Origin of the sequence: Corynebacterium marambiense (assembly GCF_016342275.1) — a bacterium.
Lineage (GTDB): Bacteria > Actinomycetota > Actinomycetes > Mycobacteriales > Mycobacteriaceae > Corynebacterium > Corynebacterium marambiense.
Genome location: NZ_JAEIOT010000005.1, coordinates 344773 through 402443 on the forward strand (window position 1 = coordinate 344773; position 57671 = coordinate 402443).

The 57671-nt window shown below is 64.6% G+C and carries 52 protein-coding genes, 1 pseudogene and 1 riboswitch (1 of these 54 running past the window's edge); of the genes and pseudogenes, 38 read left to right on the forward strand and 15 right to left on the reverse strand.

Features of this window, described 5'->3' with window-relative positions; all coding sequences use genetic code 11:
- Positions 1–234 precede the first annotated feature (234 nt).
- Positions 235–1923 carry an L-lactate permease gene (locus JDV76_RS04240; protein ID WP_198735627.1) on the reverse strand — a complete coding sequence of 563 codons (1689 nt, stop codon included), beginning with the start codon at positions 1921–1923 and terminating at the stop codon, positions 235–237.
- Between the two features lie 855 nt (positions 1924–2778).
- Between JDV76_RS04240 and argS the strand changes: the two genes are divergently transcribed.
- The 3 genes from argS to JDV76_RS04255 all read left to right on the forward strand — a co-directional run bounded on the left by argS (position 2779) and on the right by JDV76_RS04255 (position 6583).
- Positions 2779–4431, forward strand: coding sequence for an arginine--tRNA ligase (argS, locus tag JDV76_RS04245; protein ID WP_198735628.1), 1653 nt, complete (start codon positions 2779–2781; stop codon positions 4429–4431).
- On the forward strand, positions 4432–5910 hold the full coding sequence (lysA, locus tag JDV76_RS04250) for a diaminopimelate decarboxylase (protein ID WP_198735629.1): 1479 nt from the start codon (positions 4432–4434) through the stop codon (positions 5908–5910).
- Between the two features lie 172 nt (positions 5911–6082).
- A complete protein-coding gene (locus JDV76_RS04255; protein WP_198735630.1) occupies positions 6083–6583 on the forward strand; it encodes a hypothetical protein in 501 nt (166 codons plus the stop codon).
- A gap of 359 nt (positions 6584–6942) precedes the next feature.
- Here the strand turns inward: JDV76_RS04255 and JDV76_RS04260 are convergent, their stop codons facing one another.
- A complete protein-coding gene (locus JDV76_RS04260; protein WP_198735631.1) occupies positions 6943–7539 on the reverse strand; it encodes a hypothetical protein in 597 nt (198 codons plus the stop codon).
- A gap of 331 nt (positions 7540–7870) precedes the next feature.
- On the reverse strand, positions 7871–8185 hold the full coding sequence (locus tag JDV76_RS04265; RefSeq protein WP_198735632.1) for a hypothetical protein: 315 nt from the start codon (positions 8183–8185) through the stop codon (positions 7871–7873).
- 640 nt (positions 8186–8825) lie between these two features.
- Here JDV76_RS04265 and JDV76_RS04270 point away from each other — a divergent pair.
- Genes JDV76_RS04270 through thrB form a run of 3 tightly spaced genes read left to right on the forward strand, consistent with a single transcriptional unit; the run spans position 8826 to position 12179 of the window.
- The gene (locus JDV76_RS04270; protein WP_198735633.1) at positions 8826–10163 is read left to right on the forward strand and encodes a homoserine dehydrogenase; all 1338 of its coding nucleotides are present in this window, start codon (positions 8826–8828) and stop codon (positions 10161–10163) included.
- A gap of 4 nt (positions 10164–10167) precedes the next feature.
- On the forward strand, positions 10168–11250 hold the full coding sequence (thrC, locus tag JDV76_RS04275) for a threonine synthase (RefSeq protein WP_198735634.1): 1083 nt from the start codon (positions 10168–10170) through the stop codon (positions 11248–11250).
- 5 nt (positions 11251–11255) lie between these two features.
- Positions 11256–12179: a homoserine kinase gene (thrB, locus tag JDV76_RS04280; protein WP_198735635.1), complete on the forward strand. Its 924-nt coding sequence runs from the start codon at positions 11256–11258 to the stop codon at positions 12177–12179.
- Positions 12180–12270: 91 nt separating this feature from the next.
- Here the strand turns inward: thrB and JDV76_RS04285 are convergent.
- From JDV76_RS04285 to JDV76_RS04295, 3 genes and pseudogenes are all read right to left on the reverse strand, one after another.
- Positions 12271–13397, reverse strand: a pseudogene (locus JDV76_RS04285) (ABC transporter ATP-binding protein).
- Between the two features lie 251 nt (positions 13398–13648).
- Positions 13649–13942 carry a DUF2249 domain-containing protein gene (locus tag JDV76_RS04290; RefSeq protein WP_198735636.1) on the reverse strand — a complete coding sequence of 98 codons (294 nt, stop codon included), beginning with the start codon at positions 13940–13942 and terminating at the stop codon, positions 13649–13651.
- A gap of 132 nt (positions 13943–14074) precedes the next feature.
- On the reverse strand, positions 14075–15790 hold the full coding sequence (locus JDV76_RS04295) for a long-chain fatty-acid--CoA ligase (protein ID WP_198735637.1): 1716 nt from the start codon (positions 15788–15790) through the stop codon (positions 14075–14077).
- Positions 15791–16319: 529 nt separating this feature from the next.
- Between JDV76_RS04295 and rho the strand changes: the two genes are divergently transcribed.
- The 17 genes from rho (at position 16320) to JDV76_RS04380 (ending at position 32191) form a co-directional block, all read left to right on the forward strand.
- Complete coding sequence (gene rho / locus JDV76_RS04300; protein WP_198735638.1) at positions 16320–18398, forward strand: transcription termination factor Rho; 2079 nt, start codon at positions 16320–16322, stop codon at positions 18396–18398.
- A 1-nt stretch (position 18399) separates the two neighbouring features.
- The gene (gene prfA, locus JDV76_RS04305; RefSeq protein ID WP_198735639.1) at positions 18400–19473 is read left to right on the forward strand and encodes a peptide chain release factor 1; all 1074 of its coding nucleotides are present in this window, start codon (positions 18400–18402) and stop codon (positions 19471–19473) included.
- Positions 19474–19484: 11 nt separating this feature from the next.
- On the forward strand, positions 19485–20339 hold the full coding sequence (prmC, locus tag JDV76_RS04310) for a peptide chain release factor N(5)-glutamine methyltransferase (protein WP_198735640.1): 855 nt from the start codon (positions 19485–19487) through the stop codon (positions 20337–20339).
- A gap of 34 nt (positions 20340–20373) precedes the next feature.
- Positions 20374–21024, forward strand: a complete 651-nt coding sequence (locus JDV76_RS04315) for an L-threonylcarbamoyladenylate synthase (protein WP_198735641.1) — start codon at positions 20374–20376, stop codon at positions 21022–21024.
- 1 nt (position 21025) lies between these two features.
- Complete coding sequence (locus tag JDV76_RS04320; protein ID WP_198735642.1) at positions 21026–22177, forward strand: glycosyltransferase family 4 protein; 1152 nt, start codon at positions 21026–21028, stop codon at positions 22175–22177.
- Positions 22178–22211: 34 nt separating this feature from the next.
- Positions 22212–22643 (forward strand): hypothetical protein, encoded by a 432-nt coding sequence (locus JDV76_RS04325; protein ID WP_198735643.1) that lies wholly within the window; start codon positions 22212–22214, stop codon positions 22641–22643.
- 491 nt (positions 22644–23134) lie between these two features.
- A complete protein-coding gene (atpB, locus tag JDV76_RS04330) occupies positions 23135–23947 on the forward strand; it encodes a F0F1 ATP synthase subunit A (RefSeq protein ID WP_198735814.1) in 813 nt (270 codons plus the stop codon).
- 170 nt (positions 23948–24117) lie between these two features.
- Positions 24118–24360, forward strand: coding sequence for an ATP synthase F0 subunit C (locus JDV76_RS04335; protein WP_198735644.1), 243 nt, complete (start codon positions 24118–24120; stop codon positions 24358–24360).
- A gap of 49 nt (positions 24361–24409) precedes the next feature.
- On the forward strand, positions 24410–24988 hold the full coding sequence (locus JDV76_RS04340) for a F0F1 ATP synthase subunit B (protein WP_198735645.1): 579 nt from the start codon (positions 24410–24412) through the stop codon (positions 24986–24988).
- 5 nt (positions 24989–24993) lie between these two features.
- Positions 24994–25812, forward strand: a complete 819-nt coding sequence (locus JDV76_RS04345) for a F0F1 ATP synthase subunit delta (protein ID WP_198735646.1) — start codon at positions 24994–24996, stop codon at positions 25810–25812.
- A 69-nt stretch (positions 25813–25881) separates the two neighbouring features.
- The gene (gene atpA / locus JDV76_RS04350; RefSeq protein ID WP_198735815.1) at positions 25882–27525 is read left to right on the forward strand and encodes a F0F1 ATP synthase subunit alpha; all 1644 of its coding nucleotides are present in this window, start codon (positions 25882–25884) and stop codon (positions 27523–27525) included.
- Between the two features lie 52 nt (positions 27526–27577).
- Positions 27578–28558, forward strand: coding sequence for a F0F1 ATP synthase subunit gamma (locus JDV76_RS04355; RefSeq protein ID WP_198735647.1), 981 nt, complete (start codon positions 27578–27580; stop codon positions 28556–28558).
- Between the two features lie 3 nt (positions 28559–28561).
- Positions 28562–30007 (forward strand): F0F1 ATP synthase subunit beta, encoded by a 1446-nt coding sequence (gene atpD, locus JDV76_RS04360; protein ID WP_198735648.1) that lies wholly within the window; start codon positions 28562–28564, stop codon positions 30005–30007.
- 13 nt (positions 30008–30020) lie between these two features.
- Positions 30021–30392 (forward strand): F0F1 ATP synthase subunit epsilon, encoded by a 372-nt coding sequence (locus tag JDV76_RS04365; RefSeq protein ID WP_198735649.1) that lies wholly within the window; start codon positions 30021–30023, stop codon positions 30390–30392.
- A gap of 306 nt (positions 30393–30698) precedes the next feature.
- Positions 30699–31133, forward strand: coding sequence for a DUF2550 domain-containing protein (locus tag JDV76_RS04370; RefSeq protein WP_198735650.1), 435 nt, complete (start codon positions 30699–30701; stop codon positions 31131–31133).
- A gap of 51 nt (positions 31134–31184) precedes the next feature.
- A complete protein-coding gene (nucS, locus tag JDV76_RS04375; protein WP_198735651.1) occupies positions 31185–31880 on the forward strand; it encodes an endonuclease NucS in 696 nt (231 codons plus the stop codon).
- On the forward strand, positions 31880–32191 hold the full coding sequence (locus JDV76_RS04380) for a hypothetical protein (RefSeq protein WP_198735652.1): 312 nt from the start codon (positions 31880–31882) through the stop codon (positions 32189–32191). Before nucS ends, JDV76_RS04380 begins: the two co-directional genes overlap by 1 nt.
- Here JDV76_RS04380 and mce read toward each other — a convergent pair.
- A complete protein-coding gene (gene mce, locus JDV76_RS04385) occupies positions 32188–32640 on the reverse strand; it encodes a methylmalonyl-CoA epimerase (RefSeq protein WP_198735653.1) in 453 nt (150 codons plus the stop codon). The two genes, JDV76_RS04380 and mce, sit on opposite strands and share 4 nt — an antisense overlap.
- Positions 32641–32718: 78 nt before the next feature.
- Here mce and JDV76_RS04390 point away from each other — a divergent pair, with 78 nt between their 5' ends.
- Together JDV76_RS04390 and JDV76_RS04395 are read left to right on the forward strand one after the other, a co-directional pair.
- Positions 32719–33045: a thiamine-binding protein gene (locus JDV76_RS04390; RefSeq protein ID WP_198735654.1), complete on the forward strand. Its 327-nt coding sequence runs from the start codon at positions 32719–32721 to the stop codon at positions 33043–33045.
- Entirely contained in the window at positions 33042–33968 is a 927-nt protein-coding gene (locus JDV76_RS04395; RefSeq protein ID WP_198735655.1) for a tetratricopeptide repeat protein, read from the forward strand. Before JDV76_RS04390 ends, JDV76_RS04395 begins: the two co-directional genes overlap by 4 nt.
- Positions 33969–34053: 85 nt before the next feature.
- On the opposite strand, the gene glgB is transcribed toward JDV76_RS04395, so the two are convergent.
- The 3 genes from glgB to JDV76_RS04410 all read right to left on the reverse strand — a co-directional run bounded on the left by glgB (position 34054) and on the right by JDV76_RS04410 (position 39055).
- A complete protein-coding gene (glgB, locus tag JDV76_RS04400) occupies positions 34054–36255 on the reverse strand; it encodes a 1,4-alpha-glucan branching protein GlgB (RefSeq protein WP_198735656.1) in 2202 nt (733 codons plus the stop codon).
- Between the two features lie 99 nt (positions 36256–36354).
- Positions 36355–38388 carry a maltotransferase domain-containing protein gene (locus JDV76_RS04405; RefSeq protein WP_198735657.1) on the reverse strand — a complete coding sequence of 678 codons (2034 nt, stop codon included), beginning with the start codon at positions 38386–38388 and terminating at the stop codon, positions 36355–36357.
- Between the two features lie 97 nt (positions 38389–38485).
- Entirely contained in the window at positions 38486–39055 is a 570-nt protein-coding gene (locus tag JDV76_RS04410) for a hypothetical protein (RefSeq protein WP_198735658.1), read from the reverse strand.
- A gap of 355 nt (positions 39056–39410) precedes the next feature.
- Here JDV76_RS04410 and JDV76_RS04415 point away from each other — a divergent pair, with 355 nt between their 5' ends.
- The 8 genes from JDV76_RS04415 (at position 39411) to JDV76_RS04450 (ending at position 48141) form a co-directional block, all read left to right on the forward strand.
- A complete protein-coding gene (locus JDV76_RS04415; protein ID WP_198735659.1) occupies positions 39411–40268 on the forward strand; it encodes an ABC transporter ATP-binding protein in 858 nt (285 codons plus the stop codon).
- Complete coding sequence (locus JDV76_RS04420; protein ID WP_198735660.1) at positions 40269–41456, forward strand: class I SAM-dependent methyltransferase; 1188 nt, start codon at positions 40269–40271, stop codon at positions 41454–41456.
- 153 nt (positions 41457–41609) lie between these two features.
- Complete coding sequence (locus JDV76_RS04425) at positions 41610–42425, forward strand: electron transfer flavoprotein subunit beta/FixA family protein (protein ID WP_198735661.1); 816 nt, start codon at positions 41610–41612, stop codon at positions 42423–42425.
- A gap of 50 nt (positions 42426–42475) precedes the next feature.
- A complete protein-coding gene (locus tag JDV76_RS04430) occupies positions 42476–43435 on the forward strand; it encodes an electron transfer flavoprotein subunit alpha/FixB family protein (RefSeq protein WP_198735662.1) in 960 nt (319 codons plus the stop codon).
- A 3-nt stretch (positions 43436–43438) separates the two neighbouring features.
- Positions 43439–44575, forward strand: a complete 1137-nt coding sequence (locus JDV76_RS04435) for an aminotransferase class V-fold PLP-dependent enzyme (protein ID WP_198735663.1) — start codon at positions 43439–43441, stop codon at positions 44573–44575.
- 134 nt (positions 44576–44709) lie between these two features.
- On the forward strand, positions 44710–45885 hold the full coding sequence (locus JDV76_RS04440) for a hypothetical protein (RefSeq protein WP_198735664.1): 1176 nt from the start codon (positions 44710–44712) through the stop codon (positions 45883–45885).
- A gap of 118 nt (positions 45886–46003) precedes the next feature.
- Entirely contained in the window at positions 46004–47107 is a 1104-nt protein-coding gene (gene mnmA, locus JDV76_RS04445) for a tRNA 2-thiouridine(34) synthase MnmA (protein ID WP_198735665.1), read from the forward strand.
- Entirely contained in the window at positions 47104–48141 is a 1038-nt protein-coding gene (locus tag JDV76_RS04450; protein WP_198735666.1) for a uroporphyrinogen decarboxylase/cobalamine-independent methonine synthase family protein, read from the forward strand. The genes mnmA and JDV76_RS04450 overlap by 4 nt, the downstream gene beginning before the upstream one ends.
- Here the strand turns inward: JDV76_RS04450 and JDV76_RS04455 are convergent.
- Positions 48138–48401: a helix-turn-helix transcriptional regulator gene (locus JDV76_RS04455; RefSeq protein WP_198735667.1), complete on the reverse strand. Its 264-nt coding sequence runs from the start codon at positions 48399–48401 to the stop codon at positions 48138–48140. The genes JDV76_RS04450 and JDV76_RS04455 overlap by 4 nt on opposite strands.
- Positions 48402–49124: 723 nt before the next feature.
- Entirely contained in the window at positions 49125–49796 is a 672-nt protein-coding gene (locus JDV76_RS04460) for a 3'-5' exonuclease (RefSeq protein ID WP_198735668.1), read from the reverse strand.
- Positions 49797–49910: 114 nt separating this feature from the next.
- Between JDV76_RS04460 and ligA the strand changes: the two genes are divergently transcribed.
- Positions 49911–51980 (forward strand): NAD-dependent DNA ligase LigA, encoded by a 2070-nt coding sequence (gene ligA, locus JDV76_RS04465; protein WP_198735816.1) that lies wholly within the window; start codon positions 49911–49913, stop codon positions 51978–51980.
- A gap of 22 nt (positions 51981–52002) precedes the next feature.
- On the opposite strand, the gene JDV76_RS04470 is transcribed toward ligA, so the two are convergent.
- Positions 52003–52662 (reverse strand): ACT domain-containing protein, encoded by a 660-nt coding sequence (locus JDV76_RS04470; RefSeq protein WP_198735669.1) that lies wholly within the window; start codon positions 52660–52662, stop codon positions 52003–52005.
- A 161-nt stretch (positions 52663–52823) separates the two neighbouring features.
- Positions 52824–53228: a pyridoxal-phosphate dependent enzyme gene (locus tag JDV76_RS04475; RefSeq protein WP_232958890.1), complete on the reverse strand. Its 405-nt coding sequence runs from the start codon at positions 53226–53228 to the stop codon at positions 52824–52826.
- 448 nt (positions 53229–53676) lie between these two features.
- Here JDV76_RS04475 and gatC point away from each other — a divergent pair, with 448 nt between their 5' ends.
- Both gatC and gatA read left to right on the forward strand, forming a co-directional pair.
- Positions 53677–53976, forward strand: coding sequence for an Asp-tRNA(Asn)/Glu-tRNA(Gln) amidotransferase subunit GatC (gene gatC, locus JDV76_RS04480; protein WP_198735671.1), 300 nt, complete (start codon positions 53677–53679; stop codon positions 53974–53976).
- Positions 53977–55470, forward strand: a complete 1494-nt coding sequence (gene gatA, locus JDV76_RS04485) for an Asp-tRNA(Asn)/Glu-tRNA(Gln) amidotransferase subunit GatA (RefSeq protein WP_198735672.1) — start codon at positions 53977–53979, stop codon at positions 55468–55470. It abuts the gene before it with no gap.
- 86 nt (positions 55471–55556) lie between these two features.
- On the opposite strand, the gene JDV76_RS04490 is transcribed toward gatA, so the two are convergent.
- Positions 55557–55877, reverse strand: a complete 321-nt coding sequence (locus JDV76_RS04490) for a hypothetical protein (protein WP_198735673.1) — start codon at positions 55875–55877, stop codon at positions 55557–55559.
- Between the two features lie 87 nt (positions 55878–55964).
- Positions 55965–56186: riboswitch (cobalamin riboswitch) on the forward strand.
- Between the two features lie 114 nt (positions 56187–56300).
- Between JDV76_RS04490 and JDV76_RS04495 the strand changes: the two genes are divergently transcribed.
- Together JDV76_RS04495 and JDV76_RS04500 are read left to right on the forward strand one after the other, a co-directional pair.
- Positions 56301–57338, forward strand: coding sequence for a FecCD family ABC transporter permease (locus JDV76_RS04495; protein ID WP_198735674.1), 1038 nt, complete (start codon positions 56301–56303; stop codon positions 57336–57338).
- Positions 57338–57671 carry the 5' end (the start) of an ABC transporter ATP-binding protein gene (locus JDV76_RS04500; RefSeq protein WP_198735675.1) on the forward strand. Its footprint extends 434 nt past the window's final position, so the window shows 334 of its 768 coding nt (coding positions 1–334); it begins with the start codon at positions 57338–57340; its stop codon lies beyond the right edge, outside the window. The genes JDV76_RS04495 and JDV76_RS04500 overlap by 1 nt, the downstream gene beginning before the upstream one ends.

Here is a 57671-nt window from a genome sequence, read left to right on the forward strand (position 1 = left end):
AGGGAATTCGGGAGTATTCGAAAATGTAAATTTGTGGCGGTGACAATTTTTGCATTCGTCCACACTCTTCTTTATTACTAATTCCGCCCCTGATTCTGTGGAAATTTCATGTGGGAATAGCCTGCGGGATTTTACCGGTAAAGGCACTGCGACCCCGGCACGCTGTGAATCGTGGGAACAGGATGTGCCGGGGTCGCGGTGGCGCTGCTGTGGCGCGTGGTTCTGGGGGTGGTGCTACCCGACGGTTGTGACGAGGAAACTCAGGACGTTCGTCTGAAGGAACACCAGGCAGCAGACAGCGAAGAGCATGATGAGCGACCAGGGGACGACGGCCTTGAAGATGTCGGACTCCTTGGGGCTGTCTGCCTCGTTGCCGTCGATGGACACCGCGGTGGCCGCGATGGCGAGGGACTGCGGGGAGATCATCTTGCCGACGACGCCACCCGTGGTGTTCGCCGCGAGCATGAGGTCCGGGTTGTATCCCGCACCTTCGGCGGCGGTGACCTGCATCTTCCCGAACAGGGCGTTGGCGGACGTGTCGGAGCCGGTCACGGCGGTGCCTACCCATCCGAGGGTCGGTGCGAGGAAACCGTAGACCGCGCCGAGGGACGCGACGAACTGGCCGATCGCAACGGTCTGGCCGGAGAAGTTCATCACGTAGGCCAGTGCGAGAACAGCGGCGATGGTGAGTGCCGCCCACCGCATCTTCACCATGCAGTGCGCCATCGCGGAGAATGCGCCACCGAAGGTGATCCGGTACTTTCCGCCCTCATTGAAGATCGAGTAGAGCAGTGTGACGATGAGTCCGGAGATCAGCAGCAGTGTGCCCGGGTTGGACAGCCATGCGAAGGTGTAAGCGGATTTCACCGGGGTACCCTCCTCGGTGAGCAGGTGGTCGGCGAGCAATGGCCAGTCGAAGGTGATGGAGGCTGCGCTCAATGCCTCGGGGATCGTCTTTCCCAAGTTGGCGATCCCGAAGATCACTGTGACGACGGCGTAGGGCATGAGTGCCATCCAGATGCGACCCGCAGGCAGCTCCTCCGCAGCCTTGATCTCGCCGACCCCGAGGCGCTTGCGCATGGCTGGGACTCCGCGCGGGGTCCAGATTCGGAGGAACGCGACCGCGACGCCAAGGGAGAAGATGCAGGCGACGACGTCGGTGAGCTGGTAAGCGAAGAAGTTCGAGGTGGCCCACTGGGCGATGCCGAAGGAGAAGCCGATGACGATGGCGGGGATCCACGCGTCGCGGATCCCTTTGACCCCGTCCAGGATGAAAAGAAGGATGATCGGGACGAAGAACGCCAGGAACGGTGCCTGGTGCCCCACGATCGCGGCGATGTTCTCCGTCTGCTCCGTGGTTCTTCCGGCGACGGCGCCGGCGGTGGTGATCGGGATGGCCACGGCGCCGAAGGCGACCGGGGCGGTGTTGGCGAGAAGAACGACGACCGCGGCCTTCAGTGGTTTCACGCCAAGGGCGAGGATCATTGTCGCGGTGATGGCCACGGGTGCGCCGAAGCCGGCGAGCGCCTCAAGGAGGCCGCCGAAGCAGAAGGCGATCAGAATCGCCTGGATACGGATGTCTCCGGAGCCCAGACGGTCGAAGGTCCTCCGGAGATCCTCAAAGCGGCCCGACACGACCGTCACCTCGTAGAACCAGAGGGCCATGACGATAACCCAGACGATCGGAAAGAGGCCGAATACCCCACCACGAAACGCTGACGCCACAGCGAGGGCGACCGGCATCTTGAATCCGACGATCGCGACGATGAGAGACGCCAATAGCGCGACGAGCGCGGCGGTGTGTGCCCGTGCCTTGACGAGGATCAGCATCGCGAAAAATGTCAGGAGCGGAATGGTGGCGACGGCTGCTGAAAGTCCGAGACTTCCACCCACCGCATTGGTGAGAATGGTGAAATCCCTCATGGGACCTCCTTGTGGTTCGTGGGGTAAGTGTGGCGGATCGTAATGTGCAGAATCGATCAAGTCTGTCGGACAGACAGAAGCCACGGTGAGTCTTCCTGAATCCTAAGGGGGTGCTTCGATCAATTTTCGGGAATGGATGAGAAAGGTGTTGTGATTCGGAAGTCAATGTCACGGGCAATGTCTGTGGCGGTGGATTGCGTGGACGTGATGGACAGCATCGGTGCACTGAGAGGACCTAATTTTTATCCTTCCTCAGAATCGGATTTGCCTGAGAAAGGAGGTTCGACTCAACTACCCCCGGGGGTAGTTAAATGATCGTCGGCCGGGTTTGGTGTCACCGCGTGGGTGGTGTTCCGGCGGTGCAGGTAGACCTGTGGAGTGGGCCCTCTTCTTCCGGAGTGCTGCGTCAGGTGGGGACAATGCTCATGATGGTGTCGGCTCCGCGGGTGGAGGTGCATCTGTGTGGGCCGTGGGGTGGCGGGCCCACATTGTCCACTGTTGTCGGAAGGTGGTGAAAGGGTGTTTCGGGATCTTCGACGTGAACCTGAAAAGACGGATATACCCAATTGTGGAGACTAGATACCCCTGAAAGGGAGTTTTATTACCGCTTGTGTCGGATCCTCACTCCCCATTTCGCCCGTGGAGGTGCCGGCATCCAGGAGTGTTGGCCCCCCCTTCTGGTGGCAGTACCTGACACGGTTCCGAGGAAGAGTTTCCCGATCGAAAAGGGCCGGCTACTCTGCCCACCGCGCATGGTTCCCGGATTCCACCGGCACTGTGTGGAGGTGTGATGCGGAGAAACGGGGCGGCGAGAGTTCGCGGATCGTGCCAGGTGGGCTGATACCATGACTGACCGTGACTCCATCAGATCTCGCCTCCCTCATCAAGACCACCGCCACCGGTGTGCTGGACGCCCGCGGCCTCGACCCCGCGCTCCTTCCGGAGCAGGTCACCGTCGAGCGACCACGCAACCCCGAGCACGGTGATTACGCCACGAACGTGGCCATGCAGACGGCGAAGAAGGTGGGGACCAGTCCGCGGGAATTAGCCACCTGGCTCGTTGCGGCACTCGGCGAGTCCGATGCCATCGCTGAAGCCGACGTGGCGGGTCCCGGCTTCATTAACATCCGGCTGGCGGCGGACGCCCAGGGGAAGATCGTCGAGGAGATCCTCGCGTGCCGGGAGAATTACGGTAACGGCGACGTCGTCGCCGGTCGACGAATCAACCTTGAGTTCGTCTCCGCGAACCCCACCGGTCCGATTCACCTCGGTGGCACGAGGTGGGCCGCAGTCGGCGATTCACTCGGTCGCATCCTCACCGCCTGTGGTGCCACCGTGACCCGCGAGTACTACTTCAACGACCACGGCACCCAGATCGACCGCTTCGCCCGTTCCCTCGTCGCGGCAGCCAAGGGGGAACCCACTCCCGAGGACGGATACGGCGGCGCCTACATCGGCGAGATCGCCGACGCCGTGAAGGAGGAGGTCCCGGGCGTCCTGAACCAGGATCCCGCCACCATGCAGGAGACCTTCCGCGCCCACGGCGTCGAGATGATGTTCGCCCACATCAAGAGTTCCCTCCACGAGTTCGGTACGGACTTCGACGTGTTCTTCCACGAAAACTCCCTGTTTGATTCCGGGGCGGTCGCCCGCGCCATCGAGATGCTCAAGAAGAACGGAAACCTCTACGAGGCGGACGGCGCCTGGTGGCTGAAGTCCTCCGCTTTCGGTGATGACAAAGACCGTGTCGTCATCAAGTCCGACGGTGACGCCGCCTACATCGCGGGTGACATCGCCTATGTCGTCGACAAGATCGAACGCGGCCACGACCTGTGCATCTACATGCTGGGCGCGGACCACCACGGATACATCGCCCGGCTGAAGGCCTCCGCGGCGGCGCTGGGGTACGACCCGGACAGCGTTGAGGTGATGATCGGGCAGATGGTCAGCCTGGTCAAGGACGGCGAGGTGAAGAAGATGTCGAAGCGTGCGGGCACGGTTATCACCCTGGACGATCTCGTCGAGGCGATCGGCGTTGACGCGGCCCGCTACGCCCTGATCCGTTCCTCCGTCGATTCCACACTGGACATCGACATGGACCTCTGGTCGTCCCAGTCCAGCGACAATCCCGTGTATTACGTGCAGTACGGACACGCCCGGCTCTGCTCCATCGCCAGGAAGGCCGCGGACCTCGGCGTCGACTACGCGGGGGCTGACCTCTCCCTGCTCACCGAGCCCAGGGAGGGCGAACTCATCCGCACCCTGGGTGAGTTCCCCGCAGTCGTCACGGCGGCCGCGGAGCTCCGGGAGCCACACCGGGTCGCCCGGTACGCGGAACAGCTCGCGGGGACCTTTCACCGGTTCTACGACACCTGTCAGATCCTGCCTCGGGGAGGGGACGAGGCCGAACCGGTTCATCGTGCCCGCCTTGCGCTCGCGGCGGCGACCCGCCAGACCCTCGCCAACGCCCTGCGCCTCGTCGGCGTCACTGCACCGGAGCGGATGTAGATGAACCGCCGCAATGATGCATCGCTCGAACGTCGCGCCATCGCCGGAATCGCTGAGAGCGGGTTCGACTCCGTCGAGAAGCGTGCCGCAGGCTCCCCCGTAACTACGTCCGCGATACCTCATGTCGCGGACACCTTCAACGGGCTTCCCGGGCACGTCTGGCCGAGGAACGCCCGGCGCCAGGACGACGGTGTCGTGACCATCGCAGGGGTCCCGCTACCGGAGATCGCGGAAACCTACGGCACGCCGGTGTTCGTCGTCGACGAGGATGACTTCCGTTCGCGGTGCCGCGACATGGCCGACGCCTTCGGCGGTGGGCACAACGTCCATTACGCATCCAAGGCGTTCCTCACCCGTACGATAGCCCGCTGGATCGACGAGGAGGGGCTCTCCCTCGACGTCGCCTCCCTGGGGGAGCTGCAGGTCGCGCTAGCCGCCGATTTCCCAGCGTCCCGCATCACCGTGCACGGCAACAACAAAACCGACGCGCTTCTCCGAGCGAGTGTCACCGCCGGTGTCGGACACGTCGTCCTCGACTGCGCCGAGGAAATCGGCAGACTCTCCGCTATCGCAGTGGAGGAGGACGTCGTCCAGGAGGTACTCGTCCGGGTCAAACCCGGCATCGAGGCGCACACCCACGAGTTCATCGCCACCAGCCACGAGGATCAGAAATTCGGGTTCTCCCTCGCCTCCGGCTCCGCACACGCCGCATGCCTCGCTGCCGTCGGGGCTCAGAACCTGAAGCTCGTTGGGCTTCACTGCCACGTCGGCTCACAAGTCTTCGACGCCCAGGGCTTCTCCCTCGCTGCCGAACGCCTGCTCGGTCTGATGGGCCAGCTGAAGCGGGACCTCGACCGAGAGACCGCCTCCGCCGCTGTCTCAATCCTCGACCTCGGTGGCGGATACGGCATCGCCTACACGGAGGGACAGGCCCCCCTCGATGTACCGGATGTCGCCGCGACCCTGCTCCGTGAGGTCACCACCCACGCGGAATCCCTGGGGCTCACTCCGCCTGAGCTGCTCGTAGAACCCGGTCGCGCAATCGCCGGTCCATCGACGGTGACCGTCTACACCGTCGGTACCGTCAAGGACGTCCACACTGCTCAAAACTCCACCCGTCGTTACCTTTCCGTTGACGGAGGAATGAGCGATAACATCCGCCCCGCTCTCTACCAGGCGGAATATGAAGGACGGGTGGTTAACCGCTTCGTCGACGGTGAGGGAATCTCGACCAGGGTCGTCGGTTCCCACTGCGAATCCGGTGACATCCTGCTGAGTGACGTCACATACCCGGATGACATCGCCGCCGGCGATCTGCTCGCGATCGCAGGAACCGGTGCGTACTGCTACGCGATGAGCTCCCGGTACAACATGTTCACGCGCCCGGCTGTGGTCACGGTCCGCTCGGGGCGATCACGGCTCATGCTGCGCCGGGAGACCCTGGACGATCTTCTCTCCCTCGAGGACGGATCCGTCTGAGACGGTGACGGGTGTTGTCCGTGAGGGTCGGGTTACGTAGACTGGCCGGGCACCACGGCCGTATCGGCGGGGCGGGGATTCACCTCGCCCATGTCCCGGTCGTGGCAGGCGCGGCGGATGCCGTGTCGGAACTAGCAACAGCTCACGGAACCGACAGAAAAGAGTTTTCTCCATGACGACACCGAATGATTCCGGAAACAACGTCCCGCCGGGTGGCGGCTACCCGCAGGATGGTGGCGCCTATCAGGGGGGCGGCTACGGCGGATACCCCGCCGCTTCCTCCGCCCCCGCGAAGAACGCCATCGCACCGTGGGCGCTGGGGGTCTCCATCTTCGCCATCGTGCTCTGCTGGGTTCCGCTGCTCAACTGGCTCCTGGCGCTCGCGGGTATCGTGCTCGGCATCATCGGCATCGTCAAGGCCGGTAAGATCAATCTCCCCAAGAACGGCAAGGGGATGTCCATCGCAGCCGTCGTGATCTCCGTCGTGGCCATCGTACTGAGCATCGTTCTCAGTATTCTGGTCTTCAAAGTCGCCGAGGAGTTCGTTGGTGAGGAGAACCTCCAGAAGATCAACGAGTGCAACCAGCTCCCGACCGCCGCAGAGCGCGACGAGTGCCTTGATAGGGTCGGCAACGAGATCTATGAGGAAAAGAGCTCCGAGATCAACAACTAGGAGATGAAATCTCCTGGCTGGACCTCGTTCGCCGCATCACGGGTGAGACGGATGCAGAACCCGGTCGGGCACCTGGTACAGGTGTTCGGCCGGGTTTTCAGTGTCCGACTGGCGGGTTCGCGCTGTCGTATCGTCGCCGGTGTCTCCGGTGGGATCGAGTAACGTATCTGATCCAGGCTCAGACCCCGACCATCAGACCGCTACGGCTCGGAGATCCCTGGAATCCGGGTTCATGTCATCCCCTGAGCACGTCGCACCACTAGTCCGTAGCCTCCACAGTTACGGAAACCGCCCCACAGCACGCAATGAGCTGTGGGGCGGTGGCGCCGTCTATCCGAATCCGGGACGGCGATCGGTTCCTAGCGGAACAGGGGAGCGATCAGGTGGTTCTGAACGGCCCAGTTGTAGGCGAAGCTGAAGACGAGGGCGAGAGCGCCGAGGCCCAGGACCAGCTTGAAGCCACCGTTTGCGTTGGAGTCGGACTCCTTGTCCTTGGAGGAGCCGAGGGCGTCCTTGATCTTGGCGGTGACGTCGTTGACGGAGGAACCGTTCTTGTTGTCGGCGTTGTCCTTGGAGGAGCCGAGGGCGTCCTTGATCTTGGCGGTGACGTCGTTGACGGAGGAACCGTTCTTGTTGTCGGCGTTGTCCTTGGAGGAGCCGAGGGTGTCCTTGATCTTGGCGGTGACGTCGTTGACGGAGGAACCGTTCTTGTTGTCGGCGTTGTCCTTGGAGGAGCCGAGGGTGTCCTTGATCTTGGCGGTGACGTCGTTGACGGAGGAGCCGTCCTTCTTGCCGCCATCAACGTCGGCGCCAGCCTTCACGGAGGAACCGCTGCTGTTTGTGGTGGCGTGGATGGTGGCGTCGGCATCATCGGCGACTGCGGAGCCGGTTCCGGCGAGCAGCGCGAGAGAAGTGGCGGCCGCAATGGCGGCGGATGTGAAGCGGCGGTTCATCATGAAGAGTTTCTCCTGTAGGGGTGCGTTAGACCGACCAACTGGTGGGCCTGGACGCGAAAGATGGAAAGCTGATTGTCTGCACCGCGACCGAGAAGATCGGTTGAGGTGAGTACAGAAACACTATCGTGATGGACGGCTGGGCATTACGTAAATGGGAGAAAAAGCAGAATTATTTTTCGAGATTAGTTGAAAGCGCAGGTCACTCAAGCCGAGAAAATCGGGTCGGACGCGGTCGGATACCGGGTTGAGCATTCAGAAAACCGGATGGCGGGGTTCCTGTCAGGGGACGTCCACCATCCGGCTGTGGAGAGCGCACGACGGCGCTCAACTTCTATCGGGGAAGCGGAAGGGTGATCGGCTGTCCCTGGATGACGTGCTGGGAGACCGCGAAGTTGTAGATACCGGCGATGATCGCACCCCAGATGGCCAGATGGATGACCGATCCGAGAACTCCGGCGCCTACAGCCGAACCCTGGAGGGCTGAGCCGGCGGCCTGCGGGTTGGTTACTGCGCTCTGGAGGGCACCGGTGGTACTCGTGTCGGAACTGGTGTTCGCCTCGGCGGTTGCTACCGAGGTTCCGCCAGTGATGAGGGCGAGGGACGTTGCGGTGGCGATGATGCCACGGCGGAGGCGGTTGGAATTCATTGGGAGACTCCTCAGTTTGGGGATGGTGGCCAGTATGTCCTGTCTGGACAGTCGTGAACCCGAGGGGAACATTCCGCTGAGCATCCATATAGGTCTCCCACTATGTTGGATCGGGAGTGGGATAACCTCGGGAATATTCGGACGGGCGAGATTGATACTAGCGTGTTTTTTCGACAGGAATAGGGTGCCGCATAATTTTTTCCGAACTGTTACTTAGGGAATTCTTTAATCATCATGTTTGTGCAGGTAGGTGTGGGTATTTGATAAAGGAAGATCTTTCCGTAATGGGCACACGATTACTTTAACCATGGAAATTGATGGTCCGATTTCTGGACGGTTTCGGTGTGTGAATATCGACGGAACGTGCCGGTGGTATTCATGGCCCGAAGGGGGTATTTCATGGACTGTGGTTTTTTGGTTAGTTTGTCATAAGTATTACATTTCGATGCACTCGAAATGGGGGAGTGGGTGGATCGGAGGTCCGCCGGTGAAGCGTCCGGAACAGTCTGTCTATGATGGCTTGGTACGCCTAGATGCCTCCCGGCATCTTTACGGGAGCGTTCTCTCCCCTGGCGGGCCGATCACAGTGCGCCGGTAGAGTGCCGGCAGAGCACATTCACGAGAACCCACATGGAGCACCATGACCGTCAATGACCAGCCAACCTACAACCCCGGCAAGGGGGAGGGCAGCCCGGTGGGCGTGGCTCTCCTCGGCCACGGAACCGTCGGTAGCGAGGTATTCCGACTCCTCCGGGAAAACTCGGACGAATTCACCCACCGGGCCGGTGGCCCGCTCGAGATCAAGGGTGTTGCGGTGGGCGATCTCGCCAATCACCGTGACTTCGTGGATGAGGACCTCCTCACCACGGACGCGATGGGCCTGATCCGGCGTGACGACGTAGACATCGTCGTCGAGGTGATCGGTGGTATTGAGTACCCCCGGGAGCTCGTTCTCGCGGCGCTCAAGGCGGGGAAGTCCGTTGTCACCGCAAACAAGGCTCTCGTCGCCGCACACTCCGCCGAACTATCCGAGGCGGCGGACGAAGCTGGTGTGGACCTCTATTTCGAAGCTGCTGTGGCCGCAGCGATCCCCGTCGTCGGACCACTCCGGCGTTCGCTCGCCGGTGACCGTGTGGAGTCTGTCGCGGGAATCGTCAACGGAACCACTAACTTTATCCTCGATGCTATGGAGGCGACTGGAGCCTCCTACGACGACATGCTCGCGGAGGCCACCCGTCTCGGCTACGCCGAAGCCGATCCCACCGCAGACGTCGAGGGGCACGACGCCGCGTCCAAGGCCGCCATCCTTGCGTCCCTGGCGTTCCACACGCGTGTGACCTACGAAGATGTCCACTGCGAGGGTATCTCATCCATCACCGCACGCGACATCGAGGCCGCCCGTTCCGCTGGGTATACGATCAAGCTATTGGCCATCTGCGAGCGCATAACCGGTGATGACGGTGTCACGAAGGTCTCGGCCCGGGTCCATCCGACGCTCGTCCCGCGGGATCATCCGCTGGCCAGCGTGACCAAGAGCTTCAATGCCGTGTTCGTTGAGGCGGAGGCGGCCGGGCGCCTCATGTTCTACGGCAACGGTGCAGGTGGATCCCCGACTGCCTCCGCGGTGCTCGGTGACCTCGTTGGTGCCGCCCGGAACAAGGTCCACGGCGGTCGGGCACCGGGGGAGTCCACCTATGCGAACCTCCCTGTCGCGCAGTTCGGCGAGGTGATCACCCGATACCACGTCGACATGGAGGTCGAGGATCGCGTCGGTGTCCTGGCCGACGTCTCCCGGGTCTTTTCCGACGCGGGTATCTCTCTTCGTACGGTCCGCCAGGAGGAGAGCGGCGACGCCGCGAGGCTCGTCGTCATGACGCACTCTGCGCGTGAAGCAGACCTGTCCGAAACAGTCGAGACGCTCAAGAAGCTCGACGCAGTCAAAACCGTCAACAGTGTCCTTAGACTGGAAGGTGAATGATCCAATGAGCTCCCACAACCCCGTCCACCGCGGCTGGCCCGGACTGATCGAGGCGTACCGCGACCGGATGCCGGTGGCCCCGGGGTGGAATGCCGTCACCCTTCAAGAGGGTGGCACCCCGCTGCTGAAAGCCCACCACATCTCCGAGATCACGGGCTGTGATGTCTATCTCAAGGTCGAGGGCCTCAACCCCACCGGCTCCTTCAAGGATCGCGGCATGACCGTCGCAGTGACCGATGCCGTCGCCAACGGCAAAAAGGTGCTCATGTGTGCCTCCACCGGCAACACCTCCGCATCGGCGGCCGCCTATGCCACCCGCGCAGGCATCACGTGCTCCGTCCTCATCCCCGAGGGCAAGATCGCCCAGGGCAAGCTCGCCCAGGCAGTCATGCACGGTGCAGAGATCATCCAGGTGCGCGGTAACTTCGATGACTGCCTCGAACTCGTCCAGAAGACCACGACCGAGTACCCGGAGATCGCCCTCGTCAACTCCGTGAACCCCATGCGCATTGAGGGGCAGAAGACCGCCGCCTTCGAGATCGCCGACGTTCTCGGCGACGCACCGCACATCCACGCTTTGCCCGTCGGCAACGCCGGTAACATCACCGCCTACTGGAAGGGGTACACGGAGTACTTCAACGACGGTGTGACCACCCGCCGCCCCCGGATGCTCGGGGTGCAGGCAGCCGGTGCCGCACCGCTGGTCAACGGCGAACCCGTCACGAACCCGGAGACCATCGCCACCGCCATCCGGATCGGGAACCCGGCGTCCTGGCACTCGGCCGTCGCTGCCCGTGATGAGTCCGAGGGAGTGTTCCGCGCCGCCACCGACGAGAAGATCCTCGAGGCCTACCGCCTCATCGCCGGAAAAGAAGGCGTCTTCGTCGAACCCGCCTCAGCCTCATCCGTTGCCGGTGTTCTTGCGGCGCATGAAGAAGGCTGGCTCGAACCGGGTCAGACCGTCGTCTGCACCGTCACCGGCAATGGCCTCAAAGATCCGACGACGGCGCTGCTGCAGATGCCGGAACCGACCCCGATTGACGTCGATCCCGCCGCCGTGGTCGAGGCGCTCGGTCTGAAGGCGTGATCCTGGTGAGCACCGCACTTCCTGTCGGTAAAACCGCGCACGTCACGGTCCCCGCGTCTTCCGCGAACCTGGGACCGGGATTCGACACCCTGGGGCTCGCGGTGAGTCTCTACGACCACGTCGACGTCGAGGTCACGGAGTCCGGTCTCGAGGTTACCGTCGAGGGGCAGGGCGCGGGGGAGGTCCCTCTCGATGAGCGGCACCTCGTAGTGCGTGCTGTTCGAGCCGGTCTGAACGCCGCCGGTGTCACCGCGCCCGGACTCAAAGTGACCTGTCGGAACTCCATCCCGCAGTCCCGCGGGCTCGGTTCCTCAGCGTCGGCCGCTGTCGCTGGTGTCGCCGCGGCGAATGGGCTCGCGGGCTTTGTGCTCGATGATGCGACTCTCGTACAGTTGGCCAGCGATTTCGAGGGGCATCCCGACAATGCTGCTGCGAGTGTTCTCGGCAGTGCGATCGTCGGTTGGACGGAAGTGCCCGTCGACGGAACGACGAAACCCCAGTATCGTGCCGTCCAGATTCCCGCGGACAAGCGGATCCGGGCCACCGCCCTGGTCCCTGATTTCCGTGCCTCGACGCAGGCCGTCCGCCAGGTGCTCCCCAGCGACGTGACCCACATGGATGCACGCTTCAATGTCTCCCGGTGTGCGGTGATGACCGTCGCTATCCAGCATCATCCCGAACTGCTCTGGGAGGGCACCCGGGATCGGCTGCACCAGCCCTACCGTGCGGATGTCCTCCCCGTTACTGCGGAGTGGGTCAACCGACTCCGGAATCGGGGCTGGGCCGCCTATCTTTCTGGAGCGGGGCCCACCGTCATGGTGTTGTCCACGGAACCCGTGGATCCGATGATCCTGGACCAGGCGCGGGCAGACGGACTCGTGGTGCACGAGCTTGAGGTCGCCGGACCTGTCGAGGTCACCGTTGACTGATCCGGACCGGCGGACCTGAAAGTCGGGGTGGGAGGGGAGAGGAATCTCCCACCCACCCCGCTTCGTTCAGCGACTGGGGATCGAAAGGACGTCAGGCGATCCGCTCGCCGGTGGCCGCGCTGAAGCAGTGCTGCTGGTTCTCTCGGATCCGGATGTGGATCGTCTCGCCGCGCGTCGGTGCGGTCCGTGGGGGAACCCTCACGATGATGGGCGAATCGGCGGATTCGTCCGGGCCAGATCCGATCGCCGCATCCGTGGCACCCGCGAGGTGACCGTAGATGTAGGCGTCGGAACCGAGCTCCTCGACGAGATCGACGACCACCGGAATAGTTGTGCCCACCTGTTCGCTGACGACCTCGAGGCTCTCAGGGCGGAAACCGATCGTGATGCGCCCGCCGTCAGCCTTGGTGAGAGCGGCAACCGTGTCCCTTGGTAGCCGCACCGCAGCGGAACCGAGTCGGGCTTCGTCGCCGTTGACGTGGAACGTCCCGAGGTTCATCGCGGGTGATCCGATGAATCCGGCGACGAATCTGTTAACCGGCCGATCGTACATGTCCTGCGGCGTGCCGCACTGCTGGAGTACCCCGTCCTTGAGAACGGCGATTCGGTCGCCCATGGTGAGGGCCTCCGTCTGATCGTGTGTCACGTACACGGTGGTGACGCCTAGATTGCGCGGCAAAGAGGCGATCTGGGTACGGGTCTGCACACGAAGCTTCGCGTCGAGGTTGGACAGAGGCTCGTCCATGAGGAACACCTGGGGTTTACGGACGATGGCGCGGCCCATGGCCACCCGCTGACGCTGGCCGCCGGAGAGCGCCTTGGGCTTCCGGTCCAGGAAGGGCTCGAACCCGAGGATCCCCGCGGCTTCGTTCACGCGACGGGCAATCTCGTCCTTCGGGGTCTTGGAGATCTTGAGGGCGAACCCCATGTTCTCTCGAACGGTCATGTGCGGGTAGAGCGCGTAGTTCTGGAAGACCATCGCGATGTCCCGGTCCTTCGGCAGCACTGAAGTGACATCGCGGTCGCCGATGAGGAGGCGGCCCGAGTTGACGTCCTCCAGGCCTGCGAGCATCCGGAGCGAGGTGGATTTACCGCAGCCTGACGGCCCGACGAGAACGAGGGACTCGCCGTCCTTGATGTGCAGATCAAGTTCATCGACGGCCGGATGATCGGCCCCGGGTAGATTCGACTGGCCTTGTCGAAGGTCACTGTAGCCATGATTGAAATCCCTCCACCGGCAGGTACGTGCCGGACGATCCGAGTGGAGTACCGTCTCCGCCGCCGCATCGGGCCATGGGCTGAGACCGGGCGTCGCGGGGTGGCGGCGCGCCGGAATCGTGCACTGTGCACGGATATCGTGACCGGGGATGACACCGACTGCACGGTTGTATGCAGATCACTTCATGATGCCACAGTGCCGTAGTCCGGTTGAGGAGGATCGGGGAAACCCATCCGGTGGGATCTCCGGGTCAGGCCATCCTGGTGAACTTAATTCGCCACTCTTCCGGGCCCTGCTGGACAAACTTCATGTCGAAGGATTCCTCGCGGGCGGCGATCTCGTTGATCAGGGGGATCGGATTGTGTGGGGCGACGAGGATGAGCGCCCCTCCGATGGGGAGGACCCCCAGCGCCCCATGGATTGCACCATGCCGGATGGCGTGTGGAATAGCTGCCGCATCCAGTTCCGGTACCGGAACCTCGTGTTCACCACAGCCACAGGTGCCCGTTTTCTCGGTGAGGGGCAGTTCTTCCCGGAGATTCATCGGGGGTCCTTTCGATGGAGCTGCAGATGTTATTCCACGATGTTAATCCCGGATCCTCCGATTGTCACCGGTGGTCGACAGGCGAGCTGCTGTGGGGATCCCGCCGGGAGAACGAGGGTAGCTACCTTATCATCAACGCTCGCCGGGGCCCTTGAGGCGGATGACCTCGAAATCACCGTCCGCAAGGTGTTTACGCAGGTCCTTCTTGTCGAACTTGTCCACACTGGTGCGGTCGATCTGTTCGACGAAGGTCCAGTACTCGGGGAGCATCCAGGCAGGGAGCTTCTCCCGCAGGTTGTCCCTGAGATGTTCGGCAGTGGCCCGGTCCGGGGTGACGCCCTGATACAGAACGGTGACGGCGAGGGGTCGTTCCCCCCACTTATCGTCCGGGTAACCGATGACCGCGGCCTCGACGACCTCTTCGGCCTCCATGACCATGTTCTCCAGCTGGACGGAGTAGATCCACTCGCCGCCGGAGCGGATGACGTCGCGGGCACGGTCCTCGACGGTGAGGAAGCCGTCACGGGTGATCGACCCGACGTCCCCGGTGCGCAACCACCCGTCGTCGGTGAATTTGTCCGCGGCGTCACCGACGTCCCCGCCCCGGAAACTCTGTGCGAGACCGCCCTTGTCCTCTTCCGGGGAGTGGTAGTACGAGGCAGTAACCCAGTTGCCGCGAACCTGAATCTCGCCCTGGTGGCGGTCGGTACCAGTCACCTCATGGCCGTCCTTGACCACACGGTACTCGATGGAGGCCGGGAAACGGCCCTGACTGATTCGGTAGGTCCAGCGGGTCTGCCCGGATGCTCCCATCGGGGGGCGGGCGACCGTCCCAATCGGGGAGGTCTCTGTCATTCCCCAGATGTGGATGACATCGACACCGTAGCGTTCCTCCCACATCTTGATGAGCACCGGTGGAACGGGGGAACCACCCGCGAAGATCTCCTGGAGGCTCATCCGGTCCGGCGGATTGGAGAGGTAGTGCACCATCAGAGAGATCCAGAGAGTGGGTACGCCGGAGGCCGCACGAGGATGGGTGGTTGCGATGATCTTCGCGAGGGTCGGCGCTGAGAGATCGGGGCCGGGGAGGATCATCGGTGCCCCGGACATGAACGCCGAGATCGGAACACCCCAGGACAATACGTGGTAGATCGGCACGCAGCAGAGGAAGGGGACCCCGTGGCTGACGGCGAAGCTGTCCGTCGTTCGGAGGCTCATGGAGTGAAGGTAGATGGACCGGTGCGAGTAGACCACGCCCTTCGGTGCTCCGGTGGTTCCGGTGGAGTAGCAGATAGCTGCCGCGGTGTGCTCATCGAGGACGGGCCAGTCGAAGATCGTTGAGCGGCCGTCGATGAGAGACTCATACGAGTGAAGCCGGATGTGCTCCGGCAGGTGTGGGGCTATTGAATCGAGGTCCGGTAGGCCCGTGATGATCACGTCCCGCACTCTGGGGCAGTGCGTCAGGATCCGCCCGAGCTTCGGAATGAGTCGCGGATCCGAGATGATCACCCGATCATCGGCGTGGTTGATGATGTGCGCGACCTGATCCTCCATGAGCTGCTTGTTTAGGGGATTGAAAACGGCTCCCATGCAACTGACCGCGAACAGCGTCTCGAGATGCTCGGCGCAGTTGTACATGAATGAACCGATGCGCTGGTCGCCGTCGATGCCGAGTTCGTCCCTGAGTGCGTTGGCGAGGGCAGCGACGCGGGCGCCTATGTCACTGAATGTCAGTGCGGTGGGTTCGCCGTTGTCCCAGCTCGTGACCGTCGAGGAACCGTGAACGGTCGAACCGTACCGCAGTATCCTGGTCAGCGACATCGGGATGTCGTGCATGGTGCTCAGCATGGTCACCACCTTAACCGTGTGCTCCGTATGATGGGCGTAGGACCGCACGGCCAGATGGGAGGGCACACCCGCCACCATGTGTTCGGGAGTTCGGGCCATCGTAGGTCGGTGTGGGCGTAACTGTGCCTGATGCGCTAGAGTGGTGGATTGAACCGACAGGTTAAAGCGGTGTGACCGCCAGGGGCGAGGTGCAGAGTAGAATCGTCGGCTGAGGCCGAGATGATTTCTCGCACTCGCTCCCAGGGCCGCACACCCGAGGGCCCGGAGAATTCCATCCGGACTCGGTAACACAGCTTCCATGACGGGTACCGGCGGCAGTTCTGCCGGGCAATCCCGAACGAAGCACCCAGACAAGTCCGAAGCAGAGCTTCATCCGTTCCCGGTGTATCTGCGGGCACCCGTTTCCCGGTGTTCCTAAGGTCGCCGGTTCTGTGAGGACTGATATTTTCCGTGAAAAGCTGCCGGCGGCAACCTCTGCCCAGTGGCGTGTGACGCCAGCTGCGCCGGTACAGCGATTGAAAGGACTTTCGTGACCGATACGGACAACGCCAACAAGGATCTTGCCTCGTACAAGCTCCCCGAGTTGCGCCAGATGGCGCAGAAACTCGGTATCCGGGGTATCTCCGGCAAACGCAAGGGGGACCTCATCGAGGCCATCCGTGGCGCGGGCGGACAAGGCGGTGGTCAGCACCAGGAGCCCGCGTCTGCACCTGCCGCAGACGATCAGGGGGAACTGGACACGGAGATGTCCGGAGGTCCCCGCCGTCGCCGTCGGGTGACGACCCCGACGATCACACCAGCGGATTCCGCGCAGGGATCAGGACAAGACGGGGCGACTTCCCCGGATTCCGGTGAACAGAACCAGGACGGACGGAACCGTTCCCAGGATGACGATCGCGATGATGACCGGAGGCGCAGCCGGAATAACGGTGGAGAAGACCAATCTGGCGACAGCGATGATGACGGTGGTGACGATGACGGGCACTACGAGTCCCGCGCCGCGGCTCGCCGCGCGCGTCGTAACCGGGCACGCCAGCAGCGGAAGGTCGGTCGGGATAACAACGATAGCGGAGCGCAGAACGACGACGACAATGCGAATCGCCGCGACGACAATCGGGACGACCAGAACGCCGGTAACGGCAACGGCCGCAATAACAATCGCCGCACCAACAACGACGACCGGGACTCCGACACCGGCAATGGCCGCAACAACAACCGTCGAGACCGCAACCGCGGCACCAACAACGACGACCGGGACTCCGACAGTCACGGCGGAAGTAACAGCCGCCGTGACCGCAACCGCGACGACAATGATGGAGGTGGGCGGGGCAACCGCCGCAACCGCCGCAACCGCCGGGACCGCAACCGCGGTAACAACGACAATCACGGAAACAGTCACGGCACTGATGATTCGCGGGATGACGACGTGTTTTCACCCGTCGGCGGGATCCTCGACATCATCGACAACAACCTCGCCTTCGTTCGCACCACCGGCTACCACGCGGGACCGGCGGATGTCTTCGTCCCGCAGCAGATGGTGCGGAGGTTCGGCCTGCGTCCGGGTGATGCCATCACCGGTCAGGTGAAGATGCGTGCCGACGGCCAGCCCGCCAACCAGCACAGCGGCGGTGGCCGCAACCGGCAGAAGTACAACTCGCTGGTCCGGGTCGACACCGTGAATCAGATGAGCCCCGAGGAGGCACGGAAGCGTCCGGACTTCTACAAGCTCACCCCGCTGTACCCGAACCAGCGCCTGCGTCTGGAGACCGATTCCAAGATCCTGACCACACGTCTGATCGATCTGATCATGCCGATTGGTAAGGGGCAGCGTGCACTGATCGTCTCCCCACCGAAGGCCGGTAAGACGACGATCATGCAGAACATCGCCAACGCGATCGCGACCAACAACCCGGAATGCCACTGCATGATCGTCCTCGTCGATGAACGTCCCGAAGAGGTCACCGACATGCAGCGTTCGGTGAAGGGTGAGGTTATCGCCTCCACCTTCGACCGTCCCCCGAGCGAACACACCGCCGTCGCCGAACTGGCGATCGAGCGGGCGAAGCGTCTCGTGGAGGAGGGCAAGGACGTCGTCGTCCTGCTGGACTCGATCACCCGCCTGGGTCGCGCCTACAACAACAGCTCCCCGGCGTCGGGACGCATCCTCTCCGGTGGTGTGGACTCCAACGCGCTCTACCCGCCGAAGCGTTTCCTCGGTGCCGCCCGGAACATCGAGCAGGGTGGTTCGCTGACCATCATCGCGACCGCGATGGTTGAGACCGGCTCCGCCGGTGACACAGTCATCTTCGAGGAATTCAAGGGCACGGGTAACGCCGAGCTCAAGCTCGACCGGAAGATCTCCGAGCGTCGCGTATTCCCGGCCGTCGATGTCAACCCGTCCGGCACTCGTAAGGACGAGCTGCTCCTCGCTCCCGAGGAAGCACGATTGATGCACAAGCTGCGTCGGATCCTGTCCGCCCTGGACAACCAGCAGGCGATCGACCTGCTGATCAAACAGCTGAAGAAGACGAAGTCCAATGCGGAGTTCATGATGCAGATCGCCTCGTCGGCGCCGATGGCGTCCGACGGCGAGGAGGAGTACTCCTAAGATGTCGAATCAGGTTTCCGCCGTCGACGACATCCTGTCCGAGTATCAGGGACTCGAGGCGCAACTCGCTGATCCCGATCTTCACAATGATCCGGTGGCTGCCCGCAGGGTCGGTAAGCGTTACTCGCAGCTCCAGCCCATCATCCGTGTGCACGATGAACTGTCCGCCGTCAAGGGTGATCTGGAAGCCGCGCGTGAGATGGCGCACGAGGACGCCGAGTTCGCCGCGGAGGCGGATCGTCTCGCCGAACGGCAGGTCGAACTCGAGGAGAAACTCGCGGACCTTCTCGCGCCGCGGGACCCCCATGACGCCGATGACATCGTCATGGAGATCAAATCCGGTGCCGGTGGTGAAGAAGCCGCGCTCTTCGCCGGTGAGCTCGCCAGGATGTACCAGCGCTACGCCGAGAAACACGGATTCGTCACCGAGGTACTCGGTCTCAGCGAATCAGACCTCGGCGGAGTCAAGGACATGACCTTGTCTATCAAATCGAAACAGCCTTCTGCGGATGGCGCGTGGAGTGTGTTCAAGTTCGAGGGCGGTGTACACCGGGTCCAACGTGTCCCCGTCACCGAGTCCCAGGGCCGGATACAGACCTCCGCGGCGGGTGTCCTCGTGTACCCCGAGCCCGACGAGATCGAAGCCGTCGAGATCGACGACAAAGATCTCCGCGTGGATGTCTACCGCTCCTCTGGCAAAGGTGGACAGGGCGTCAACACCACCGACTCCGCCGTCCGCATCACCCACCTGCCCACCGGCATCGTGGTGACGTGTCAGAAGGAACGATCCCAGATCCAGAACAAGGCCCGAGCGATGCAGGTCCTCGCCGCCCGACTGCAGCAGCAGATCGAGGAGGCTGCGGACGCGGAGGCCGCGGAGGGGCGCGCTGCGCAGATCCGCACCATGGACCGCTCGGAACGGATCCGCACCTACAACTGGCCGGAGAACCGGATCAGCGACCACCGGATCGGATACAAGTCCAACAACCTTGACTCCGTCCTGAATGGTGGTCTTGAGGACCTGTTCACGGCGCTCCAGACCGCGGAACGCAACGCCCGCCTAGAAGCCGAATAGGGATCGTCCGAGTGCGAAACACGGTGACCGCCGCAGTACGCGACGCTGCGGCGGTTCTTGCTGCCGCAGGGGTTGACACACCATTCGTCGACGCCCAACTCATTGCGGCGCACCTGCTGGGATGCGGCCGCATGGATCTCTTCCTCCATGGTGATGACGAGACTCCGGAAGGCTTCGACGAACTCGTGGCTCGACGCGCCAGTCGGGAGCCGCTCCAGTACATCACCGGTACGGCCCCGGTCGGTGCCCTCGATCTGGAGGTCGGGCCCGGCGTGTTCATCCCGCGTCCCGAAACAGAGCTGCTCGCTGCCTGGGGGTTGGGTGCCCTCACCGACCTCACAGCCCCAGTCGTCGTCGATCTCTGCACCGGCTCCGGCACGCTCGCGATCGCGATCGCGAGCGCTCGAACCGGCGCCGAGGTGATCGCCGTCGAGATCGATCCGTGCGCCACCCGGTGGGCCGAGCGGAACATCGCCGCCCACGCTCCGGACATCCGGCTCGTCGAGGCGGATGCTACCCGGCAGGACATACTGCCGGACTTCCACGGCCGGGTGGACCTGGTGCTCTCGAACCCACCCTATGTACCGGAGACCGGTGCGAACGACATCCAACCCGAGGTCCGACACGATCCCCACCATGCGGTGTTCGGCGGCGAGGACGGGATGTCGGTGATCATCCCGATGCTCCGCACCGTCCACGAACTCCTGAAACCGGGAGGATGGTGCGGGATCGAACACGACGACTCGACCGGCAACGCCGTCAGAGACGCATTCACCCGACACGGCGGTTTCACGGACATCTGCACCCGGACGGACCTCACAGGTCGGGAGCGCTTCACCACGGCGAGTAGACTCGGGCAGAGCTGAACGAGGTTCCACCCGGAAAGAGAGATGCAGACCAGTGAGCCGGATCTACAACTGCGTGAACCCCCAGGACCGCATCAGCGGCATGTCCGCGGCCGTGAGCGCGGTCAAGGGCGGGGGGCTCGTCGTCCTGCCGACAGACACCCTTTACGGGATCGGTTGTGATGCGTTCGACAACCGGGCCGTCGCGGATCTCCTGCGGGCGAAGCACCGCGGTCCGGACATGCCAGTGCCGGTCCTGGTCGGGAGCTGGGACACCGTCCATGGTCTCGTTCGTGACAACCAGCCCGCCGCCCGCACATTGATTGAGGCGTTCTGGCCGGGTGGACTCTCGATCGTCGTCACGCAGGCCCCGAGTCTGCCGTGGAACTTGGGGGACACCAGGGGGACCGTTATGCTGCGGATGCCGCTGCATCCGGTTGCCATTGAGCTCCTCCGGGAAACCGGACCGATGGCGGTCTCCAGCGCGAACATCTCTGGTCAACCTCCGGCGACGACAGCTGAGGAAGCCCGGCAGCAGCTCGGTACCACGGTGTCGGTCTATCTCGACGGCGGGACCTGTCCCACCGCGAAGCCCTCAAGTATCGTCGACCTCTCCGGTAACCGGCCCCGACTGCTTCGCGAGGGAGCGGTTCCCACCGGCCGCATAGCGAACGCCCTGGGTGTCGCACCGGAGACGTTGGTCTGATATGGGGGCCGGAGGAGCCGGGGTCCCGCTGCGCGAGCTCGGGTTGGTTCTCCTGGTCGCCTGTGCCGTCACCTATCTGACGACCGGGATCATCAGACGTGTCCTCGTCCGCGCGGGCAAGGTTGACCCGGTCCGGGAGCGTGACGTCCACAAGCACCCGACCCCGCAGATGGGTGGGATCGCGATGTTCTCCGGATTCCTCGCTGCGGTGTTCGTTGCCCAGCAGCTGCCGGCGCTCAACCGAGGTTTTCAGCCGATCACTCCGGAGATGGGGGCTGTGGTCTGTGCCGGATTCGTCATCGTAGCGGTCGGGATCCTCGATGACTTCCTCGAACTTGATGCGCTGACGAAGCTCATCGGACAGACGTTAGGCGCCGTGGTGATGAGCCTGATGGGACTCACCTGGACCCTGATCTATCTACCGTTCGGTGGTGGGACCACAGTTGTGCTCGATCAGATGCTGTCGACGGTACTGACCGCTTTCGTCACGGTGTCGTTGATCAACGCCCTCAACTTCGTCGACGGCAGCGATGGTCTGGCGGCGGGTGTGGGGTTGATCACCGGTGGCGCGATCCTTACTTTCGCTCTGACAATCCTGCACGATCAGGGTGGCGCCGTATCTGCTTATCCACCGGCGATTATCGGTGCGGGCCTCGTCGGCATGTGCCTGGGGTTCCTTCCGCACAACTTCGCCCCAGCCCGGATCTTCATGGGGGATACCGGAAGTATGCTGATCGGACTGCTGCTGGCCGCCGCATCGACCTCCGCCTCCGGGAAAATCAATCTCTCGTTGTACGGGGTCGCCGACGTGTTCGCGGTCATGGCACCGGTCATTGTTGCGGCCGGTTGCGTGGGGGTGCCTCTCGCGGAACTCTGCCTCACCGTTGTCCGGCGCCTGCTAACCGGACAATCGATGGCGGTGCCGGACAAGAATCACATGCACCACCAGCTCATGCGGCACGGGCACAGCCCCAAGCAGGTCGCTACGGCCATCTACCTGTGGACTTTCACGGTGGCGTTCGGTGCGGTCGCATTCACGGTGTTACCTGTCAGTGAGGCGCTGTTCGGCTTCTTTCTGGCGATCTCCCTCGCATTCATCGCGACCATAGCGCCTGTGTTGGACAAGCGGCATCGGGATCGGGAAGCCACGTAGGGATCGTCAGCTCCGGTCACGTAGTATCCCACCCGTGAGTGAAACGAATCAGACTCCCGAATCGCAGTATGACAACCAACGCGTTCCGCTGATCCATGCGGCGCGTCTGGGGGCGGTATCACTAGCGGTGACCACCCTCCTTCTGGGCGCTCTGTGGTCGGCTGTTGACGGAATGCCCGGCCTATGGGGTGTTCTCACCGGATCCGCGGTCGGGGGTGGTTTCCTTCTCGTTACCGTGCTCAGTGTCCTGGTCACGAGTGGGCACTCGCCATCGACGACAGCGGCTGTCGTCCTCGGTAGCTGGCTGGTGAAGCTCGTGGTTCTCCTGGTGGTGTTGTTCGTCCTCAGGGATTTGGACTTCTACTCCAGGAGAGCACTGTTTGCTGCGGTGGTCGTCGCGATGGTCGCCGTCATCGGGTCGGAGACCTGGGGGATCGTCCGGAGCCGGACGACATACGTGTCCTGACATCGGGAACACCAGGCGCCGGTGGAGCGGGTCATGATTCCGGCTGGTTAGCCGCGTTCCGGAGGGGGACAGTCGATGCTTGGGAAGTCACATCGGATAGTTCGTAGAATTACCCCCGAAACTGCCCCGGGTTAACCATGTGACAGAGCTTACAGGTAGCTGTTTTCCCCGCTGAACGGGTGTGCTGGACGCGTGTTTCAGGGGTGCACCAGGTACCCCCGGGGCATTCTTCGGTAAACGTACCCGGCACCTGATAGTCTGATCGCGGGTCCACGGAGCCGCTGTGCTGACATGCAATCGTCCGCACTGTCGTGCCGCTCTCCGGGTGGCGTGTCCACTGACGCGGGCCCCAGTGATCACCGCGATGATGTGCGACGGAGTCCGCGGTCGGTCCAGGTATTTTTCAGACGTCCATCGCACCGCACCCAGAAGCAGAAACGTCGGGTGCGGCCCGAACACGGGAGAGAACGCTGAGCGTTATGACACTGTCCATGAAGGGTGAGTTCCACAAGCCCGACCTGGACCAAGAAATTTTCCCGGGGTACGTGGATGAGCACGGGAATGTCGTGAACCTCTGGTTCCACGACTTCCTCAACGGCGCATTCGCACTCGACCGTCTGATGTTCGTCCGCCTGCTCATGGCGGTTCTGCTCGTCATCTTCTTCGCGGTAGCCATGCGGAATCCCAAGCTGATTCCGTCCCGGCTGCAGAGCGTCGGGGAGATGGGCCTTGATTTCGTCCGGCTCCACATCGCCGAGGAGATCCTCGGTAAGCGGGAGGGTCGTCGCTTTCTGCCGTTGTTGACGGCCATCTTCTTCACCGTCTTCGCGATGAACCTGCCGTCCGTGGTGCCGGGACTGAACATTTCCCCGAATGCTCGAATCGGTATGCCGCTGACGCTGGCGATCGTCGGTTACATCGCGTTCATCTACGCCGGTGTGAAGCGTTACGGCTTTTTCAAGTACGTGAAGTGCTCGACGGTGGTTCCTAATCTTCCGCCGCTACTCCACGCACTGACGATCCCGATCGAGTTCTTCTCGACGTTCGTCATGCGGCCGGCCACGCTGACACTGCGTCTCATGGCCAACATGCTCGCTGGTCACCTCATTCTGGTTCTGCTGTTCTCCGCCACGAACTTCTTCTTCTGGCAGCTGAATGGCTGGACCGTCCTGAGTGGTGTGACCTTCCTTGCCGGAGTCGCGTTCACGTTGTTCGAGCTGCTGGTCATCTTCCTGCAGGCGTACATCTTCGCGCTCCTTTGTGCCGTCTACATCGAACTGTCGTTGCACGCGGACGAACACTGACAATTCCGCCGCCCTCGGGCGGCGGGTGGTCCGTGGTTCCGGGTATCCGGTACGACGGACCGGCACCGGCTAAGGCCGGGGCGAAAAACGGTCAACTGAATACCCCATCATCACCACCTCGCCCGGAAGACCATGAACCTTCCGGGCTCAAGAAAGGGAACGACACACCAATGAACGAGATCATCCTCGCGCAGGAAGCCGCCGCCACCTCCTTCTCCGGTTTCGGCGCCATCGGCTACGGCCTGGCCGCGATCGGCCCCGGCATCGGCATCGGCATCCTGGTCGGTAAGACCCTCGAGGGCATGGCCCGCCAGCCCGAGATGGCCGGCCAGCTGCGTACCACCATGTTCTTGGGTATCGCCTTCGTGGAGGCCCTCGCCCTCATCGGCCTCGTCGCCGGCTTCTTGTTCTGATCCACTGAACAGCGAAGAACCACGCCGACAACGAAAGCTGTGAGGACCTATGACTAACCACCTTTACCACCTTGCCGAAGGTGGCGCGGAGCACGGCAATCTGCCGCTGAGCGGCCAGATTTCGCCGTTGTTCCCGTTCACCTACGACATGGTCTGGTCGGCGCTGTGCTTCATTGTCATCCTGATCGGCTTCTGGAAGTTTGTTCTTCCGAAGGCCCGTGAAGTGCTCGTCGAGCGCGAGGACCGCATCAAGGGCGGAATCCAGCGCGCCGAGGCCGCGCAGGCGGAAGCCAAGGCCGCCCTCGAGAAGTACAACGCCCAGCTCGCTGAGGCCCGTGCTGAGGCCGCTCAGATCCGTGAGGACGCGCGCACCAAGGGCAAGCAGATCATCGAAGACATGAAGACCCAGGCCACCGAAGAAAGCAACCGAATCATCGAGTCCGGTGAGAAGCAGCTGATGGCCCAGCGCGAGCAGGTCATCACCGAGCTGCGCCGCGAGATGGGACAGAACTCGATCAACCTGGCCGAGCGTCTGCTCGGCGAGCAGCTCGGCGACAACGTCAAGCGCTCCGGGACGATCGACACGTTCCTCTCCGATCTCGACACCGTGGCCCCGGCAGGAAAGTGAGCGACATGCACGCAGCGAGCCGCGAGGCATTGGCGAAGGCGACGCGCAATCTGGACACGATCCTGTCCGGCCAGGGTAACGCCGTGGCCACCGCCGCACAGACCGGAACCGAGCTTTTCGACGTCGTGGAGATCCTCGACGGCGACCGCGCCCTGCGTGTCGCTGCCGCGGAGGTTTCTAACCCCGCCGAGCAGCGCGTGGGCCTGGTGCGGGAGGTGTTCGGCGGCAAGATCTCCGACACCACCCTCAAGGTCCTCGGAGATGCGGTTGAACTGAACTGGTCCACCCCCCGTGAGATGCGGGAGGGCCTTGTCGAACTGGGTCGTCGCGCACTGCTGGAGGCCGCTCGGAGCCAGGGACAGTTGGAACAGGTGGAGGATGAGCTTTTCCGGCTGTCCCGCATCCTGACCGATCAGCCCCGGCTCACCCAGCTCCTCGACGACCGTACGGCGACAGCCGACGCGAAGCGGGGACTGCTGGCGGGTGTCCTGTACGGCAAGGTCACCCCGGTGACCGAGGCGCTCGCACTGCAGGCGATCACCCGACGTGACCACGGTCCCGTCCAGGACATCGCGGCACTGAGCGTGCTGGCCGCCGACATGCAGAACCGGACGGTCGCCCACGTGGTCGCAGCGACCCAGCTCACTGCGGAGCAGGAGCAGGGTCTGAAGGACAAGTTGGGCACGATCTACGGTCGTGAGATGTCCATCCACTCTGAGGTTGACCCCAGCCTCCTCGGTGGTGTGGTCGTCCGCGTCGGTTCGGAAGTCATCGATGGTTCCACTTCAGGCAAGATTCAGCGCCTGCGGTCGAAACTGCCGTGACCGGCGCCGACTACGACCAGGAGAACTAGACAAATAATGCTGGAAGAAACAACCGAGAGCAGGAAGAACATGGCGGAGCTGACGATCTCCTCCGACGAGATCCGTAGCGCGATTGAGAATTACACCTCGAGCTACTCCCCGGAGGCCTCCCGTGAGGAGGTCGGTGTGGTCATTTCGGCGGCTGACGGTATCGCCCAGGTTTCGGGCCTCCCGTCGGTGATGACGAATGAGCTGCTCGAGTTCCCGGGCGGCGTCATCGGCGTCGCACAGAACCTCGACACCGACCGCGTCGGCGTGGTGGTCCTGGGTAACTACGAAAGTCTCAAAGAGGGCGACGAAGTTAAGCGGACCGGAGAGGTCCTGTCCATCCCGGTCGGCGACAAGTTCCTCGGCCGCGTTATCAACCCCCTGGGTGAGCCCATCGACGGCATGGGTGCCATCGAGGCAGAAGAGGACCGTGTCCTCGAGCTTCAGGCTCCCTCCGTGCTGCAGCGTCAGCCCGTCGAGGAGCCCCTCCAGACCGGCATCAAGGCCATTGATGCGATGACCCCGATCGGCCGTGGTCAGCGTCAGCTGATCATCGGCGACCGTAAGACCGGCAAGACCGCGGTCTGCCTGGACACGATCCTGAACCAAAAGGCCAACTGGGAATCCGGCGACGAGAAGAAGCAAGTCCGCTGCATCTACGTCGCCATCGGACAGAAGGGTTCCACGATCGCCGGAATCCGGAAGACCCTGGAGGAGCACGGTGCTCTGGAGTACACGACGATCGTCGCGGCTCCCGCATCCGACTCCGCCGGTTTCAAGTGGCTCGCGCCCTTCGCCGGTGCCGCCCTGGGACAGCACTGGATGTACAAGAACAAGCACGTCCTGGTCATCTACGATGACCTGACCAAGCAGGCTGAGGCCTACCGTGCCATCTCCCTGCTGCTTCGCCGTCCGCCGGGCCGCGAGGCCTACCCGGGTGACGTCTTCTACCTGCACTCCCGTCTGCTGGAGCGTGCCGCGAAGCTGTCCGACGACATGGGCGCCGGTTCGATGACCGCTCTGCCGATCATCGAGACCAAGGCCAACGACGTCTCGGCCTTCATCCCGACCAACGTCATCTCCATCACCGACGGCCAGGTCTTCCTGGAGTCCGATCTGTTCAACCAGGGCGTGCGCCCCGCCATCAACGTTGGTGTCTCCGTCTCCCGTGTCGGCGGTGCCGCACAGACCAAGGGCATGAAGAAGGTGTCCGGTTCCCTGCGTCTGGACCTCGCCTCCTACCGTGACTTGGAGGCCTTCGCGGCCTTCGCATCCGACTTGGACCCGGCATCCAAGCGTCAGCTGGAACGCGGTCAGCGTCTGGTTGAGCTGCTCAAGCAGTCCGAGAACAACCCGATGGCCGTCGAGGATCAGATGGTCTCCATCTGGCTCGCCGGCGAGGGCCACCTCGACAACGTTCCCGTCGAGGATGTCCGTCGCTTCGAGACCGAACTCCACGAGTACCTGCACGGTAACGCCAGCGAGGTCTACGACCAGATCGCCGGTGGCGCAGCGTTCTCCGACGAGTCCAAGGAGATCCTGGTGTCCGCGACCGAGGACTTCAAGCGGACCTTCCAGACCACGGACGGTACCCCGGTGATCAACGAACCCGAGGTCGAGGCTCTCGCTGAGGGAGACCTGAAGAAGAACAAGATCACGGTCTCCCGCAAGTCAGCCAAGAAGTAGGGTCGTGACACGCACCATGACCGTCCAAGGAAAAGAAGGGAGGCGATAGACCATGGCCAATCTTCGCGAACTACGTTCCCGCATCAAGTCGGTGAACTCGACCAAGAAGATCACCAAAGCCCAGGAGCTCATCGCCACCTCGCGAATCACGAAGGCCCAGCAGCGGGTCGAGGCTTCGATGCCGTACGCCGAGGAGATCCACCGTGTGATCGAACGCCTCGCGTCCGCCACCGAACTCGACCACGCGATGCTCCGTGAACGTGAGAACGGACGTCGGGCCGCGATTCTCGTGGTGACCAGTGACCGTGGCATGTGCGGCGGCTATAACTACAATGTCTTCAAGAAGGCTGCGGAGCTCCGCGGCATGCTCGAGGACAAGGGCTACGAGGTTGTCCTCTACGTCTCGGGTAACAAGGGACTGAGCTACTACCGCTTCCGCGGCGAGGACATCGCCGGAGCGTGGACCGGTTTCTCGCAGGATCCGGGATACAAGGAGACGCACGGCATGCGCCGGCACCTGATCGACGGTTTCGTCGCCGGTTCCGCGGGCACCGCCAAGTGGCGCGAGGGACTGTCGACCGCGGAGGGTGAACCCATCCAAGGCTTCGATCAGCTGCACGTCGTGTACACCGAGTTCGAGTCGATGCTGACGCAGAACGCGCGGGCACACCAGCTCCTCCCCATCGAGCCGATCATCGAGCTCGATCACATCGACACCGGGGAAGACATGCTCTCCTCGTCCTCCAACGAGATCGAGGCGGACTACGACTTTGAGCCGAGCGCAGAGGAACTGCTCGACGCGCTGCTTCCGCAGTACGTGTCGCGTGGCCTCTACGCCATGCTTCTTGAAGCCGCGGCCAGCGAGTCCGCGTCCCGACGCACCGCCATGAAGTCTGCAACCGACAACGCCAACGAGCTGGTCAAGGACCTCTCGCGCGTGGCCAACCAGGCCCGTCAGGCACAGATCACCCAGGAAATCACAGAGATCGTCGGTGGCGCGGGAGCGCTCGCCGAAAGCGGAGAAAGTGACTAGATTATGACTACAGCTCTCCAAGAGCAGAACACACAGCAGGCGTCCACCGCCGGCCGTGTCGTGCGCGTCATTGGTCCGGTCGTCGACGTGGAATTCCCGCGCGGCGAGCTTCCGGCCCTCTACAACGCACTGACTGTCGAGATCAAGCTTGAGGCAGTCGCCAAGACCATTACGCTCGAGGTCGCCCAGTATCTGGGTGACAACCTGCTGCGTACCATTTCGATGGCACCCACCGACGGACTCGTCCGTGGCCAGGAGGTCACCGACCTCGGCCGCCCGATCTCCGTTCCCGTCGGCGATGTCGTCAAAGGCCACGTCTTCAACGCCCTCGGTGACTGCCTCGACGAACCCGGCCTCGGCCGTGACGGTGAGCAGTGGGGCATTCACCGCGACCCGCCGCCCTTCGACCAGCTCGAAGGCAAGACCGAGATCCTCGAGACCGGCATCAAGGTCATCGACCTGCTGACCCCGTACGTCAAGGGCGGAAAGATCGGCCTGTTCGGCGGCGCCGGCGTCGGCAAGACCGTTCTCATCCAGGAGATGATCACCCGTATCGCGCGTGAGTTCTCCGGAACGTCCGTGTTCGCCGGTGTCGGTGAGCGTACCCGTGAGGGCACCGACCTCTTCCTCGAGATGGAGGAGATGGGGGTTCTCCAGGACACCGCACTCGTCTTCGGCCAGATGGATGAACCCCCGGGAGTCCGTATGCGCGTGGCGCTGTCCGGTCTGACGATGGCGGAGTACTTCCGCGACGTTCAGCACCAGGACGTGCTGCTGTTCATCGACAATATCTTCCGTTTCACCCAGGCCGGCTCCGAGGTCTCGACCCTGCTGGGTCGTATGCCCTCCGCCGTGGGCTACCAGCCCACCCTGGCTGACGAGATGGGTGTGCTTCAGGAGCGCATCACGTCGACGAAGGGCCGCTCGATCACGTCTCTGCAGGCCGTCTACGTTCCCGCCGACGACTACACCGACCCGGCTCCGGCGACCACCTTCGCTCACCTCGACGCGACCACCGAGCTCGACCGCTCGATCGCCTCGAAGGGCATCTACCCGGCCGTGAACCCGCTGACCTCCACCTCGCGAATCCTCGAGCCCGGTATCGTGGGCGAGCGCCACTACAATGTCGCGCAGCGTGTGATCAACATCCTGCAGAAGAACAAGGAACTCCAGGACATCATCGCCATCCTCGGTATGGACGAGCTGTCCGAAGAGGACAAGATCACCGTCCAGCGCGCCCGTCGTCTGGAACGCTTCCTCGGCCAGAACTTCTTCGTCGCGGAGAAGTTCACGGGTATCCCCGGTTCCTACGTGCCGCTGGAGGACACCATCGTGGCCTTCGAGCGCATTTGCCGGGGCGACTTCGACCACTACCCGGAGCAGGCGTTCAACGGCCTGGGTGGACTGGACGACGTCGAGGCCGCGTACCAGAAGATGAACGAAAAGTAGAAGGGCGGGTCTCATGGCTGAAATCGCCGCTGAACTGGTCGCCGTGGAACGTAAACTGTGGTCCGGAAACGCCACGATCGTCACGGCCCAGACCACCGAGGGTGAGATCGGCGTACTCGCCGGTCACGAGCCGATGCTCGGTCAACTGATCGAGAACGGTGTCGTGACCATCCGCCCGGTTGACGGTGAGCGACTTGTCGCCGCCGTCCAGGGTGGGTTCATCTCCGTCTCCAAGGACAAGGTCACCATCCTTGCGGACTACGCCGAATGGGCGTCCGAGGTCGACACCGCTGCCGCGGAACTTGCCCTCAACGAGGACGACCATGACTCCAGGGCACGCGCCGAGGCCGGCCTGCGCGCCGTCCGGAGGAGCCGGGAAAGCTAGACACCGGCTCAACGCTCCATCAAAAGACGACCTGTCCCGGGGAACCAGAAACGGTTCCCCGGGACAGGTCGTTGCCCGGTTCCGAGGTTTGTGGGTATGTCACCCACTTGAGCGTGACAGTCATGCCCGGTGGGGCCTTTTACCCCCGATACACAGCTGTTTCCCCGGCTAGGGGACCCCCGTGGGAGAAAGTTCGTTGATCAGAGGTGCCAGGAGTAGGATCGCAGAAAAGCGGTGCACCTGGTGTCAGGCTCGTTTGGCTGTCCGGGATGTGTCGCCGCACCTTGACTGATGAGGGAGTGATCGGTGGAGATTTTCTGGTACGGGCTATCCACGTCACTGTGCGTCCTGGTAGTCCTCGCGGGATGGCGTTTTCTCCGCGTGCGCGCCACGGGAGCCGGTATTCTCCTCCGGAAACTCCCGGCGAGTGGGGTCCGTGGATGGCGTCACGGTGCACTCCGCTACTCGGGCTCCGGGCTGGAGTTCTACAAACTCCGTTCCGTCTCGCCCTCGGCAGACCTGCGTTTTCCCCGTACGCGGGCGGAGGTCACCGGTCGCCGCGACCCTGCGACAGCGGAGAAGGCATTCATGCCGACCAGTGTACGGATCGTCGAGCTGACCGTGGAGGGCGACCGTTATGAACTTGCTCTTGACGGACACGGTGAAACCGCGCTGACGTCCTGGATCGAATCTGCCCCCAGTGCCCGGCAGGAACGGCGGTTCCGGCCGCTCGATCGTTGACTGGTACGGGCGGCGGCTAGCGGTCTGACCGTGCACGCTAGACTTCGTGGAATGCGACTTGTTATTGCCCGTTGTTCAGTCGACTACATCGGCCGCCTGGAGGCCCACCTCCCGTCCGCTGACCGACTGCTTCTCGTCAAGGCCGACGGCTCGGTGTCCGTCCACGCGGATGACCGCGCCTACAAGCCGTTGAACTGGATGACCCCACCCTGCACACTCCGCGAAGAGGATGTGGAGGCTGATATCGAGGAGGACAGGGGCAGCAACACCCTGTGGATCGTGGAGAACTCCAAGGGGGAGCAACTCCGGATTACCATTGAGGAGATCCACTCCGATGTCACACACGAGCTCGGGCAGGATCCCGGCTTGGTGAAGGACGGCGTCGAGGCCCATCTCCAGGAACTTCTCGCTGAGCAGATCACTACCCTCGGTGATGGGTACACGCTCGTCCGGAGAGAATATCCCACTGCGATTGGGCCGGTCGACATTCTGTGCCGCGATGCTGACGGGGGAGCGGTGGCCGTGGAGATAAAACGTCGCGGGGAGATCGACGGCGTCGAACAGCTGACGCGGTACCTCGACCTGTTGAACCGGGACGAGCTCCTGGCTCCCGTGCAAGGGGTATTCGCCGCACAGCAGATCAAACCCCAGGCCCGAACCCTCGCCGAGGACCGCGGGATCAGGTGCGTGGTCCTCGACTACCAGGCGTTGCGCGGTACGGAATCGTCCGAGCTACGGCTTTTCTGATGCCCCGGCGTAACCATTCACGGGGTGGTCGACGTCCGGGGCGCTCCACTCCACAGGATCCGCGACCGCTGCCGAGAGACGGTGCGGTGTACTACGGAACCCAGGAGATGCCCGGACCGGCCTACACCGGTGGGGCGCCGCATCTCGTGCGCAAGATCGGATCGACCGGGGCGAGGAAGTTCTACGTCTGCCCAGGATGCAACCAGAACATTCCCCCGGGGGTTGCCCACATCGTGGCGTGGCCGAAGGAGCTGGGGCGCGGTGCCGATGACCGGCGGCACTGGCACCGGCACTGCTGGGAGCGACGTTAGCCGGATGTAGGCTCGGTGAGCTCGAGCAGGACGCCACCGGCGTCCTTAGGGTGGACGAAGTTAATCCTAGCGCCACCGGTACCGCGCTTCGGTTCGGGGTAAAGGAGTCGGACACCGTTGTCGCGGAGGTGTTTACACAGCGCGTCCATGTTGTTGGTGCGCAGACACATCTGCTGGAGGCCCGGGCCCTTCTTCTCCAGGAACTTCGCGATCGTCGAGGACTCATTCAGTGGCGCGAGGAGCTGGATGACGCCGGCGGTCGGAACGTGGTCAGCGGGACCGACCATCGCCTCGACGACGCCCTGCTCCTCGTTCGTCTCCTGGTGGAGGTTCACCCAGCCGAAGGCGCTCCGGTAGAAATCGAGAGCCGAATCAAGGTCGGGGACAGCGATGCCGACGTGGTCGAGACAGGTGACGTACTCGTGGGGAATGTCCATTGCGTGGTTCATACCCCCGATTTTACGCCCGTCGTGCCGTCTCGGGGCTCGTTCGGACGGATGCCCGGAGCTCTTCGGTAGCCTGGATCCATGATCGTCGCATTCTCAGTCGCCCCCACCGAAACACCCGGCAGCAAGGCGGAGATGGCGGAGGCCGTCGCCGAAGCCGTCCGGGTCGTCCGCGCATCCGGCCTACCCAACGAGACCAACGCCATGTTCACTCTCATCGAGGGGGAATGGGACGAGGTCATGGACGTGGTCAAGCGTGCGACCGACGCCGTCATCGCCGTGTCCCCGCGGGTCGGTCTGGTTCTCAAGGCCGATATCCGGCCGGGCTACACTGGGCAGCTGACCGCCAAGGTCGACGCCGTGAACCGGTGCCTGGCCGCAGCCGATGAAAAGGAGAACGGACTATGACGACTCCCGAACGTTTCACCGCCGGAGCAGTGGATCTCGGTGAGATCAAGGCCCGGGCGGAGGCCCGCGCGCAGGCACAGACCCACCCGCCCGCCACGGGGGGTGGTGTCCCGACCTCCTTCGTCGTCACCCGGGAGAACATCGAGGCAGAGGTCATCGAGCGGTCCATGCAGGTACCGGTGGTGCTGCTCATCGGTTCTGATGAGGTCGACTCCTCCCGTCAGCTGCGCGCCGACCTGACGGACCTCTCGGCAGCCGCGGGCCACGACTGGCTGTTCGGGTACATCGACGCACAGGCCGCCCCTGAACTTGCACAGATCTTCGGGGTGACGGCCCTACCGACCGTCATCGCCATCGCCGGTGGTCGTCCGCTGGCGGATTTCCAGGGTGGGCAACCGCAGTCCGCGCTGCAGGAGTGGACCGCGGCCGTGGTCGGGGCCTGCTCCGGCAAGCTCCAGGGACTGCCACCGCAGGCCGACGCTGGGGAACGCGGGGACGACGCCCCGGGTGATCCGCGCTTCGCCCCCGCCGAGGACGCCATGGAGCACGGTGATTTCGACGCCGCCATTGCCGTCTACGATGCCATCCTCGCGAAGGAACCGGCGAACACCGAGGCTAAGCTTGCCCGGGACAACGCACGCCTGCTCAAGCGCCTCGCGGAGGCAGACCCCGCCGTGGACCCCGTCGCGGCGGCCAACGCTGATCCGTCCGACATCGATAAGGCGTTCGCCGCCGCTGACGCAGAGGTAGCCTCCGGTGATCCGGAACCCGCGTTCAACCGGCTGGTCACCCTGCTCGCGTCGAGTCAGGGAGAGAAGAAGACCGCTGTGAAGGATCGGCTGCTGGAGCTCTTCGCCCTCTTCGCCACCGATGACCCTCGGGTGATCGCCGCACGTGGACGGATGGCCAGCGCCCTGTTCTGATTGAGCTGCAACTGACACGGTGTCCCGTGCCTCCCCGTCATGCGGGGTGCGTGCACGGGGCACCGGATCTGTGCCGGGCGCGGGATCAGCCGCGGTGGCGGTACCACTGCGTCGACATCGCCGGGATGTGCAGGCGCACGGAGTGCGGCTTGCCGTCCCACCCGTAGTCGTCGGCGTGAATGAGCGGTTGGAGATCATTGCCCGCACCGGCGTAGTCACCGGAATCGGTGTTGAGCACGAGCTCCCAGTCGCCGCCGACGGGCAGCCCAAAGGTGTAGGACGGCTGACTGGTGCCACCCAAGTTGCTGACGCAGAGCAGTTTCTCGCCACCGGCACCGTGACGGAGGAACGCGAGGATATTGTTCGCCGCGTCATCGGCCTTGACCCAGTCGAATCCGTCGCCGGTGAAGTCCCTGGTGTAAAGTGCCGGCTCGTCGACGTAGCGGTGGTTCATGTCCCGCACCAGGTCTCGGACGCCGGTGTGGTACTCGCCCTCCCAGCCGAAGAGATTCCCCCAGTCGAGGGAGCGGCTCTCCGACCACTCGGAGGTCTGTGCCCATTCGAGCCCCTGGAACAGCAGCTGTTTACCCGGGTGTGCCCACATGTAGGCGAGCAGGGTCCGGGCGCCAGCGGCCTTGTTCCAGGAGTCACCGGGCATCCGCTCCCACAGGGATCCTTTACCGTGGACGACCTCGTCGTGGCTAATTGGAAGGATGAACTTTTCGGAGAACGCATACACGAGGGAGAAAGTGATCTCGTTGTGGTGCCAGGATCGGTTGATCGGGTCCTCACCGAAGTATCGCAGGGTGTCATTCATCCACCCCATGTTCCATTTCATGGAGAACCCGAGTCCACCCTCGGTGGTCGGGGCGGTCACACCTGGCCAGGAGGTGGACTCCTCGGCGATGGTCAGGGCACCCGGGTGGTGGCGGTGCACCGTTGCGTTCATTTCCTGGAGGAACTGCACAGCCTCCAGGTGCTCGCGGCCCCCGTGGATGTTCGGCAGCCACTCGCCCTCCTTGCGGGAGTAATCGAGATACAGCATCGAGGCGACGGCGTCGACCCGCAGGCCATCGATGTGGAACTCTTCTAACCAGTAGAGAGCGTTGGCGACCAGGAAGTTGCGGACCTCGGCCCGCCCGAAGTCGAAGACACAGGTACCCCAGTCGAGCTGCTCACCGCGGCGCCAGTCGGGATGCTCGTAGAGTGTGGAGCCGTCGAAACGCGCGAGGGCCCACTCGTCCTTGGGGAAGTGCGCGGGAACCCAGTCGACGAGGACACCTATGCCACGGGCGTGGAAGGCATCGACCAGTGCCCGGAACTCATCCGCGGTACCCCACCTTGAGGAGGGGGCGTAGTATCCGGTCACCTGGTAGCCCCAGGAGCCACCGAAGGGGTGCTCTGCGACTGGCATGAACTCGACGTGGGTGTAGCCCATGTCGGCGACGTAGTCGACCAGTTCGTCGGCCAGCTCGGTGTAGGTCAGGCCGTATTTCCAGGACCCCAGGTGCACCTCGTAGATGCTCATGGGGGCCGTCTCCCAGTCGGTCGCGTCGCGCTGCTCGAGCCACCCGGAGTCGCCCCACCGATAATCGGATTCGGCGACGATGGAGCCTGTTGCAGGCGGTGCCTCGGTCAACCGTGCCATCGGGTCCGCCTTGTCGAGACGGGTTCCGTCGTGGGTGTGAATAGCGAACTTGTATACCTCACCGGCGTACACGCCGGGGACGAACACCTCCCACACACCGGAGGATCCGAGGGCCCGCATCGGGGTCTGGGAGGGGTTCCAGCCGTTGAAGTCGCCGATGACGGCGACGCCTGCTGCATTGGGAGCCCAGACCGCGAAGGAGGTGCCGAGGACGGTGCCGAGGACGGTGTCGTAGCGGCGGACCCGCGCGCCGAGCACCTCCCAGAGGCGCTCGTGGCGTCCCTCGTTGATCAGGTGGATATCGGTTTCGCCGAGCGTCGGAAGGAAGCAGTATCCGTCGGCACGGGTCACCGTGCCGCCGCCGGTCCAGGTGATGATCAGCTCGTAGGCGACCGAATTCGTGTCGGGCAGAGCTGCGACGTAGACGTCGTCACCGATAGGCTGCATGTCGACGGGTTCGCGTCCCTCCACGTGCAGCTGGACCCGTTCGGCACCGATCTGGCGGGTCCGGACCACGGAACCCGACTCAGTGTGGTGCCAGCCGTAGATCCCGTGCGGGTCGTGGTGACGGCAGGATGAGAGCAGCTGCCAGTCGCCGTCGGCAATGAGGAGTCGTTCGGGGACGTTCGGGGAGTTCATGGCGGTGTCCTTAAGGGGTTGACTGTGGCGCGGGACTGCGTGTCGACGCCCGGGGCGTGGCCTCTGCTGGCGCAGGGTGCGCGCGACCCGGGTGGGATACTAGGCCCGGTAGCGGTCGATTTGACGCCAGGCGAGTTGCTCGCGGCGCTCGGGTGCCACCGTGGGGAGGATGAGGAGATGCGCAACGTTGTTCCACGGTTCGAGACGGACGTAGTTGTGCTCACCCCAGAGGTAGTCGGCACCACTGATCTCGTCGTGGACGTCGAACATCGCGCCCGGGTCGAGGCCGAGTCGTTCGAGGTCGAGGTGGACCGTCGTCTCGACTGCATTGTAGGGATCGAGGTTGACCACGACGAACACTGCGTCACCGGAAACCGGATCGACCTTCGAGTAGGCGATGATCTGGTCGGAGTCCGTGGCGTGGAAGTCCAGGATCCGGAGCTGCTGCAGGGCGGGATGCTCCCGGCGTACCCGGTTGAGGGTGCCGATGAACACTGAGAGGGAGTCTCCGGACTTCTCGGCTGCGGCGAAGTCTCTGGGCCGGAGCTCGAACTTCTCGCTGTCGAGATACTCCTCACTGCCGGGCTTCAGCGCCCGATGTTCGTAGAGCTCGTAGCCGGAATAGACACCCCACAACGGGGACATCGTTGCGGCCAGAACGGCCCGCAGGGCGAACATACCGCGCCCGCCGTACTGCAGTGAGGCGTGCAGGATGTCCGGGGTGTTGACGAACAGATTTGGACGGCAGACGTCCGCCATCCGAGAGAGCTCCTCACCGAACTCGGTGAGCTCCCGCTTCGTGGTCTGCCAGGTGAAGTAGGTGTAGGACTGGCTGAATCCCGCCTTCGCCAGACCGTACAGGCGGGGCCGACGGGTGAAGGCCTCGGCGAGGAAGATGACCTCCGGGTGCTTCTCGTGGACGGCGTTGATGAGCCACTCCCAGAAGTTCGCGGGCTTGGTGTGCGGGTTGTCCACGCGGAACGTGGTGACACCGTGGCCCACCCAGAACAGCACGACACGGAGGATCTCCCGGTAGAGCCCCTCGGGGTCGTTGTCGAAGTTGAGCGGGTAGATGTCCTGGTACTTCTTCGGGGGATTCTCTGCGTAGGCGATCGTGCCGTCGGGCAGGACCGTGAACCACTCGGGATGCTCCGCGGCCCACGGGTGGTCGGGGGCACACTGCAGTGCGAGGTCGAGGGCGACCTCCAGACCGAGTTCCTCCGCACGGGACACTAATGCCTCGAAATCGTCGATGGTCCCGAGTGCGGGGTGCACTGCGTCGTGGCCGCCGGCGGTGGAACCGATGGCCCACGGCGAACCGACATCCTCCGGGGTTGGGGTCAGGGTGTTGTTGCGGCCCTTGCGGTTGATCTCGCCGATGGGGTGGATCGGCGGGAAGTAAACGGTGTCGAAGCCCATCCCCGCGACGCGGTCCAACTCGGCGGCCGCGGTGGCGAAGGTGCCGTGCACCGGGCGACCGTCGGCGTCGACGCCCCCGGTCGACCGGGGGAAGAACTCGTACCAGGAACTGAACAGCGCCTTAGGGCGCTCGACCTTGATCTTGCGGGTGATGCCGCGGGTCAGCAGCTCCCGGAGAGGATGCTTGTCCAGGAGGTCAACGAAGTCCCCCTCGAACGCGGGGGCCACCGCTTCTGCGGGGGAGAGGTTCTCCTGGCGGAGACTCTCGACCACGGTCGTGAATTCGGGGCGGCGCTTCTTTGGTGCGCCCTCAGCGGCGCGAAGGAAGAGCCGTGCCCCGATCTCGAGATCGTTGGCGAGCTCCGCTCGGGTCTGACCGGCGTTGATCTTGGAGGTAACCGCGTGTCGCCAGGTGGCGACCGGGTCGGACCAGACATCGATACGGAAGGTCCACATCCCCGGAGCATCCGGGATAACGACGGCGTTAACCTGGTCCTCGTCGTGGGGGCTCGTGTGCATGGGGATGCGGACAGTGCGCCGGAAACCGGCGGAGCCCTCGGGGCCGCGGACATTGAGAGTTGCGGAGAGGGCGTCGTGTCCCTCACGCCACGCGAGCCCGGAGATCGGCACCACCTCACCGACCACAGCCTTCGTGGGGTGGCGACCCCCGGAGATCACAGGGCGGACATCATCTAGGCCAAGGCGATTCGTCACAGTTTCCTCATTCGTGGTTGTCCGGATTGCGCCGACTCGAGCCGACGGGCGGTGGAGCGACGGGGGTGCGGTCGACTCCACCGGTACACAACTAAGTCTAGTTGAGCGTTCCCGGATGCACCCGCCTAATCCCCGCCCGGCTAGTTCCCGCGTGTCCGGAGAGAACGATTTGGGGTCTGTCCGTCACCGGATCGTCCTCGATGGGCGTGGGCTGTTCGCGGGGCCGGCGGTCGATGCGTAGTGGGCAGTTCCTTGGGCCGTCCACCGCGAGAGTCAGGGTGAGGCGAGTGGAATCGTCCAGTGCTTCGATCAGACCCCTGACCGCGGCGTTCCGATGGTGTTCGTGCGGGTTCTCCGCGTTCATCTGGAGGAACGCTCCAGAGGTGAGCGCCTTGCCATCCACGGCCGTGATCGGGTACCCGATCACGGGGCCATCCGGGACCTCGCCAACAGGGCAGCGGTAGTCATCGCATTTCTCGTTGGTCCTGATGTTCGCCCTTAGATGTTGGATGGAGACCGTGTACGTCGACATGCTCTCGCCGTTGTTGTACTTGCACGCGGACTGGGCACACACGGTGACTAGGTCGAAGACCGCGGTCGTGGATTTGGCGGGACTTCGTCCTAGTCGTCGTTCCCTGCGGTGCAGCACACGGACGTGCTCCGACACGGATCGCCGCCGCGTTCCAGGACTGTGTCGTGGCGTCCATCACCTCGCCTCCGGACGAGCTGTAGGCGGTCGGGGGGTAGCGATGGTGCCTTCTCAGCAACGACCCGCGCAGCCTTCGTCATCAGACACGGGTCTATTTTTCTTCTCCCCGCGGATCCGGTGGACAGTGATCCCGGTCGGGACAGATGCAGGCGAGCCGCCTCCTGGGATCCGGCCCGGAGGTACCTTGTGATCCGAGGCCAGATTCCGGAACAACTATTGCCTGAATGAAGCCGACAGCTGGTTCGAACTGCTTTGACGGCAGAGGAATCCCGGGTTTCCGCCCCGGACGTGTCTGCCAGCGTGCCGGGGTCGGATGGTCCATGATGGAGGGGTGATTGCGAATGAGACCGAAACCGACCTGGACCTGCTCATCGACTTCCGCGACGTGTCCTTCGTCCGCGACGGGGCCGCCCTCGTCGGAGACGTCACCTGGCAGGTGGAACTCGACGAGCGGTGGGTGATCATCGGACCGAACGGCGCCGGGAAGACGACCCTTCTTCGGATGGCGGCAGCCGAGGAGTACCCCTCCGCCGGTGCGGCCTTCATCATGGGAGAGCGGATCGGGCGCACCGACATGCGCGACCTGCGCGCCATGATCGGGGTGTCGTCTGCCGCACTCGGCAACCGGATCCCCCCGACAGAGGAGGTCGGAGACCTCGTGGTCTCTGCGGGGTACGCCATTCTCGGCAGGTGGCGCGAGGAATACGACGAGCGCGATCTCGAGCAGGCGCGCACCATCCTCGAACAGGTGGGCGCGTACCATCTGCAGGGACGTACATGGGGAACCCTCTCCGAAGGGGAGCGCAAGCGCGTACTTATCGCCCGGGCCCTCATGACCAACCCGGAGCTCCTGCTCCTCGACGAACCCGGGGCCGGTCTAGACCTGGGCGGGCGGGAGGACCTCGTCGGATACCTGGGCAAACTCGCCCTGGATCCCGATGCCCCGGCCATCGTGATGATCACCCACCACGTTGAGGAGATCCCCGACGGTTTCACCCATGCGATGCTCCTCGATGAGGGGGCGGTGGTCGCACAGGGACTCATTGAGGACGTTCTCACCAGTGAGAACCTCACCCGTGCGTTCCATCAGCCGATCCAGCTCGACCGGATTGACGGCCGCTACTTCGCCCGACGTGCACCCCGGGCCGGGCGTGGGAGCCATCGGAAGTAGATGTCGTACACACATCAGGAGGTGGACTATCTGCGGTCCCACCGCCCGGAGATATCGGACGTCACCGCGGAACTCGCGCTCACCCGTAGCAGCCTCGTCGCCGATACCGAGGTGCTGCGGAGGCACTTCGGCGAGTATGCACGCGCCGTCACCGAACTCGTCACCGCACGTCGTTCGACCATCGGTAAACTCCCCTCCGACTGGCTCATGTGCAGTGAATCCGCCCAGCAGTCGACCCCGCCGACCGTCGCGGCCGTTCGGGCACGGCGGATCGCGGACCACCTCGGAGCGGGAGCCCGGGTACACGACGTGACCTGCTCCATCGGCTCCGAGCTGCCGCAGCTGACCGCGGTCGGGCTCGCCGTCACTGGCTCCGATCTCGATCCCGTCCGGGTCCGGATGGCCCGGGTCAACACCGGTTCGGCCGTTGCAGTCGCGGACGCCCTTGTCCCGCCCTTGTCCCCGGGGGCTGTCGACGCCGTCGTGGCTGACCCCGCACGCCGGGCGGGAGGTCGTCGCATCACCCGTCCCGATCAGCTGCTCCCACCGCTGCCGGAACTGATCGCCGCACACGCGGGGACCCCAGCGGCGGTGAAGTGCGCACCGGGGCTGGACTTCAGTGGATGGGATGGTCTGGTCAGTGTCGCCAGCGTTGATGGCGGGGTCAAGGAGGCGTGCCTCTATTCACCGCAACTCGGCGGTGGTGAGCGCCGCGAGGCGGTGATGATCTCTACGAAGGTGGGTACCGGCCCACGACTCGACCGGATCACCGATCTCTCCGGCGATGGTGGCGGCGAGAGTCTCGCCGGACCACCCGGCCGGTACATCGTCGACCCCGACGGCGCCGTCGTCCGGTCGGGACTCGTCCGGCACTACGCGCTGCGCGAGAAACTGTGGATGCTCGATGACCGGATCGCCCACCTCACCGGTGACCGCATCCCAGAGGGCAGGACCGGATTTCCATTCATCGAACAGGTACCGTTGAAGAAGCTGAAGACGGTTCTCCGGAAGCATGGATGCGGGGCGCTGGAGATACTCGTTCGCGGAGTGGATATTGATCCGGACAAACTCCGCAGGAACCTCAAACTCGCCGGTGACCGCCCCATGTCCGTTGTGGTGACCCGGATCGGTTCCGCCGGTGTCGCCCTAGTCTGTGGCCCCCGGGCCGATGGCGTTGACCGCAGCTGACAGGTTGTTCGCCCAGTGGCGACGGGAACGCCGCAGGCGGCTAGACTGGCGGCCAGCCTGGGAGCCGTGATGTCCCCTCCACCATCGGAGGAGCCAACCCACGGACGACCACGAACCCCGTTTCACCTGATAACTAAGGAAGGCCCACACCGCATGCCCACGATCGTGGTACTGGTCAAGCACGTCCCCGACACCTGGTCGCAGAAGAAGCTGTCCGAGGACTACACCCTCGATCGCGACAACGTTGATGAGGTCATCGACGAGATCAACGAGTACGCCGTCGAGCAGGCCCTGAAGATCCGCGAGGCCGATGTCGACGCGGGATGGCGGATCGTTGCCCTCACCGCGGGAACCAGCCGTGCAGAGGAGGCACTGCGCAAGGCTCTCGCCATGGGTGTCGACGACGCTGTCCTGCTGTCCGACGAGGCTATCGCCGGTTCAGATCTGCCTGGAACGGCATGGTCGCTGACCTGCGGTATCGATGCAGCGATGTCCGCACTGGGGCTGGATGAGCTCAAGCTCATCGTCACCGGTAACCGCTCCTCCGACGGCCTGATGGGGGGAATGGCCGGGATTCTCTCCGAGTACCGCACCATCCCTGCGCTGACCCACCTGCGCAGCGCCACCGTCAAGGCAGCCGAGGGGACCGTCACCGGTGTCCGGGAGACCCCGCGGGGCGAGTTCGAGCTCTCCGCCGCCCTCCCGGCGATCATCTCCGTCACCGACCAGGCAGACCGCCCGAGGTTCCCCAACTTCAAGGGAATCATGGCCGCGAAGAAGGCGCAGATCACGCATCTGTCCCTGGCCGACACCGCGGCCACCGCGGAACAGGTCGGGGGAGCCCATGCCGCGACCGCAGTCACGGTCGCCACTGAACGCCCCGAGCGCAGTCAGGGCGAGATCATTCGTGACAACGGTCAGGCCGCCGTCGCGATCGCCGACTTCCTTGAGTCCCGTAACCTCATCTAGTCGCACATCCCAGCCTGCAGATCCACGCAACCCCAGGAGTAGACCCCGCCATGTCCCACGCATACGTACTCGTCGAGCACACCGAAGGCGTGCTCGACGAGGTCACCGCAGAACTCATCACGGCTGCCCGCGCCTTTGGGGCGGTCAGTGCCGTCGTCGTCGGTACCCCGGGAACCGCGACTCCACTGGTCGAGGCACTGGCTGCGGCTGGCGCCGACCAGATCGTCGCCGCTGAGGGTACGGACGTCAGCGCCCGACTCGTGTTGCCTGCGGTCGACGCCCTGTCCATCCTCGCGTCCTCCAATCCCGCCCCCGTCCTCGTTTCCTCGTCACCTGCCGGCGACGAGATCGCTGCACGCCTCGCCGTGCGCCTGGGATCGGGTGTTCTGTGCGACGTCGTCGGGGTCAACGCTGACCGCACTGCACAGCAGTCCATCTTCGGTGACACGATCTCCGTCACCGCCGCCGTCGGCGGCGAGTGCCCCATCTACGCCGTGCGCGCAGGAGCCATCGACGCCGAACCCCGTCCCGGCGCCGGTGAACTCGTCACCCTCGACTTGCCCGGTGCGGGGGAGAAGGATGTCCGGGTCACCGGATTCACCCCCGCTGAACGCGGTGAACGACCGCCCCTTGCACAAGCGAAGACCGTTGTCGCCGCTGGTCGCGGTGTCGGGTCCGCCGAAGGTTTCACCGACATCGTCGAGCCTCTCGCCGACGCATTCGGCGGAGCTGTCGGTGCCACCCGTGACGCCATCGACCACGACTGGTACGGCGGCCAGTACCAGATCGGTCAGACCGGCGTGTCCGTCGCACCGGACCTCTACATCGGACTCGGCATCTCCGGTGCCATCCAGCACAAGGCGGGCATGCAGACCGCCAAGACCATCGTCGTCGTCAACAACGACGAGGATGCGCCCCTGTTCGAGATCGCCGATTTCGGCGTGGTGGGAGACCTGTTCACGATCGCCCCGGCGCTCACCGAGGAGATCATCCGCCGCAGGCGGGGGTAATCCGTGCCGGAATCGCAGCACTACCTCGACCACGCCGCTACTGCCCCGATCCGGCAATGTGCCGTCGACGCCTGGGTGGATACCGCACGTCTGCTCAACCCCGGAGGTCAGTATGCCTCGGGTCGTCTCGCCCGGGCGGCTCTCGAGGCAGCCCGAGAACAGATCGCCCACGCCCTCGGGTGTGAGCCGATTGAAGTCATCTTCACCAGTTCCAGCACCGAGAGCTGCAACATCGCTGTCCAGGGGCTCTGGCGCGCCGGTGGTCGGGGGCGGATCGTCTCCACACCGATCGAACACCCCGCCGTCGCCGAGACCGTCACCGCCCTGGTCAAGGAAGGTGCCGGACTTGAGCTGCTTCCCGTTGGAACGGATGGCGTGGTCGCTCCGGATTCCCGACTGGACACCCGTTCGTCCCTGGTCACCTGCATGTGGGCCAACAACGAGACCGGTGTGATCCAACCTGTCGCCGAGATCTGTGCCCGCGCGGCGGACACCGGATCCCCGGTGCACATCGACGCGACCCAGGTCGTCGGACACCTGCCCGTCGATTTCGCGGCACTCGGGGCGACCACACTCGCAGCCGGAGCGCACAAGTTCGGCGGACCCCGCGGGACCGGGATCCTCATCGCCAGACGTTCCCCCACCCCCGTCCCGGTCCTGTTCGGTGGTGGCCAGGAACGCGGTATCCGGCCCGGAACCGCCAATGTCGCAGGCGCCGTCGCCACGGCCGCGGCGCTCACCGAGGCCGTCTCTGAATTGAGCGTGGCCACCGCCCGGATCACGGAACTGCGTGACCGTCTGCAGACCGGGATCCTCGATCGCGTCGACGACGTCCTGGTCCACGGTGCGGGCGCCGACCGGCTCCCGAGGCACCTGCATCTATCGTTCCCGGGTGCCGAGGGGGACAGCCTCATCATGCTGCTCGACAATGCGGGAATCGCTTGTTCTACAGGGTCCGCCTGTTCCGCCGGTGTCAACCGGGCCAGTGGCGTACTGCTCGCGATGGGGGTCAGTGAGCACGACGCCCGCGGAGCCGTCCGCTTCACACTCGGTTCCACGAACACTGAAGCCGACGTGGACCGGGTTCTCGAGGTCATCGGCGACGTGGTCTCCCGGGCGAGGCTCGCCGGGATGGCCTGACGGTCGCAGCTAGGGAACCGGTGCGGCCCCACGGCCGTCAGTGTCCGTCCGGACCGGGACCGACGCGGGTGAAGACCTGCACCGTCAGCGGTAGCATGGGCCCTTTCCACGTATCCGACGAACGGAGTTCACCGGTGCCCACCCCAACCGACCAGCGCCCCCTACTCCTGTTACTAGCGGCAGCGGTCCTGCCACTGGTCTTCGTGGCCGCGTGTTCTTCCGGCCCCGCCGACACCACCGCGGCAGGGTCCTCCGTGAACCCGGTGGAGACGGCGACGGCCACCCCCGCCACCATCCACGACAACCGGTTGATCATCGTTAGTGGCAATGACGACTCGACCGAGGTGGGAGTGGTCACTGCTCCTGATGGGACCATCACCACCCTGGTATCCGGCCCCGGGTCGATCCGCCCCGCGGTGGTCCGACTCGCCGACGGCGCTGTCGCCGTCGCGGACTCCTCCGGAGTCACCGTTTTCGACGCCGATCTTGCGGAGATCGCCCACGCCGGGGGCGATGCCACCGGGTTCGTCACGCATGCCGTCGGTTCGGCGGATGGTCACGACGCCACCTTCGCCTACGCGGTTGGCGACGGCCAGCATCCCGACCGGCACCTCCTGGTCACCGTCACCACCGGCGGAGAGTCCTTCACCACGACCTCGAACTCGGTGCCGGTCGGGTTGACGGTATGTACCGACGGACATGTCTCTTGGTTGGAGGCCGCGTCTCCGGACGCCAGCTTCGACGGCGGAGAACTCGGCAGGGACGTCGCGGTCTCGCGGATCAACGTCTCGGCGTCACACGGCCCGGACGTTGACGTCCTGCCCGCCGGACCGGCGCCGGTGTGGGGCCGTGCAGGCTGCGGTGACACGGTGAGTTGGGTGGCCGGCGATGGTACCGCCGTGACCGTCGGCGACGGCGAAGCCACCCGCACCGTCATCGACACCTTCCGCCCCGCGTCCGAGGTTCGAGGAATCGACACCTCGGAGGGCACCACGGTCGACGGTACGATCTACCGCATCAGCGGAGACGGACTGCTTGAGAGCTACACCTTCACCCCGGAACCCCGGTTCCGCAGCGTCGATTCCGAGCTCACCGGGATCACCGGCGCGACGATTACCGGTGGTGGCGAGGGGCACGCATTCGGTGTCGCCTGGGGTGGTGATCTATCGGCTGCCTCGTTGTCCGTGACGGCGTTCGATCCGACAGATGCCGGATGCACCGAGAACATCGGAGTTGTCGCCCTTCAGGCGGACACGACCCTGCTTGCCGCGACGCTCCGGGGAGGGGTGGAACTATCCTGCGGACGGTGAGTTTCACCCGGTTGGGCTGAACCTCCCACCGACCGCTACCCTGGGGCACGGTTCACCGCGCGGTTGGTGTGGTATCTAGCCATGAACGGGATCAGGGAGACACGGGAGGACTGTGACGATGCGAGTACTTGCGGCGATGAGCGGCGGCGTGGATTCCGCCGTCGCCGCGGCCCGGGCGAAGGCTGCCGGCCATGAGGTCACCGGGGTCCATCTGGCGCTCTCTCGTGATCCGCGGACCGTCCGGGAGTCCGCCCGTGGCTGTTGCTCCCTGGAGGATTCCGCCGATGCCCGTCGCGTCTGCGACGCCCTCGGCATCCCCTTCTACGTCTGGGATTTTTCGGAGCGTTTCCGTGCTGAGGTCATCGACGACTTCATCGACTCTTACGCAAACGGGGAGACTCCCAACCCCTGCCTGCGGTGCAACGAGAAGATCAAATTCGCAGCGCTGCTGGAGCGTGGTGTCGCACTCGGCTTCGATGCGGTGGCGACCGGACACTACGCCCGCCTGACCCAACCGTGTGACGGTGGGGACGGTTACCTGCGACGCGCGGTCGATCCGAACAAGGACCAGTCCTATGTCCTTGGTGTCCTCGGCTCCGAGGAGATTAGCCGCTGCATGTTCCCGGTGGGGGACACCGTCAAGCCCGAGATCCGGGCGGAAGCCGCCGACATGGGATTCGCGGTGGCGAAGAAACCCGACTCCTATGATATCTGCTTCATTCCAGACGGTGACACCCAGGCGTTCCTCGGGAGGCACATCGGGTTGCGGCCCGGCATGGTCGTCGACGAGACCGGCCGCGAGCTCCGCGACCATGACGGTGTCCACGCGTTTACCATTGGACAGCGTAAAGGGCTGCGTCTCGGGGTTCCGGCCGCGGACGGGAGGCCCCGGTACGTCACGGACATCGATGCCTCCACCGGGACGGTCACTGTTGGCCCCCGGGAGAAACTCGCGGTCTCGGTGATACACGCGGACCGGTTGAAGGTCCTGCACCCGGGAATGACCGGCGAGTTCGATTGCGAGGTCCAGGTCCGTGCCCACGGCGGCATTGTTCCGTGCCGGGCACGTGTCGACACTGAGGGCGATCGCATGGAACTCACGCTCCGCGATCCCCTCTCCGGTGTCGCCCGTGGGCAGGCTGCCGTGCTCTACCTCCCGGACCCCGGCGGGGACATCGTCATCGGCTCCGGCACCATCTGTCGGACGGAATCCGCGGGATGACCACCGACGACACATCCACCCGTGGATTCGGCCTCGGCCCCATGCCCGGAACGGACATGGCGGTGGCGGCCGAGATTGTGCTGGGGGAGAACGGTGATCTCCCCGCGTTCCCGGAGTTGCCCGCGCGGGGTGTCGGTCACGACTCGGTTGGACGTACGGCGGTCCTCCTGGAGGGGCTGAATGTCGAACCAGGTCCTAGGGGATGGCGTCTGTGCACCCGACCGCAGCTGCTCACGCGACGCGCCATGGACGGTGTTGAATCTGATCTCGACATCTGCGGGGACGTGTGGGGCTCCGGAATCGGGAAACTGAAGATCCAGATAATAGGCCCCTGGACACTTGCCTCCGCCGTCGAGCTGCCGAACGGTCATCGCGCAGTGACAGACCCCGGGGCGCTCCGTGACCTCACCGGGGCGCTGGTCCACGGAACTCTGACTCATGTGGCGGATGTACGGCGTCGGTTCGGTGCGGACATTGTCGTTCAGGTGGACGAGCCGCTGCTGGACACTGTGTGCCGGGGCCGTCTGCGGGGTACATCAGACTACGAGAGCATCCCTGCCGTCGCAGCTCCGGATGCCGCAGACCGGTTGCGTGTCCTCACCGATGGGCTACGCGGTGCCGGGGTACCGGAGGTACTGCTCAACCTCTCCGCGGCTCCCCCGCTCTGGGAAGTCGCCGGTAGATGCGGTGCGAATACAGTGTTGCTCAATGCACGGCATGTTGTCGGTTCTAGACAGCTCGACGGTCTCGGTGCCGCTGTGTCCGGGGGAATCAGGATGGGACTCGGGGCGATCCCCGTCAGGGCGCCCGGGTTCCCCGAGGCCGGGGAGCTGAATGAGTACTCACGGGATACCGCGGTGCGGATCGCCCGCCTCTGGGATGAGCTGGGGCTCCATCGAAATCTGCTTACCACGATGGTAGATGTGCATCCCTGCGGCGGCCTGTCCAGCGTACCGGTGTCCATCGCGGCCCGTGTGCTTGCGACGGCTCGCACCGTCGCCGTGATGCTGGCTCGGGATGCCGGAGATCTCTAACCGGTTTCCTCCAGGAAACCGTCCTCGATCATTCGTGCCTTCATTGCGGACTTGGTTCCCGCGTCCCGCCCCACCGCATGGTATTTGTGCCGCACAGTGGTGATGTGGCTGCGGACGGTGTTCTCTTGAATGGTCAGGCAAACGGCTGCGGCGGCCTTTGAACGTGACCGGAACCAGGTTTGGGCGACTTCGATCTCCCTCCGGGTTAACCGGGGAATCGGTGACGTAGTATCGCGCGCTGCATCCAGGATCTGGGTCATGGTATATCCCTTTGTTTTGCCAGGCTGGTCAACGAGTGTGAGGTACAGCATCAGCGCTGCCCCGCCTTTGATCGTGGCACCCGCGGGACTCGGTTCCAAGCCGTCAATTCCGAGGGTGTGGAACACGACACATCAGAAGTGCAGTCCAGTTTTGACGTTTAACGTGCAGGAATGGTGGACTATCGCGGGCAGGGGAGGACTTCTTTGGTCGTCGAATCCAGTTTGTTCGCGGGACACCCCCGGGGGTGGTCGCCACGTTCCACCGGCCCATGACCGGAGCGGGGTGCGTCTCGCTGCCAGTCGATCCGGGCCGTCGACTTCGAGGAAACCACCATCCGGTGCCCCGCCACGCAACAACGGAGGACGAACGCAAGCTTTCCGCTGTGTCTCGGCGATGTCAGCGGCGACCATCCTGGCCGATGTCTCTGCCGCGACGGGCACGCCGTAGGGGAGGGAACCCAACGCCCGCCTACGGTCCTCTCGACGGTCGATGACGCCATGGCTGCATCTCGGGGCGGCCAGATGAGGGTGAACGCGATATTCACCGGCAGGGTGACCACCGTAATGCTTCTTCAGCATGAGATCCATGACATGTATGCCCGGATGGTCCGGTACCCCGCGGGCGACGTCTGCAGCGCTCCGATCTCCCCGCACTCGGATCCACCGACACCGGTGCCCTCGTCTCCGGTATCCGGGACACCCTCTACAGGTATCCGCCTGTGATCAGCCCCGCATCGGCCACGAGGTGCTGATGTCCGAGGAATCGCGGCCGCGCCCCTCGAAGTAGCGCTTCAGGCTGGTCTGCGAGTTGTGGTGCCAGACCGCCTGGTTCTCCATGAGCTCGTCGGTGTCCATGGACACCAGCTCCGGCCATTTGCGGGCCTGCACCCACGCCACGCGGGCCGCGGCGACCGCATCGGAGGTGGCCTCGTGCGCGTTGTCCAAGCGGACCTTGTAATGCTCGCACAGGGATCCGAGTGTCCGGCGGCCTTTCCGGTACGGATCCTTCGCGCGGTCGATCACGTAGGGGTCGAACACCGGCCCGGTGACGGTGAAATCCCCGGTGAGTTTCCGTAGCACCGTCAGGTCGTAGGCAGCGTTGAAGACGATCAGCGTCAGGCCCTCCGACCAGCCCTTGTGGATGCGTTCCACGGTCTCCGCGAGAACCTCGTCGTGCGGTCGTCCGTGTTCACGGGCGTACTCGGTGGTGATTCCGTGGATCTCGGCGGCCTGGGCTGGGATCTCCACCCCGGGGTCGGCCAGCAGCTCGACGGGGTCGACGTTCCCGCCCTTGATGTGCACCATCGCCGAGGTGACGATGCGGGCCTCGATGGGGTTCGCCGATGTGGTCTCCAGATCGAAGGAGAGCATCGCGGAGGGATCGAAGTTCGTCATGCCACAACCCTAGACAAGACACTATCGATACGTGACCGATGGGCCGTAGGGTACGTCCGACGGGCCGTTAGACTGGCAGCCGTGACTCAGAGCGATAACATTCCCGAAGAACGGATCGGTTCCACGGCGGGCGGTGACGACACCGAACTCCGTAGACGGTGGTCCGAACTCGCGGAGAAGATCCGGTACCACCGGGATCTCTACTACAACGACCAGCCCTCGATTCCCGACGCGGACTTCGACGCCCTTTTCGGGGAGCTCCAACGGCTCGAGGCCGAGCACCCTGAACTCGCGGTGCCGGACAGCCCCACGATGGAGGTCGGGGCACCAGTCACGGAGACCTCAAGTTTCGCGAACGTCGAGCATCTGGAACGGATGCTGAGCCTCGACAACGTCTTCGACACGGGGGAACTGGACGACTGGCTGACCCGCACCCCCGCCACCAGGTACCTCACCGAGCTCAAGATCGACGGCCTCTCGATAGATCTCGTCTACCGGGATGGACGCCTCGAACGGGCCGCCACCCGCGGTGACGGTCGGATCGGCGAGGACATCACCGCCAACGCCCGGGTCATCGATGACATCCCGCACGAGCTGACCGCAACCCCCGATCACCCGGTGCCCGCCCTGCTCGAGGTCCGGGGGGAGGTGTTTATCGCCATCGGGGACTTTGCGGAGGTCAATGCTCGCCGGATCGCCGACGGCGGCAAACCATTCGCCAACCCCCGGAACGCGGCCGCTGGCTCCCTGCGTCAGAAGAACACCGCAGATGTGCGGAAACGCCGGCTGCGAATGATCTGCCACGGAATCGGGGCGGTGGAGGGATTTACCCCGCGGTCCCAGCACGATGCGTACCTCGCGCTCGCGGACTGGGGTCTGCCGGTCTCGCCCTACACGCGGGCCGTCGACTCCGCCGCCGAAGTCCATGAGCGGGTGCGTTACTGGGCCGAGCACCGCCACGATGCGACCCACGAGATGGACGGCGTGGTGATCAAGGTTGATGATCTCGCGGCTCAGCGGGCACTCGGTTCGACGTCGCGCGCGCCCCGGTGGGCGATCGCCTACAAGTATCCCCCGGAGGAGGTCACGACCCGACTCCTGGACATCCAGGTCGGCGTCGGGCGAACCGGACGGGTCACGCCCTTCGCCGTGATGAAGCCGGTTCTCGTCGCCGGGTCCACCGTGTCGATGGCGACCCTGCACAATCAGACCGAGGTGCGCCGCAAGGGGGTGCTGATCGGTGACACTGTGGTCATCCGGAAGGCGGGGGAGGTCATCCCCGAAGTCCTCGGGCCGGTCGTCGAGAAACGCGACGGAACCGAACGCATCTTCGTGTTCCCCACGCTCTGTCCCGAATGTGGGACCCGGCTCGCCCCGACCCGTGCCGAGGACGCCGACTGGCGCTGCCCCAACGCCCGCAGCTGCCCCGGTCAGCTGTCCGCCCGACTGACGTACCTCGCCGGTCGTGGGGCCTTCGACATTGAGGCACTCGGGGAGAAGGGGGCGATCGACCTCATCCGCAGCGGGATCCTCACCGACGAGGCCGGGATCTTCGCGCTCACCGAGGAATCGCTGGCGCGATCATCGGTCTACACGACGAAGACCGGGAAGGTGAATGCCCAGGGGCAAAAGCTGCTGAAGAATCTGCGGGAGGCCGCCGAACGCGTCGAACTGTGGCGCGTGCTCGTCGCCCTGTCCATCAGGCACGTCGGGCCGACGGCGGCGCGGGCACTCGCCGGGCACTTCCGATCCCTGGACGCGATGCGCGCCGCAGATGTCACCGAACTTGCCGAAACCGAGGGCGTGGGCGAGGTCATCGCCCGGAGTTTTCTCGACTGGTTCGAGGTGGACTGGCACCGCGCGATCGTCGACGCCTGGGCGGAAGCCGGAGTGACCATGGAGGATTCTGCTGAAGATCTCCCTGAGCAGACCCTCGCTGGCCTGACCGTGGTCGTCACGGGCTCACTCGAGAACCACACGCGGGACAGCGCAAAGGAGGCCATCATCTCCCGGGGCGGAAAAGCCTCCGGTTCGGTGTCGAAGAAGACCGACTTCGTGGTCGTCGGAGAGAACGCCGGATCTAAGGAGACGAAGGCGCGGGAACTCGGTCTGACGATTCTCGATGAGGCGGGCTTCGATCTGCTCCTGGCTGCAGGCGCGCAGGCAGTGGCGGCCGGCGACTGAACGCCCGCCGCCACCGCTGTGGCTACTTCAGGATCGAGCCGATGATGTCGCCCAGATGTCCTAAGTGCTCGACCTCGCTGGCGAGGAAATCTGGTCCACCGGGGCGTCCGACGACGAGTGCCAGGCTTGTCCCACGGATCGGCGTGGCGGCGAGCGCTGAGTCCAGCAGGGCCCAGGAATCCGGGATCCAGGTGTCCCGGTCCGGGTCGAGGACGCGGGCCGTCCCGATCGTCGTCTGTGGGTTCGAGCCGTCATCCTCCGGTGCCGCCTGGGACGCTGCGATCCGGTTGAGCCGCGGTTCGGTGTCGACGACGACACCCCAGCCTGACGTCATCGTGCGGGGGAGAACGGTGACCAGCTCGGTCATCGCCCGGTTGATGTTCCGGCGGTGTCTGGCCACCAGAGCGAGCATCTCGATCTGGCCGCGTCGGTCGACGGTCCCGGAGAACGGGCGGATGGAGTCGACCTGGACGCCGTCCACTTGTTCGGCGGCGCTGATCAGGGAATCCGGGAGCAGCGTCGGGGGAAGGGAGACGACGATGTCGTCCATCGCGGTGCCGTCCGGGAACGTCGACACGACGTCGACGGACTGGATGTTGCCCTCCACCAGGCCGAGCGCTTCCGCTAGCTGGCCGAGGCTTCCCGGGACATCGGGCAGGAGCACGCGGAGGAGGTAGGACATCGTCAGCAGGTGACCTTTCGCGGGTTGTCGTCGTTCTCCCCGGTGAGGGAGGGTGCCGCCGGAAGGAATCGGAGGACACCGGCACCATGCCGGTGAACCGGTATGGCGGGCACCGGTTCACTCAGACAACGCCCGTGACGCCGTCTGAGTTCCCGTGCGTGTCAGCGAACGAGTGATGCCAGCTCATTTGTGTCGGCGTTTCCCCCGGTCACCGGCATCACACAGTGTCGGGAAACGAGTTTTCCGGCCCGATGATCGGCGAGCAGTCCGGCGAGAGCCGCCGGCCCCGCACCCTCGGCCAGCGCGTGGGCCCTCGTGGCCAGCAGCACCCGGGCCTCGTCGATCTCGCTGTCGTCGACGAGGATGAAGTAACCCAGGCCGCGCATGATCTCCTGCGTGTCTTGGAAACTGGACCCGGTGGCCAGTCCCGCCGCCCGTGTCGCCGGGGTGACGGTCGGCGGTTCACCGGTGGACCAGGCCTGGTGTGCGGCCGGAGCCTGGGCCGACTGCACACCGACGATCCGGTACCCCGGTGCGAGCGCGTCGCGGATAGTGAGCGCCCTCAGGCACCGGTACCACTACCGACCGGAACATAGATCACCTCCAGATCTGGCTGCCGCCGCAGCAGCTCCAGATAGATCCCGCCGTGGCCCGCGATGATGTCGGGGGGATCCGGGCTGATAAACGTCCTGTCGACGTCGTCGTCCGGACCATCCGTGAACTGGCCTCGACGTGGGACTCCGCCTCCGGGAGATGACGTCCCGTGGTGGCGGGCCCGGGTCCCGGCCGGGTCGACGGCGTTCCGTCCGTGGTTCGACCGTGGCCGACGGCAGTGCGATCCCGGTCCTCCGGCGGCTGGCCGGCGGGCGTCACCGTGCGGTGCGTTAAAGTGGTGGGAACACAGACAACGTGACGTACCGACCCAGTCACCCCGTCCGGTTCCCGACCGGCGGCGGAACTGATCCGGGAGGTGCGTTCCGACGTGACCATGACGCGAAAAGAGGAAGCACAGACGTGTCCCAGATTTCCCGTGAAGAGGTGGCACACCTCGGCAAACTGTCCCGGTTGGCCCTCACAGACGAAGAGCTCGACGCCTTCGTCGAACAGATCGACGACATCATCGCCAACGTCAGTGCGGTCCGGAGCGTCGACGCCTCGGACGTTGAACCGATGAGCCACCCGCACGCCATCCAGACCCCGATGCGCGAGGATGCCGTTCTGCCGACCCTCTCCGCCGAGCAGGCGCTCGATCAGGCGCCTGCCGTCGAAGAGCAGCGTTTCCAGGTTCCGCACATCCTCGGGGAGGAGGACTAGATGACCACCGATCTGCGCTACACCGCCTCCGGCGATGAACTGACCAGGCTGACGGCTGCCGAGCTCGCCGGGAAGATCCACTCCCGCGAGATCACCTCCGTTGAGGTCACCCAAGCCCATCTCGACCGCATCAGTGCCGTCGACGGTGAGATCCACGCCTTCCTCCACGTCGGTGACGAGGCGGCCCTGGCGGCCGCCGCCGATGTCGACCGTGTCCTCGACGCGGGCGAGGAACCGGCCTCCGCACTGGCGGGTGTACCGCTCGCGCTGAAGGACGTGTTCACCACCACCGACGCTCCCACCACCTGTGGCTCGAAGATGCTCGAGGGCTACATGAGCCCCTACGACGCCACGGTCACTGGCCGGATCCGGGCCGCGGGTATCCCGATCCTGGGCAAGACCAACATGGACGAGTTCGCCATGGGCTCATCCACGGAGAATTCGGCCTACGGCCCGACCCGCAACCCCTGGGATCTGGAGCGCACCGCGGGCGGGTCCGGCGGTGGTAGCGCCGCTGCCCTTGCCTCTGGTGAGGCGCCGCTCGCCATCGGCACCGACACCGGTGGTTCCATCCGCCAGCCAGCCGCGCTCACCGACACCGTCGGGGTGAAGCCCACCTACGGCACCGTGTCCCGCTACGGGCTCGTTGCCTGCGCCTCATCCCTGGACCAGGGCGGTCCGACGGCCCGCACCGTCCTCGACACCGCGCTGCTGCACGAGGTCATCGCTGGTCACGACCCCTTCGACGCGACGAGCGTCAACCGCCCCGTGGCCGACGTCGTCGGCGCCGCCCGCGCCGGTGCCTCCGGTGATCTCAGCGGTGTGCGGATCGGTCTGGTCAAGCAGTTCGACCGTGAGGGGTTCCAGCCCGGTGTCCTCGACTCCTTCCACGCCGCCGTCGAACAGCTGAAGAGCCAGGGCGCGGAGATCGTCGAGGTCGACTGCCCGCACTTCGACGAGGCACTCGGTGCCTACTACCTGATTCTCCCGTGTGAGGTGTCCTCCAACCTCGCCCGTTTCGACGGTATGCGTTACGGTCTCCGCGAGGGCGATGACGGCCAGCACTCCGCTGAAGAGGTCATGTCGCTGTCCCGTGCCGCCGGGTTCGGCCCCGAGGTCAAGCGCCGAATCCTGCTCGGCACCTACGCCCTGTCCGTCGGCTACTACGACGCCTACTACCTGCAAGCACAGCGGGTGCGCTCGCTCATCGCCCGGGACTTCACCCGCGCCTATGAGCGGTGCGACGTGCTGATCTCCCCGACGACGCCGACCACGGCGTTCAAGCTGGGGGAGAAGGTCTCCGACCCGATGGCGATGTACAACTTCGACCTGTGCACGCTGCCGCTGAACCTCGCCGGTGTGTGCGGTATGTCGCTACCCTCGGGTCTCGCCGCGGACACCGGGCTTCCCGTCGGCCTGCAGATCATGGCCCCGGCGTTCGCCGATGACCGGCTCTACCGCGTCGGCGCCGCGTTTGAGGCCGGCCGGGGCTGACGCTCCCTCGTTGACGACTGTCTGTACAGAAGAGAGGGGCCGGTATCCGGATACCGGCCCCTCTCCGCGTGCTGAGGGATTGCGGACTAGCCGCGGTCGCTCGCCAGGTACGCGGCGGCGGCTGTGGCGCCGGTGACGGTGAGGACGGCGGGCCAGGAGCCCATCTTCTTCGCCAAGGGATGCGAGGCGCCGAACGCCCCGACGTAGAGGGAAGTCAGGGCGGTGGCCGTGACGGGCCCCTTCTTCACCGCCCAGCTGCGGGCCGCCCAGACGCCCGCGGCGCCGAGCAGCACCCCGCCGAGGGGACGGATCCCGGTCTCGCGGGCTGTGATCCACCCACCGATCAGCCCGGTGGTGACCACGGCTGCTGTGTTGACGTCTTCGGCCTTCTTCAGTGTCATGTCCATGCCCACTACCTTAGAACGTGCGCACTCGCGCGGGGGAGATGTGAGTGAATCTGCTGCGGTCGCAGGCAACCCCTGTTACGATTTCGGGGATTCTTCCAGTGAGCCGGTCGGGCAGCAGTGCCCGCGAACGAAGAGGGAACCCGGTGTGAATCCGGGACTGGCGCGCAGCGGTGAGAGAGAAGTTCCACGGAGTGTGACCGACCCCCACAACGGGCGTCGGGGTCACTGGCGGTCGATACCGCCGGGAAGGCCGGCTTCGTGGGACGGTGATCCTCGAGTCCGAATACCTGCCGGCTCAGCTAGTTCAGAGGTCCGTGCCGCGCGATCCGGTGCACCCAGATGGCCCGGGTAATTCCGGGCGAGGAGCGTTAGCGTGACTGCTTTCCGTCACAACTTCCCCACGCGCCCCGGAGAGGGCGCCGAGTGTTCAGACGGCTGAAGACCCCGGTTCTCTTCGTTCTGCTACTCATCCTCGGGGCCGCCAGCTTCGTTGTATCCCTCACTTTCGGATCCGTGGAGTACAGCCGCGTCGAAGTGTGGACCGTGGTCCGCGCGCATCTCGGCGGCGGAGTCGGACCCGATCCGGCCGTCGACGCCATCGTCTGGCAGCTCCGCGCGCCGCGGGGGCTCCTCGCCCTGATCGTCGGCGCGGGTCTCGCGGTCTCGGGGGTCGCCATGCAGACCCTCGTGCGCAACCCCCTCGCGGACCCCTACCTGCTGGGCGTGTCCGCGGGCGCGAGCGTCGGGGCCACCGCGGTGATCACCCTCGGAATGTTCAGCTCCTTCGGCGTGTGGGCGCTGTCCGGCGGCGCCCTCGTCGGGGCGCTCGGCGCCACGGCCACGGTGTATGCGGTCACCGTGATCCAGGGCGGCATCACGCCCCTGCGGCTGATTCTCTCCGGAGTGGTGCTGTCGTCGGCGTTCTCCGCGATCGCGAGCTTCCTCGTGTTCCGTTCCCCGGAGTCTCGGGCGGCACAGTCGGTGATGTTCTGGATGCTTGGTTCCGTCGCCGGCGCCCAGTGGGACCGCGTGGTCTTGCCCCTGGGTGTCGTCATGGTGGGGGTCGTGATCCTCATGTCGCTGTCCTCCCGGCTCGACGCGCTCGCCGCGGGCCCCGACACCGCCGCCGCACTCGGGGTGCGGGTCGGGCTGCTCCGTCAGGCACTGTTCTTCATCCAGGCGCTCCTGGTCGGGGCGATGGTAGCGGTCTCCGGGGGAATCGGCTTCGTCGGCCTCGTCATCCCGCACCTCGCCCGACTCATGGTCGGTTCCCTGCACATCCGGCTGCTGCCCATCGCCGCCGCGACCGGGGCGGTGTTCCTACTGTGGGTGGACGTGCTGTCCCGGGTCGCGGCGGCACCGCAGGAGATACCGCTCGGTGTCGTGACCGGAATTCTCGGTGCACCGCTGTTCCTGCTGCTCATGGGGCGCAACAGGTACCGCTACGAGGGGCACAGCTGATGGCGGACATGAAGATCGACGCGCTGGACTGCGGCATCGGGCGGACGACGATCCTGCGGGACGTCACCTGGGCCGCAGAGCCGGGCACCATGACGGCCATCGTCGGCGTCAACGGAGTCGGGAAATCGACCCTGCTGCGATGCCTGGCCGGAATCACCCGCCCCCACGCCGGCGGGGTCCACATCGACGGACGGAACGTGCACCGCCTGCCACCCCGGAAACGGGCGAAACTGGTCACGTTCGTCGGGCAGGAGGAAACCCCACCAGGGGACCTCACGGTCGGCGAGACGGTGGCCCTCGGCAGGCTGCCGCACCGGCGCCCCTGGGAGTTTG

What these genes read in the sequence shown, in the direction of transcription:
- JDV76_RS04240 (WP_198735627.1), bottom strand. Translation starts at nt 1,923, where the DNA reads ATGAGGGATTTCACCATTCTCACCAATGCGGTGGGTGGAAGTCTCGGA.
- lysA (WP_198735629.1), top strand. Translation starts at nt 4,432, where the DNA reads ATGAACCGCCGCAATGATGCATCGCTCGAACGTCGCGCCATCGCCGGA.
- JDV76_RS04255 (WP_198735630.1), top strand. Translation starts at nt 6,083, where the DNA reads ATGACGACACCGAATGATTCCGGAAACAACGTCCCGCCGGGTGGCGGC.
- JDV76_RS04260 (WP_198735631.1), bottom strand. Translation starts at nt 7,539, where the DNA reads ATGATGAACCGCCGCTTCACATCCGCCGCCATTGCGGCCGCCACTTCT.
- JDV76_RS04265 (WP_198735632.1), bottom strand. Translation starts at nt 8,185, where the DNA reads ATGAATTCCAACCGCCTCCGCCGTGGCATCATCGCCACCGCAACGTCC.
- JDV76_RS04270 (WP_198735633.1), top strand. Translation starts at nt 8,826, where the DNA reads ATGACCGTCAATGACCAGCCAACCTACAACCCCGGCAAGGGGGAGGGC.
- thrC (WP_198735634.1), top strand. Translation starts at nt 10,168, where the DNA reads ATGAGCTCCCACAACCCCGTCCACCGCGGCTGGCCCGGACTGATCGAG.
- JDV76_RS04290 (WP_198735636.1), bottom strand. Translation starts at nt 13,942, where the DNA reads ATGAATCTCCGGGAAGAACTGCCCCTCACCGAGAAAACGGGCACCTGT.
- JDV76_RS04295 (WP_198735637.1), bottom strand. Translation starts at nt 15,790, where the DNA reads ATGCTGAGCACCATGCACGACATCCCGATGTCGCTGACCAGGATACTG.
- prfA (WP_198735639.1), top strand. Translation starts at nt 18,400, where the DNA reads ATGTCGAATCAGGTTTCCGCCGTCGACGACATCCTGTCCGAGTATCAG.
- JDV76_RS04320 (WP_198735642.1), top strand. Translation starts at nt 21,026, where the DNA reads ATGGGGGCCGGAGGAGCCGGGGTCCCGCTGCGCGAGCTCGGGTTGGTT.
- atpB (WP_198735814.1), top strand. Translation starts at nt 23,135, where the DNA reads ATGAAGGGTGAGTTCCACAAGCCCGACCTGGACCAAGAAATTTTCCCG.
- JDV76_RS04335 (WP_198735644.1), top strand. Translation starts at nt 24,118, where the DNA reads ATGAACGAGATCATCCTCGCGCAGGAAGCCGCCGCCACCTCCTTCTCC.
- JDV76_RS04340 (WP_198735645.1), top strand. Translation starts at nt 24,410, where the DNA reads ATGACTAACCACCTTTACCACCTTGCCGAAGGTGGCGCGGAGCACGGC.
- JDV76_RS04345 (WP_198735646.1), top strand. Translation starts at nt 24,994, where the DNA reads ATGCACGCAGCGAGCCGCGAGGCATTGGCGAAGGCGACGCGCAATCTG.
- atpA (WP_198735815.1), top strand. Translation starts at nt 25,882, where the DNA reads ATGGCGGAGCTGACGATCTCCTCCGACGAGATCCGTAGCGCGATTGAG.
- JDV76_RS04355 (WP_198735647.1), top strand. Translation starts at nt 27,578, where the DNA reads ATGGCCAATCTTCGCGAACTACGTTCCCGCATCAAGTCGGTGAACTCG.
- atpD (WP_198735648.1), top strand. Translation starts at nt 28,562, where the DNA reads ATGACTACAGCTCTCCAAGAGCAGAACACACAGCAGGCGTCCACCGCC.
- JDV76_RS04365 (WP_198735649.1), top strand. Translation starts at nt 30,021, where the DNA reads ATGGCTGAAATCGCCGCTGAACTGGTCGCCGTGGAACGTAAACTGTGG.
- nucS (WP_198735651.1), top strand. Translation starts at nt 31,185, where the DNA reads ATGCGACTTGTTATTGCCCGTTGTTCAGTCGACTACATCGGCCGCCTG.
- JDV76_RS04380 (WP_198735652.1), top strand. Translation starts at nt 31,880, where the DNA reads ATGCCCCGGCGTAACCATTCACGGGGTGGTCGACGTCCGGGGCGCTCC.
- mce (WP_198735653.1), bottom strand. Translation starts at nt 32,640, where the DNA reads ATGAACCACGCAATGGACATTCCCCACGAGTACGTCACCTGTCTCGAC.
- JDV76_RS04390 (WP_198735654.1), top strand. Translation starts at nt 32,719, where the DNA reads ATGATCGTCGCATTCTCAGTCGCCCCCACCGAAACACCCGGCAGCAAG.
- JDV76_RS04395 (WP_198735655.1), top strand. Translation starts at nt 33,042, where the DNA reads ATGACGACTCCCGAACGTTTCACCGCCGGAGCAGTGGATCTCGGTGAG.
- glgB (WP_198735656.1), bottom strand. Translation starts at nt 36,255, where the DNA reads ATGAACTCCCCGAACGTCCCCGAACGACTCCTCATTGCCGACGGCGAC.
- JDV76_RS04415 (WP_198735659.1), top strand. Translation starts at nt 39,411, where the DNA reads ATGGTCCATGATGGAGGGGTGATTGCGAATGAGACCGAAACCGACCTG.
- JDV76_RS04420 (WP_198735660.1), top strand. Translation starts at nt 40,269, where the DNA reads ATGTCGTACACACATCAGGAGGTGGACTATCTGCGGTCCCACCGCCCG.
- JDV76_RS04425 (WP_198735661.1), top strand. Translation starts at nt 41,610, where the DNA reads ATGCCCACGATCGTGGTACTGGTCAAGCACGTCCCCGACACCTGGTCG.
- JDV76_RS04430 (WP_198735662.1), top strand. Translation starts at nt 42,476, where the DNA reads ATGTCCCACGCATACGTACTCGTCGAGCACACCGAAGGCGTGCTCGAC.
- mnmA (WP_198735665.1), top strand. Translation starts at nt 46,004, where the DNA reads ATGCGAGTACTTGCGGCGATGAGCGGCGGCGTGGATTCCGCCGTCGCC.
- JDV76_RS04450 (WP_198735666.1), top strand. Translation starts at nt 47,104, where the DNA reads ATGACCACCGACGACACATCCACCCGTGGATTCGGCCTCGGCCCCATG.
- JDV76_RS04455 (WP_198735667.1), bottom strand. Translation starts at nt 48,401, where the DNA reads ATGACCCAGATCCTGGATGCAGCGCGCGATACTACGTCACCGATTCCC.
- JDV76_RS04460 (WP_198735668.1), bottom strand. Translation starts at nt 49,796, where the DNA reads ATGACGAACTTCGATCCCTCCGCGATGCTCTCCTTCGATCTGGAGACC.
- JDV76_RS04470 (WP_198735669.1), bottom strand. Translation starts at nt 52,662, where the DNA reads ATGTCCTACCTCCTCCGCGTGCTCCTGCCCGATGTCCCGGGAAGCCTC.
- gatA (WP_198735672.1), top strand. Translation starts at nt 53,977, where the DNA reads ATGACCACCGATCTGCGCTACACCGCCTCCGGCGATGAACTGACCAGG.
- JDV76_RS04490 (WP_198735673.1), bottom strand. Translation starts at nt 55,877, where the DNA reads ATGGACATGACACTGAAGAAGGCCGAAGACGTCAACACAGCAGCCGTG.